The sequence below is a fragment of the Coprococcus sp. TM115-187 genome, assembly GCF_027679115.1.
GTDB lineage: Bacteria > Bacillota > Clostridia > Lachnospirales > Lachnospiraceae > Allocoprococcus > Allocoprococcus comes.
Map to the genome: position 1 here is coordinate 115,343 of NZ_JAQEKS010000006.1, position 47,630 is coordinate 162,972.

Annotated in this window: 44 protein-coding genes (1 of these 44 cut by a window edge); 36 read left to right on the top strand and 8 right to left on the bottom strand. The window is 42.3% G+C overall.

The genetic code is table 11. From position 1 onward, the window contains the following. From PGW42_RS06590 to PGW42_RS06605, 4 genes are all read left to right on the top strand, one after another. Nucleotides 1-1,171, top strand: partial view of an alanine/glycine:cation symporter family protein gene (locus PGW42_RS06590; RefSeq protein ID WP_117823858.1) — the 3' portion only. Its footprint begins 233 nt before the window's first position; 1,171 of the gene's 1,404 nt are visible here — the last part of the coding sequence; its start codon lies beyond the left edge, outside the window; it ends in the stop codon at nt 1,169-1,171. A gap of 568 nt (nt 1,172-1,739) precedes the next feature. Continuing rightward, the gene (tyrS, locus tag PGW42_RS06595; RefSeq protein WP_173825810.1) at nt 1,740-2,963 is read left to right on the top strand and encodes a tyrosine--tRNA ligase; all 1,224 of its coding nucleotides are present in this window, start codon (nt 1,740-1,742) and stop codon (nt 2,961-2,963) included. 12 nt (nt 2,964-2,975) lie between these two features. Then, the gene (locus tag PGW42_RS06600) at nt 2,976-3,485 is read left to right on the top strand and encodes a flavin reductase family protein (protein WP_173825812.1); all 510 of its coding nucleotides are present in this window, start codon (nt 2,976-2,978) and stop codon (nt 3,483-3,485) included. A 3-nt stretch (nt 3,486-3,488) separates the two neighbouring features. After that, on the top strand, nt 3,489-4,091 hold the full coding sequence (locus PGW42_RS06605) for a Maf family protein (protein WP_117557080.1): 603 nt from the start codon (nt 3,489-3,491) through the stop codon (nt 4,089-4,091). Nucleotides 4,092-4,158: 67 nt separating this feature from the next. Here the strand turns inward: PGW42_RS06605 and PGW42_RS06610 are convergent, their stop codons facing one another. Further along, on the bottom strand, nt 4,159-5,463 hold the full coding sequence (locus PGW42_RS06610; protein ID WP_173825814.1) for an alpha-amylase family glycosyl hydrolase: 1,305 nt from the start codon (nt 5,461-5,463) through the stop codon (nt 4,159-4,161). A 253-nt stretch (nt 5,464-5,716) separates the two neighbouring features. Between PGW42_RS06610 and PGW42_RS06615 the strand changes: the two genes are divergently transcribed. The 5 genes from PGW42_RS06615 (at nt 5,717) to rpsI (ending at nt 11,510) form a co-directional block, all read left to right on the top strand. After that, nucleotides 5,717-6,289, top strand: a complete 573-nt coding sequence (locus tag PGW42_RS06615; RefSeq protein ID WP_270203311.1) for a hypothetical protein — start codon at nt 5,717-5,719, stop codon at nt 6,287-6,289. Between the two features lie 17 nt (nt 6,290-6,306). After that, the gene (locus PGW42_RS06620; protein WP_118198708.1) at nt 6,307-7,923 is read left to right on the top strand and encodes a GH3 family domain-containing protein; all 1,617 of its coding nucleotides are present in this window, start codon (nt 6,307-6,309) and stop codon (nt 7,921-7,923) included. A gap of 9 nt (nt 7,924-7,932) precedes the next feature. Next, nucleotides 7,933-10,476, top strand: a complete 2,544-nt coding sequence (locus tag PGW42_RS06625; RefSeq protein WP_270203312.1) for an HD domain-containing phosphohydrolase — start codon at nt 7,933-7,935, stop codon at nt 10,474-10,476. A 185-nt stretch (nt 10,477-10,661) separates the two neighbouring features. Continuing rightward, nucleotides 10,662-11,090: a 50S ribosomal protein L13 gene (gene rplM, locus PGW42_RS06630; protein WP_270203313.1), complete on the top strand. Its 429-nt coding sequence runs from the start codon at nt 10,662-10,664 to the stop codon at nt 11,088-11,090. A 27-nt stretch (nt 11,091-11,117) separates the two neighbouring features. Continuing rightward, complete coding sequence (gene rpsI, locus PGW42_RS06635) at nt 11,118-11,510, top strand: 30S ribosomal protein S9 (RefSeq protein ID WP_270203314.1); 393 nt, start codon at nt 11,118-11,120, stop codon at nt 11,508-11,510. A gap of 96 nt (nt 11,511-11,606) precedes the next feature. Here the strand turns inward: rpsI and PGW42_RS16105 are convergent, their stop codons facing one another. Continuing rightward, nucleotides 11,607-11,756 carry a hypothetical protein gene (locus PGW42_RS16105; protein ID WP_008373225.1) on the bottom strand — a complete coding sequence of 50 codons (150 nt, stop codon included), beginning with the start codon at nt 11,754-11,756 and terminating at the stop codon, nt 11,607-11,609. Here PGW42_RS16105 and PGW42_RS06640 point away from each other — a divergent pair. The 10 genes from PGW42_RS06640 (at nt 11,755) to PGW42_RS06685 (ending at nt 23,119) form a co-directional block, all read left to right on the top strand. Continuing rightward, on the top strand, nt 11,755-12,018 hold the full coding sequence (locus PGW42_RS06640) for a hypothetical protein (protein ID WP_117557074.1): 264 nt from the start codon (nt 11,755-11,757) through the stop codon (nt 12,016-12,018). The genes PGW42_RS16105 and PGW42_RS06640 overlap by 2 nt on opposite strands. A gap of 334 nt (nt 12,019-12,352) precedes the next feature. Then, nucleotides 12,353-13,021, top strand: a complete 669-nt coding sequence (locus tag PGW42_RS06645; RefSeq protein WP_117557072.1) for a response regulator transcription factor — start codon at nt 12,353-12,355, stop codon at nt 13,019-13,021. Then, entirely contained in the window at nt 13,009-13,938 is a 930-nt protein-coding gene (locus PGW42_RS06650; RefSeq protein ID WP_117557070.1) for a sensor histidine kinase, read from the top strand. Before PGW42_RS06645 ends, PGW42_RS06650 begins: the two co-directional genes overlap by 13 nt. Before the next feature lie 106 nt (nt 13,939-14,044). Beyond that, complete coding sequence (locus PGW42_RS06655) at nt 14,045-14,746, top strand: ABC transporter ATP-binding protein (RefSeq protein WP_117557068.1); 702 nt, start codon at nt 14,045-14,047, stop codon at nt 14,744-14,746. Beyond that, on the top strand, nt 14,739-17,237 hold the full coding sequence (locus PGW42_RS06660) for an ABC transporter permease (protein ID WP_270203315.1): 2,499 nt from the start codon (nt 14,739-14,741) through the stop codon (nt 17,235-17,237). The genes PGW42_RS06655 and PGW42_RS06660 overlap by 8 nt, the downstream gene beginning before the upstream one ends. Nucleotides 17,238-17,360: 123 nt before the next feature. Continuing rightward, the gene (locus tag PGW42_RS06665; protein WP_117557064.1) at nt 17,361-18,917 is read left to right on the top strand and encodes an ABC-F family ATP-binding cassette domain-containing protein; all 1,557 of its coding nucleotides are present in this window, start codon (nt 17,361-17,363) and stop codon (nt 18,915-18,917) included. A 326-nt stretch (nt 18,918-19,243) separates the two neighbouring features. Beyond that, a complete protein-coding gene (locus PGW42_RS06670; protein WP_173825820.1) occupies nt 19,244-20,110 on the top strand; it encodes a zinc dependent phospholipase C family protein in 867 nt (288 codons plus the stop codon). Next, nucleotides 20,064-21,296 carry an MFS transporter gene (locus PGW42_RS06675; protein ID WP_117824551.1) on the top strand — a complete coding sequence of 411 codons (1,233 nt, stop codon included), beginning with the start codon at nt 20,064-20,066 and terminating at the stop codon, nt 21,294-21,296. Before PGW42_RS06670 ends, PGW42_RS06675 begins: the two co-directional genes overlap by 47 nt. Before the next feature lie 22 nt (nt 21,297-21,318). After that, complete coding sequence (locus tag PGW42_RS06680) at nt 21,319-22,143, top strand: class I SAM-dependent methyltransferase (protein WP_270203316.1); 825 nt, start codon at nt 21,319-21,321, stop codon at nt 22,141-22,143. Further along, a complete protein-coding gene (locus PGW42_RS06685) occupies nt 22,118-23,119 on the top strand; it encodes a dipeptidase (RefSeq protein WP_270203317.1) in 1,002 nt (333 codons plus the stop codon). The genes PGW42_RS06680 and PGW42_RS06685 overlap by 26 nt, the downstream gene beginning before the upstream one ends. Nucleotides 23,120-23,207: 88 nt before the next feature. On the opposite strand, the gene PGW42_RS06690 is transcribed toward PGW42_RS06685, so the two are convergent. Beyond that, the gene (locus tag PGW42_RS06690; RefSeq protein ID WP_008373270.1) at nt 23,208-23,411 is read right to left on the bottom strand and encodes a cold-shock protein; all 204 of its coding nucleotides are present in this window, start codon (nt 23,409-23,411) and stop codon (nt 23,208-23,210) included. 414 nt (nt 23,412-23,825) lie between these two features. Between PGW42_RS06690 and PGW42_RS06695 the strand changes: the two genes are divergently transcribed. Further along, a complete protein-coding gene (locus PGW42_RS06695) occupies nt 23,826-23,960 on the top strand; it encodes an AsnC family transcriptional regulator (protein WP_243014375.1) in 135 nt (44 codons plus the stop codon). Nucleotides 23,961-24,109: 149 nt separating this feature from the next. Here the strand turns inward: PGW42_RS06695 and PGW42_RS06700 are convergent, their stop codons facing one another. The 5 genes from PGW42_RS06700 to PGW42_RS06720 all read right to left on the bottom strand — a co-directional run bounded on the left by PGW42_RS06700 (nt 24,110) and on the right by PGW42_RS06720 (nt 28,626). Then, nucleotides 24,110-25,174 carry a PTS sugar transporter subunit IIC gene (locus PGW42_RS06700; RefSeq protein WP_270203318.1) on the bottom strand — a complete coding sequence of 355 codons (1,065 nt, stop codon included), beginning with the start codon at nt 25,172-25,174 and terminating at the stop codon, nt 24,110-24,112. A gap of 245 nt (nt 25,175-25,419) precedes the next feature. Next, entirely contained in the window at nt 25,420-26,277 is an 858-nt protein-coding gene (locus PGW42_RS06705; protein ID WP_117557052.1) for a response regulator, read from the bottom strand. Then, nucleotides 26,278-27,540, bottom strand: coding sequence for a sensor histidine kinase (locus PGW42_RS06710; protein WP_243014373.1), 1,263 nt, complete (start codon nt 27,538-27,540; stop codon nt 26,278-26,280). 38 nt (nt 27,541-27,578) lie between these two features. Next, complete coding sequence (locus PGW42_RS06715) at nt 27,579-27,890, bottom strand: AzlD domain-containing protein (RefSeq protein WP_022220771.1); 312 nt, start codon at nt 27,888-27,890, stop codon at nt 27,579-27,581. Continuing rightward, a complete protein-coding gene (locus PGW42_RS06720) occupies nt 27,880-28,626 on the bottom strand; it encodes an AzlC family ABC transporter permease (RefSeq protein ID WP_270203319.1) in 747 nt (248 codons plus the stop codon). The genes PGW42_RS06715 and PGW42_RS06720 overlap by 11 nt, the downstream gene beginning before the upstream one ends. Nucleotides 28,627-28,839: 213 nt before the next feature. Between PGW42_RS06720 and PGW42_RS06725 the strand changes: the two genes are divergently transcribed. The 16 genes from PGW42_RS06725 to radA all read left to right on the top strand — a co-directional run bounded on the left by PGW42_RS06725 (nt 28,840) and on the right by radA (nt 46,892). After that, nucleotides 28,840-29,553, top strand: a complete 714-nt coding sequence (locus tag PGW42_RS06725; RefSeq protein WP_270203320.1) for an IMP cyclohydrolase — start codon at nt 28,840-28,842, stop codon at nt 29,551-29,553. 29 nt (nt 29,554-29,582) lie between these two features. Beyond that, complete coding sequence (locus tag PGW42_RS06730; RefSeq protein WP_270203321.1) at nt 29,583-30,761, top strand: phosphoribosylaminoimidazolecarboxamide formyltransferase; 1,179 nt, start codon at nt 29,583-29,585, stop codon at nt 30,759-30,761. 275 nt (nt 30,762-31,036) lie between these two features. After that, a complete protein-coding gene (locus PGW42_RS06735; protein ID WP_117834638.1) occupies nt 31,037-31,627 on the top strand; it encodes a manganese efflux pump MntP in 591 nt (196 codons plus the stop codon). Nucleotides 31,628-31,646: 19 nt separating this feature from the next. Next, nucleotides 31,647-33,053, top strand: coding sequence for a radical SAM protein (locus tag PGW42_RS06740; protein WP_270203322.1), 1,407 nt, complete (start codon nt 31,647-31,649; stop codon nt 33,051-33,053). Between the two features lie 80 nt (nt 33,054-33,133). Then, the gene (locus PGW42_RS06745) at nt 33,134-33,697 is read left to right on the top strand and encodes a TetR family transcriptional regulator (RefSeq protein ID WP_117557046.1); all 564 of its coding nucleotides are present in this window, start codon (nt 33,134-33,136) and stop codon (nt 33,695-33,697) included. Nucleotides 33,698-33,879: 182 nt separating this feature from the next. Further along, entirely contained in the window at nt 33,880-34,098 is a 219-nt protein-coding gene (locus tag PGW42_RS06750) for a cation transporter (protein ID WP_117557045.1), read from the top strand. Between the two features lie 32 nt (nt 34,099-34,130). Next, on the top strand, nt 34,131-36,011 hold the full coding sequence (locus PGW42_RS06755; RefSeq protein WP_118198696.1) for a heavy metal translocating P-type ATPase: 1,881 nt from the start codon (nt 34,131-34,133) through the stop codon (nt 36,009-36,011). A 166-nt stretch (nt 36,012-36,177) separates the two neighbouring features. Then, entirely contained in the window at nt 36,178-37,041 is an 864-nt protein-coding gene (locus tag PGW42_RS06760) for a putative manganese transporter (protein WP_117557042.1), read from the top strand. Between the two features lie 56 nt (nt 37,042-37,097). Next, nucleotides 37,098-37,562: a large conductance mechanosensitive channel protein MscL gene (mscL, locus tag PGW42_RS06765; RefSeq protein WP_270203323.1), complete on the top strand. Its 465-nt coding sequence runs from the start codon at nt 37,098-37,100 to the stop codon at nt 37,560-37,562. A 42-nt stretch (nt 37,563-37,604) separates the two neighbouring features. Further along, a complete protein-coding gene (trpS, locus tag PGW42_RS06770; protein ID WP_195250846.1) occupies nt 37,605-38,690 on the top strand; it encodes a tryptophan--tRNA ligase in 1,086 nt (361 codons plus the stop codon). Between the two features lie 34 nt (nt 38,691-38,724). Then, the gene (gene glmM, locus PGW42_RS06775; RefSeq protein WP_270203324.1) at nt 38,725-40,071 is read left to right on the top strand and encodes a phosphoglucosamine mutase; all 1,347 of its coding nucleotides are present in this window, start codon (nt 38,725-38,727) and stop codon (nt 40,069-40,071) included. Between the two features lie 198 nt (nt 40,072-40,269). After that, nucleotides 40,270-41,820, top strand: a complete 1,551-nt coding sequence (hcp, locus tag PGW42_RS06780; RefSeq protein ID WP_442872430.1) for a hydroxylamine reductase — start codon at nt 40,270-40,272, stop codon at nt 41,818-41,820. Between the two features lie 196 nt (nt 41,821-42,016). Further along, the gene (locus tag PGW42_RS06785) at nt 42,017-42,391 is read left to right on the top strand and encodes a GntR family transcriptional regulator (protein WP_008368566.1); all 375 of its coding nucleotides are present in this window, start codon (nt 42,017-42,019) and stop codon (nt 42,389-42,391) included. A gap of 25 nt (nt 42,392-42,416) precedes the next feature. Further along, the gene (locus tag PGW42_RS06790; RefSeq protein ID WP_270203326.1) at nt 42,417-44,864 is read left to right on the top strand and encodes an ATP-dependent Clp protease ATP-binding subunit; all 2,448 of its coding nucleotides are present in this window, start codon (nt 42,417-42,419) and stop codon (nt 44,862-44,864) included. A gap of 101 nt (nt 44,865-44,965) precedes the next feature. After that, a complete protein-coding gene (locus tag PGW42_RS06795) occupies nt 44,966-45,376 on the top strand; it encodes a hypothetical protein (protein WP_008368562.1) in 411 nt (136 codons plus the stop codon). A 157-nt stretch (nt 45,377-45,533) separates the two neighbouring features. Then, nucleotides 45,534-46,892 carry a DNA repair protein RadA gene (gene radA / locus PGW42_RS06800; protein WP_117557034.1) on the top strand — a complete coding sequence of 453 codons (1,359 nt, stop codon included), beginning with the start codon at nt 45,534-45,536 and terminating at the stop codon, nt 46,890-46,892. The last annotated feature ends 738 nt before the right edge of the window (nt 46,893-47,630 follow it).

The following is a 47,630-nucleotide window of genomic DNA, read 5'->3' on the forward strand; positions in this document are numbered from 1 at the left end:
CGGGGTGTCATCCGCAATCTGTATTGGGGGATTTGGTTCTGTATTCTGGATGTGGGTGATTGCGATCATCGGAAGTGCGTCAGCACTGATTGAAAGTACGCTGGCACAGATTTATAAGAAAAAGGGAGAGGACGGGAAATGCTATGGTGGTCCGGCTTATTATATCGAGGCGGCACTGCATTGCAGACCACTGGCAATCGTGTTCTGTATTGCCATGATCATGACTTATGCATTTGGATTCAATATGCTGGCATCCTATAATCTGCAGTCTACATTTTCCGGATTTTCTTTTTATGATCCGAAGGTAAGCCCATGGATCATTGGTGGGATTCTGGCAGTTATGACCGGATGGTGTCTGCTTGGCGGCGGAAGCCGTATTGTAAAGGTGACATCGACACTTGTGCCGGTGATGGGACTTGCATATATCGGGATTGCGCTGATTGTGGTTATCATCAATATCCGCAATGTGCCGGAAATGTTCCTACGCATTTTTGAGGAAGCGTTTGATTTCAAGGCAATTTTCGGAGCGTTTGCGGGTTCTGCTATGATGCAGGGAATCCGCCGGGGGCTTTATTCCAACGAAGCCGGAATCGGTTCGGCGCCGAATGCATCCGCTTCTGCAAACGTCAGTCATCCGGTCAAACAGGGACTGGTTCAGATGCTGTCTGTCTTTATCGACACACTTCTTCTTTGCACGGCAACGGCGATGATGTGTATGTCGTCTGGCATTGATCCAACCAGGGAGATGCAGGGGGCACCGTGGGTTCAGGCATCTCTTCAGGAATCCCTGGGAGCCTTTGGCCCGGTATTTATCACGGTGGCTATGGTATTTTTTGCGTTTACAACATTGCTTGGAAATTGTTTCTATTGTGACAATCTTCTGACCTATATCCATAAAAAGGAACCGGGAAAAAAATTTATGCGCGGATTCCGCCTGGTATCGGCATTTGTTGTATTTCTGGGGGCAGGTATGGAAATGTCGCTTTTGTGGGATCTTTCCGATGTACTGATGGGCGTGATGGCACTGATCAATATTCCGGTGATCCTGATTTTGTCCGGGACGGCATTTAAGGCAATCCGGGATTATGAGGATCAGTTGAAGCGGGGAGTTAATCCGGTGTTTAAAAGTGCAGATATTGAGCTGGAGCAGAAGACGGATTTCTGGAATTAGGGAATCTGCGAGAGTAGTTCGGAAAATGATGGAAGGCTGTGAATTGGATTTGACAAAAGTTGTTTTGTGATAATTTGGCGTGAAATCCGGCTTGACAAATTTTGAAGGATACGGTAGTATGACAAAAGAAGAGAAAATTACAGGCTATGAAGAGAACAAGTAGCAGATGACAAGGCTCAGACAGAAAGTAACCGGTTGATGAGAGGTGCACGAAGAGTCAGATGTGAATACATCTTGGAGCTTCACACCGAACGCGCGGAAGCGCAAGTAAGCTGTGACGGAGTGGCGGACGTTATACCTGCTTCGGTAATGTTAGTTACTGACTGAGGCATTCGGTGCGAGCCGGATGTGAATTAAGGTGGTACCACGAGAGAATATACCTCGTCCTTAAAGGCTGATTGGCCGGAGGACGAGGTTTTTTGTCGGAAATTTTTGAAGGGTGGTTTAAGGGGGACGCCATCCTTGAAAAACTTCGAAGAGTTCCGGACAGGGACGCATCCTTCTTCCGGCGGAGAAGATTGGCTGTGAATAAGATAAAAAGATTGGTAAGAGAAAGGAAATTAGGAAAATGGGTATTTATGAAGAGCTGCAGGCCAGAGGATTGATTGCGCAGGTTACGGATGAGCCGTTAATTAGGGATCTGGTGAATAATGGGAAGGCTACGTTTTATATTGGGTTTGATCCGACGGCAGACAGTCTGCATGTTGGACATTTTATGGCACTGTGCCTGATGAAGAGACTGCAGGAGGCTGGTAATAAGCCGATCGCTTTGATCGGGGGCGGTACTGCTATGATCGGGGATCCGTCCGGTAGAACAGATATGCGTCAGATGATGACACCGGAGACAATCCAGCACAACTGTGACTGCTTTAAGAAGCAGATGAGCCGTTTTATTGATTTTTCAGACGGGAAAGCACTGATGGTTAATAATGCGGACTGGCTGATGGATCTGAATTATGTGGAAGTACTTCGTGAAGTCGGAGCACATTTCTCCGTAAATCGTATGCTGACTGCAGAATGCTACAAACAGCGTATGGAAAAGGGACTGAGCTTCCTTGAGTTCAATTACATGATCATGCAGAGCTATGATTTCTATATGTTATACCAGAAATACGGCTGTAATCTTCAGTTTGGTGGAGATGATCAGTGGAGTAACATGCTTGGCGGTACAGAGCTGATCCGTCGTAAGCTTGGCAAGGATGCAAGTGCGATGACAATCACACTGCTTCTGAATTCAGAAGGTAAGAAGATGGGTAAGACACAGTCCGGTGCGGTATGGCTCGATCCGGAAAAGACTTCTCCGTTTGAATTTTACCAGTACTGGAGAAATGTGGCAGATGCAGATGTTCTTAAATGTCTGCGTATGCTGACATTCCTTCCGCTTGAGCAGATTGATGAGATGGACAAATGGGAAGGCGCACAGCTTAACACAGCAAAAGAAATCCTTGCGTTCGAACTGACAAAACTGGTTCACGGCGAAGAAGAAGCTACAAAGGCACAGGAAGGCGCACGTGCACTGTTCAGCTCAGGAAATGCAGCAGATATGCCGACAGCAGAGCTTTCTGATGAAGATTTTGCAGACGGGTCTGTCGATATCCTGACACTGCTTCACAAGAGTGGACTGGTTGCTTCCAAGTCAGAAGCACGCCGTGCCGTACAGCAGGGAGGAGTTGCCGTTGACGGAGAAAAGGTTTCCGATATTGCGACAACATTTACAAAAGCAGACTTTGAAGGTGAAGGAAAAGTTGTAAGAAAAGGAAAGAAGAATTTCCGTAAAGTAATCGCAAAATAAGAGGATAGAAAAATGAGTTTTACAGAAATAGAAGCAGAAGAATTAAAGGATAATCCATTTGACCTGATCGGAAAACAGTGGATGCTGATCACAGCAGGAAATGAAGAAAAATGTAACACCATGACAGCTAGCTGGGGTGGTGTTGGAATTATGTGGGGCAAGCCGACTGCGACAGCTTATATCCGTGATTCCCGTTATACCAAAGAATTTGTGGACAGAGAAGATTATTTTACACTGGCATTCTTTGGAGAAGAGCATAGAGAAGCGTTAAATCTCTGTGGAAGAGTTTCCGGAAGGGACGAAGATAAGATCAAAGAAGCCGGTCTGACACCATATTATGTAGATGGAACAGTTGCGTTTGAAGAAGCAAAAATGATCTTTGTATGCAAGAAGGTTTATGTACAGCGCATGGGAGAAGAAAATTTTGTTGAGAAAGCAAATCTTGACAAATGGTATGCTGACAAAGATATGCATAACATGTATATGGGAGAAATTAAGAAGATTCTTGTGAAAGAGGATTAGGCTATGTGTAGTAGAATACAGAAGCTGACTGTAGTTCTGGCCTCTGCATCACCGCGCAGGACAGAACTGCTGGAACAGGGAAATATAAAGCATGTAGTCATGCCGTCACACTGTGAGGAAGTAATTACATCCCAGGTTCCAAGCCAGGTTGTGGAAGAACTTTCTGCGCAGAAAGCAGAAGATGTCTACCAGCAGTATGAAAAGAAAAATGCAGGGGATTTTCTGGTGATCGGTTCGGATACGGTGGTTGCAGCAGATGGAAAGATTCTCGGAAAGCCAAAGGATAAAGAAGAGGCATATCAGATGATTTCCATGCTTCAGGGAAAAGCGCATCAGGTTTACACCGGTGTTACACTTCTGATAAAGAAGGATGGGAAAAAGATCCGGAAGACATTTCATGAATGCAGTGATGTGCATGTATATCCGATGTGCAAGGAAGAAATCCGGGAATATATTGCAACAGGAGAGCCGATGGACAAAGCAGGAGCCTACGGGATCCAGGGTGCATTTGGCATGTATATCCGTGGGATTGAAGGCGATTATAATACGATCGTGGGTCTTCCTCTTGCGAGAGTTTATCAGGAAATGAAGGAATATATTTATTAAAAAAGAAACTGGGAGAGATGACTTGTTGGAAAAGTCATCTCTCCCGGTTTTTTAGGAAGAAAAAGTTTTATTTCAGATACTGCACACTGTATGGTGGTATTTCGAGCTGGCCGTTCATCTGGATTTCATTTCCGGTGAGCAGATCAGTCATAGTTCCCCCGAGTTCGCCGTTGTGTGCGGTAAATGGTGCATCCGATGCGTTAATTGCAACCAGCATCCGTTCATCATCTGTTTTGCGCTCAAAGATGAGCTGATGATTAGTAAGGACAACATTGCGATAACTTCCATGGCAAAGAGCATTGCTTCCGGTTCTGACATGGATCATTTTTTTGATCTGTTCAGTCAGTGCATTCGGTTTTGGCGCATCGAAGCATGGGCGGAGAGCATAGTCATTGTCCGGAGCTTTTACTCCTTCCACACCCCATTCACTTCCATAATAAATGCAAGGAACACCCGGCATACCAAGAAGAAGACCGTAAGTCAGCGGCAGGTGGTTCTTGTTGGTCAGGATACTTGCAATTCGGGTCACATCGTGGTTGTCAACAAAAGACATCAGATGTTTTCCACGGTAAATGCACCACTGTTCCGGTCCGTACTGACGGTTCAGAGAGTGCGCGATCTCAAACATGTTCATGCTGTTGAAGCTAGAATAAATGCCTTTATAGCATTCATAGTTGGTGCAGCTGTGCAACATTTCGTCATTGACGATCTGATTGTAATCCCCGAAGAGAACCTCTCCGATCAGTGCAAAGTCAGGTTTTAATTCCTGACAGAAACTGCGCAGACGTTTCATGAAATTGCGGTCCAGGCAGTATGCAACATCAAGCCGGAGACCGTCGATGTCAAATTCATCGATCCAACCCTTTACACATTCCAGAAGATAATCTACAACAGCAGGATTGGCAAGATTCAGTTTGACCAGTTCAAAATGTCCTTCCCATCCTTCATACCAGAAACCGTCATTGTAGCAGGAATTACCGTCAAAATTGATGCAGAACCAGTCTTTGTATGGAGAATCCCATTTCTTTTCCAGTACATCTTTAAATGCCCAGAAGCCACGTCCTACGTGATTAAACACACCGTCAAGAACGATTTTTACATTGTGTGCATGGAGATCTTTGCATACTTCTTCGAAATCTTCATTGGTTCCGAGACGGCAGTCGATTTTTTTATAATCCCTGGTGTCATAACCATGATTGTCTGATTCGAAAATTGGATTTAATAATATAGAAGAGATACCTAAGGATTCCAGATAACTGCTCCAGTCCTTTAATTTTAAAATCCGGGATACGGTTTTGCCGTCATTTGCGGTCGGAGCGCCACAGAATCCAATTGGATAGATCTGATAAAAAATTCCTTCATAAGCCCACATATTCTAGTACCTGCCTTTTAGTCAAAATTTGGATAAAAATCCCATATATCTATTGTATCAGATAGAGTCAAATGATGGTATACTATTTAAAGCAAAAGTGGAATTTGTAAAAATGTAATGATATGGTAATGTTTTTGAAAAAAGGAGAAAGGGAAGCTATTTTTTTTGTTGCAATTTATAGTTGCTTTTATTATAATTTATAGTGCGTGAAAAGGTATTTGTGCATAATAATGCACAAATCATGGAGAGAAAAATGTGGCAGTTTATACTAGGAAGTACAGGATTTATTCTGTATTTTATTTATGATATTAACAGTGTTCGTATGAAGAATGCCGTATTACAAAAATTTTTTGCAGTTGGGAGTATTTTCGTTGTAGTATCGCTGATTGCAGAGCTTTATGCAGCATGGGGGAGCTGCCATCGGAAGATCGGAACAATGACCGGATTTGGATTAGGAGGACTCCTTTTCTTTTGTCTGCTCATTTATACGTTGTTTTTTGCGCTTCCCTTTGAAGAAACCTATTGTGAAGAAAATAAACTGCGTGCGGCTTATACGGAAGGTATGTATGGATTGTGCCGCCATCCTGGTGTTTTATGGTTTGCGGGAGCATATCTGTGCATGTGGGGAATGGTCGGTGGATGGAAGCATGGGATTTATTTTTTACTTATGATTTTCTGGAATTATCTGTATATTATTTTTCAGGATCTGTGGACATTCCCACGGACATTTTTTAACTATAAAGAATATCAGCAAAGTACGCCGTTTCTGATACCGAACAGAAAAAGCATACTGGTGTGCCTGCGTACTATCAGAAAAAATGATTGATCTGGAGCGGACAGTCTATGAATTTAAAAGAAAAATTAAAAAAACAACAGTATAATGAAATATGGCAGCAATACTGTGGATTTCTGGATCTGTCGATGGACGGCTACATGAAAATCCAGCGGCGGTTGATGGAAGAACAGATCCAGCTGTGGAGTAACTGTGGACTTGGACAGTCGATTTTGAAAGGAAAACATCCCCGAAATCTGGATGAATTCCGTAAAATGGTACCACTGACGGAGTATGAAGATTATGCAGATATTCTTTTGACCAAGCAGCCTGATATGCTTCCTGGGAATCCGGTGATCTGGATTCAGACAACCTGGGAAGGCGGGAAACATCCGATTAAGGTTGCGCCGTATACAAGAAGTATGCTGGATACCTACCGGAATAATGTGACAGCATGTCTGATTTTATCGACCAGCAGGAAAAAGGGATCTTTTGATGTTGCATCTACGGACAAATTTCTGTATGCGCTGGCACCGCTTCCGTATGCTACCGGACTTTTTCCACTGGCACTCGGGGAAGAAATCGATATCGAGTTCCTTCCGGCAGTAAAAGATGCTGTGAATATGAGTTTCAGCGAACGAAACAAGCTGGGATTTAAAATGGCGATGAAAAAAGATCTGGGATTTTTCTTTGGCCTTGGAAGTGTGGCTTATGCAGTAAGCCTGAGCCTTTCTTCGCTGACCGGTGGCGGTGGTATCCAACTATCAAGTATTCTGAAATGCAGACCGCATATGATTTTCCGCCTGATACAGGCAAAGTACCGCTGCAAAAAGGAGAACCGGAAATTACTTCCAAAGGATTTATTCCATTTAAAAGGGTTCATGGTAGCGGGTACGGATAATCAGTGCTATAAAGATGATCTGGAAGAACTCTGGGGAATCCGGCCGATGGAATTGTTTGCCGGTACGGAACCATCTATAATGGGGACAGAGACCTGGACGAGAAAAGGAATGTATTTCTTCCCGGATACGGCATTTTATGAATTTATCACAGAGAAGGATATGTTGAAAAATCATGAGGATCCGTCTTATATTCCACCGACATATCTGATGGATGAAGTCCGGCCGGGAGAAAAATATGAGCTCGTATTTACAATTTTGAAAGGCGGTGCATTCGCGAGATATCGCTGTGGTGATATGTACCGGTGCGTCGGACTGCAAAACAGGGAAGATGAAACGCAGATCCCCCGTTTTGAATATGTGGACCGGGTACCATGGATCATTGATATTGCAGGATTTACAAGGATTTCAGAAAATGGGATCCGAAATGTGATTCGTCTGTCAAAGCTTCCGATCACAAACTGGGTTGCGGCAAAGGAATATAATGAACAGAAGCGCCCATATCTGCATATGTATGTAGAACTGGAACGGGAATCCTTGCTGAACAGTGCCATGAGCGCCGATATTTTAAAAGAGTTACTGAGTACATATTTCAAATATATTGATCAGGATTACCGTGACTTGAAGAAAATATTGGGAATGGATCCTTTGCAGGTTACAATTTTTACGTGCGGAACATTTGAAACTTATGAAAAACAGACTGGAAAAAAACTGCATCAGATGAATCCTTCTTATTATGATTTGAAGGCGTTGCTGGAAGTGCAGGAATGTTTGAACAAAGTGAGATAAGAGGGAATTATGGGAACCTATGGATATATTTCAATCATAGCAATGGTGTGCTATGGATTTATGCTGCTGATGTTTCTGACAGCGAAGCGAAATAAAATTGTAAATAGCTTTCTGGTAGTGTTGGTTGGACTGCTTTTCTGGGCTGGAGGATCGGCATTTATGCGTGTTCATCTGTGGCCAAGTTATGAATTCTGGTATCAGGTTTCCCTGCTTGGAATTTTACTACTGCCGTATGCATATTATTGTTTTATTCTGGCATTTGGCGGGGTGAAAAAAGGTCTGCCAGGGAAAATATATCTGGCTGTTATGCTGATCTGTTTTGTGGTAAATATCCGGCATGGGGTATTCCTGGGATGCCCGAATGTGGTGGAAAAGAATGGGCTTCCTACTTTTGTGTATGAGATTAAACCTACTATATTAGTACTATTTTTCCCGGCTGGGATTTTTTTGATTTATCTTTTCCTTATCCTTGTGCGGATCTGCAAAGCAAATCCCAATATGAAAGTACAGTATGAACCGGTCATGGCAGGGGTTCTGGTGTTGTTTGCAGGGAATATGTTGCTTGGAATACCATTTTTCAGTGGATTTCCGATTGATATTTTAAGTGGTGTTGTAAATGTATTTTTCCTGTTTTATGCACTGATCCGCAGACGTCTGTTCCGGCTGCAGATGCTGGCATCGCCCAGTCTGTGTTACGGTGTGGGATTTTTGTTTTCTGTTATTGTATTTTTGAATGTAATTCCATATCTGCAGAAAATCTTCCATATACAGATGAATAAGAATACAACGCTTTATGCCCTTGCTTTTGCAATTGTGTTTCTGGTGATTTATGCGCTGTTTACTTTTTTGTGGAAGCTTCTGGTACGCAGTGTGTTTGTCCGGGAAGAAAATTATCAGACAGAAAAAATCAGGGAGTTCAGCTCTGCGATTTCGAAGACGCTGGATTTAAATGAAATTCTGGACAAAACGATCAGTGTCATGAAAGAACTGATGGATGTTGGAAATATCTATATTTGTATGCAGGATGCACCGGGACAGCCATATCGGGGAGTGGCAAGTGATCAGCCACTGAATGATCTGACATTTACGATGGAAGAAGAAAACCCGATGATCCAGTGGCTGGAAGAACATGAAGAGCCGATCATTTACCGGGATTTCCGTTATACCGTGGAGTATAAGTCGATGTGGGAGAGTGAAAAACACCGGCTGGATAAAACGCATATCCGTTACTGTGCAGGGCTGAAAGATGGAGAATGCCTGGTTGGTGTGATTCTGATCACAGATGCTTCGGTGAAAAAACGGCTGGTATATGATGAGGTGCAGCTGATCTCATCTGTTACGTCGGTTGCATCGATTGCGATTAAGAATTCAAGATTGTACGAGAGAGCCCGCCAGGAAGCCAGAACAGATGAGATGACCGGATTACTGAACCGGAAATATTTCTATGAAGTGCTGAATGAAGAGCTTGAGAAAAACAGGGAGGCATCGCTGGCACTTGCGATCATCAATGTAGATGATTTTAAATTGTATAATCAGTTGTATGGGATGAAAGAAGGAGATCTGTGTCTGCAGCGGATTGCAGATATTATCAAAAGCAGTGTCGGAGAAAGTGGATACACGGCCCGCTATGGAGGAAAGGAATTTGCGGTTCTTTTACCGGGATATGATCTTTTTTCTGCCAGAAATATGGTGGAATCTATTGCAAAACAGATTTACGTTATGAATAACCGCAGAATGGATATGAAGCTGAAAGCGGTAACTGTGAGTGCCGGTATCAGTGCGGCTCCTTATGCGGCAAGGAACGTGAAAGAGCTGATGGAAAATGTAGATCTGGCAGTTTATCATGTGAAACATAATGGAAAAAATGGGATCCAGGTCTTTGATATGATGTTCCGGAACAACAGTGTGGGGAACAATACAAGGAATCACACCCATATTTATCAGGAGTATGAGTCTACGATTTATGCGCTGACGGCGGCAATTGATGCGAAGGATCACTATACGTTCAGCCATTCCAACAACGTAGCTTATTATGCAACGTCACTGGCGACGACTCTTGGAATGAACGAAGATATGATAGAGATTATCCGGCAGGCAGCACTTCTGCATGATGTCGGTAAAATCGGTATTCCGGAGTATATACTCAATAAAGAGGGAAAACTGACAGATGAAGAATATGAGATCATCAAAGGGCATGTAGAGGCATCGATCGATATTATCCGTCACCTTCCATCGCTGGATTATGTAATTCCGGCAGTCATCGGTCATCATGAGCGGTATGATGGAAAAGGATATCCACGCCGGATCGCAGGAGAAGATATTCCACTGACTGCGCGGATTTTGTGCGTGGCAGATTCTTTTGATGCCATGACATCAAAACGATGCTATAAAAAAGCATTTCCGGTTGAAGTGGCACGGGAGAAGCTTCTTCAGGATGCAGGCAGACAGTTTGATCCTGACCTGGTATATAAGTTTGTTGAATGCCTGGATAATGGCAGTATTACACTGGTGAAGGCAGAAGAAACTGTGGACAATCTGAAAGATATGCTGTAGAAAATTCCCACAAAAAAGTGATGAAAACCAGCAAGAAACAGTTGACAAAAGCTTGTCGGTATAATATAATATGCAAGTATGACGTGAGAAGAAACAGTTTGCACCAAAGCCCCGGAGTGAACTTGTTTTCTATAGAATCTACAATGAAAATAATTAGTAAACCGAAATTCACAGGAGGTCAACCAATGAAAACTTACATGGCTAATCCAGATAAGATTGAAAGAAAATGGTATGTAGTTGACGCTGAAGGACAGACACTTGGACGTCTTGCAGCAGAAGTCGCTAAAGTTTTAAGAGGAAAAAATAAACCGGAATTTACACCGCACATTGATACAGGTGACAACGTAATTGTTATCAACGCTGAAAAGATCAAAGTTACAGGAAAGAAATTAGATCAGAAAGTATACTATCATCACTCAGATTATGTAGGAGGAATGAAAGAAACTACATTAAGAGAAATGATGGCAAAGAAACCGGAACAGGTTATCGAACTTGCTGTTAAAGGTATGCTTCCAAAAGGACCTTTGGGAAGAACAATGATCAAGAAACTTCACGTATATGCCGGAGCAAAACATGCTCATCAGGCACAGAAACCAGAAGTTTTAACATTTTAGTCAGAGGTTTGAAAGGAGGAAATAAAAGTGGCAACAGCTAAATTCTACGGAACAGGAAGAAGAAAAAAATCTATCGCAAGAGTATACCTTGTACCAGGTACAGGTAAGATCACAATCAATAAAAGAGATATCGACGAATATTTAGGACTTGAAACTCTTAAAGTTGTAGTTCGTCAGCCATTAGTTGCAACTGAAACAGTTGATAAATTTGACGTTCTCGTTAACGTACATGGTGGTGGATACACAGGACAGGCAGGAGCAATCCGTCACGGAATCGCAAGAGCACTTCTTGAAGCAGATTCTGATTACAGACCGGTACTTAAGAAAGCCGGATACCTTACACGTGACCCACGTATGAAAGAACGTAAGAAATACGGTCTCAAAGCAGCTCGTAGAGCACCACAGTTCTCTAAACGTTAATTTCTGTTCACAAAGCGATAATCGTTTGGAACGAGAAAATGCATACAAAACCTCAGAAACCATGTGTTTCTGGGGTTTTTCTTTACCCTCGAATCTTTATGGAATGTCTCCCACAATTTTGTTTATGGCATCGATCAGAACCTGGACATCAAGATGAGTGTAGACACGTTCTGTAAGCGTCATAGCTCCAGAATGTCCAACAATCTTCTTGATGGTAGTTTCATCAATGCTGTGTTCTTTCATCATGGAAATTGTAGTGTGGCGCGTACAGTGTGGCGACCACTTAATTCCAATTCATGTTGTAAATGGAGTCTATTATCTGAATGGGAAGTTTGAAGAAGAAAAACAGTTCTGTAGAAACCGGTTAAATGTCAATTATAATCCGGAAGCTCCTAAACCCGAAATGTGGTTGAAGTATTTAAAGGATCTGGTTGAGGAAGAGGATATCCCAACCATTCAGGAATATCTGGGCTATTTGCTGATTTGTAGAGCAACTTTTTATAAGTGATTGAGACAAAAGGAAAACAAATATGTCGAACGTAACTGCATACGAAAAGATGAGAAGAGAAAGAGATGACGCTTTGAATCAGGTGGCAGAAGAAAGACAGAAAACTTTCATGGCAAAAAAGAATTTCAGAGAGGAGATTAATAAGGTAAACAAAAAAACAAACGATATATGAAAAGACTTATAAAATATTTTCTTTTTTTGTGCACTGAATAATCACAAAATTGAGATTCTTTCTTTTTTTTCATACACAGGAAAAGTCTGTGGTACAATATTGAAAGGTATCATTGCTATGCAGAGATTTCTTTGTGAGAATCTGTATCGGAGGAATTAGGATATGCAGTATATATTAGTTGTAGAAGATGATTTTGATTTGAATCAGGCGATCTGTTATTCTTTGAAAAAGTCAGGATATGGAGTTTATGGTGTGACTTTTATGGAAAAAGGGAAGCAGATTTTTTTTGAGAATCAGATAGATATGGTCCTTTTGGATGTGAATCTTCCAGATGGCGAGGGCTTCTCTTTTTGCCAGTGGGTAAAAAAGCAAAGAGAAGTTCCGGTCATTTACCTGACAGCCAGGGATATGGAGGAGGATGCTCTGGCAGGATATGAATCCGGGGCAGAAGATTACGTTACTAAACCATTTTCAATGAAGATTTTACTTAGAAAAATAGAAGTCATTTTAAAAAGAACTGCTTCGGTCAATCGTCTGATTTTTGCAGATGAGTATTTATATATAGATTTGGATCATGCACGAGTAACGGTAAAAGGTCAGGAATGCCCCGTCACACCGACAGAGTGCCGTCTGCTTCGTCAATTTCTTATGAACCGAGGACAGCTTCTGACTTATGATCTGTTATTGGAGCGGTTGTGGGATAGTGGAGGACAGTTTGTGGACAAGCACACACTGGCAGTAAATGTGAATCGTCTGAGAGGAAAGATTGAAGATAAGAATCACAGGTATATTTCAAATGTATATGGGATGGGATATCAATGGATTGGCTGATGTGTATCATGATGATAATTTTATTTGCAGCAGTACTGGTATTGTTATGGAAAAACTACCGGATAAAAAAAGAAGCGAAGTTGTTTGCTGAAAAGGTGGAAGATGCTCTGGATGCTATCGTAACAGGAAAAGAATGGAATATGGAAGAGGAATTGGAGGATAGCCTCTGGGGAAGAACAGGAACACAATTAGAGAAAGCCGAGCATGTATTTCGGAAAAAAGAAGAAGACGGTTTTCGTGAGAAAGAAAGAGTAAAGGGATTGATTTCTGATATATCCCATCAGACAAGGACGCCCATTGCCAATATTAAACTATACCTGGAACTTCTTGAGGACGAGGAGTTTTCGCAAAGCGGTCAGGAGTTTTTGGGAAAAATCAAAGGGCAGATGGAAAAAATTGATTTTTTAATGCAGAGCATGGTAAAAATGTCAAGGCTTGAAACGGGAATTCTGCAAATACATAAGGAAGACAAAAATCTATACGAAACAATCCGCCACGCAGTTGCCGGTGTGGTTCCGGAGGCGGCGTCAAAGGGGATTGATCTATATGTGAACTGCGAAGAAAATATGATGATTCGTCATGACAGCAAATGGACGGAGGAAGCAATTTATAATATTCTGGATAATGCACTCAAGTATACCGAACCAGGTGGAAAGATCCATATTCAGACAGAAAGACAGGAATTATTTTTAAAGATCAGCATTTCTGATACTGGAAAAGGGATTGCCCCGGAGAGGCAGGCAGAGATCTTTACAAGATTTTACCGTGAGCCGGAGGTGCATGATAAACCAGGGGTTGGGATCGGATTATATCTTGCAAGAACAATCATGGAACTTCAGAAGGGCTACATAGAAGTACAGTCTGAAGTGGGAAAAGGAGCGTGTTTTCGCTTGTATTTACCGGTGAATGAATCGTAACATAACCGATCGGGGATTGTCACAATCTTGTGATAATTGAAAATTGAGACAGGTTTGTGATTTTTAGGAGATATTCTATAGAATATCAAAAGAAGGAGGCAAACCAATGAAAGAATACATTGTAGAGACAAGAAGCTTAAAAAAATACTATCAAATGGGTGAAAATACGGTAAAGGCATTGGATGGCGTAGATTTTCGTGTGAAAGATCAGGAATTTGTTGCCATTATCGGAAAAAGCGGATCCGGGAAAAGTACACTTTTGCATATGCTGGGTGGACTGGATGTGCCAACAGAAGGGGAAGTGTTGGTAGAGGGGAAGTGCCTTCTGGGATTGAAAAAAGAACAGCTTGCCATATTCCGCAGAAGAAAGATCGGGTTTATTTTTCAGAATTATAATCTTGTCCCGGATCTTAATGTATATGAGAATGTCATTCTTCCGGTGGAACTGGATGGAAGAAAGGTTGATGTGGAGTATGTGGATGGGATACTCGAACTTTTAGGGCTGTCAGAGAAGAGGGAAGCTCTTCCTGGGACATTATCTGGTGGACAGCAGCAGAGGGCTGCGATTGCCAGGGCGCTTGCGTCGAAGCCTGCCATTATTTTGGCTGATGAACCGACGGGAAATCTGGATTCGGTTACCAGCCATGATGTACTTGGACTTTTGAAAATGGCAGCAAAACAGTTCAGCCAGACCTTGATTCTTATCACGCATGACAGAGACATTGCACAGCTTGCAGATCGTATCGTACATATTGAGGACGGAAAGATTGTAGGAGATACCGGGAAGGGAAGTGATTCCTATGCTTAAGAATCCGAATCAGAAAGTGATCAAAAGGATGGCATGGAACGCTTTAAAAGTAAACAGGAGAAAGACCATTACTTTGCTCCTTGCGGTTCTTCTTTCTTCCTTTTTGGTATTTACAATATTCACAGTTGGAGATTCTTATTTTAGGCTTCAGAAAATTCAGAACATCCGTATGTCAGGAGCAGAATTTGATGCAATCATGTATGGAGTGACGGATGAACAGAGGCAAATGTGTGAGAACAACCCGGATATCGTTCTGACAGGTACAGTGGGAGTCTGTGGATGGGTAGAAAAAACAGATCAGGATTCCACCCCGAATGTGGGACTGATCTGGGCAGATGATGGATATTGGACACAGATGATGGAGCCGGTCAGAGAAAAGCTGGAAGGAAGATATCCGACAGCTTTGGATGAGATAATGGTAACACAATCCGCTTTAAAAGAATGTGGTTACGAAGATCTTGATGTAGGCGATACCCTTGCTATGTCTTATGGAACAAATGAGGGGATCTTTACAGGGACTTTTCGAATCTGTGGGATCTGGGACGGATATGGACCCAAGAAGCAGTTTTATGTTTCGAAAGAATTCTATGATCAATCGGGGTGGAAGCTTTCGCAGGCAGCTTCAGGTCGTTACCTTATGGATTTTAAGCAAAAAATCATGACAAAAAAAGAGCAGAATGCTTTTATCGAAAATATGAATCTTGGAAAGCAGCAGAATCTTTTCTTCATGGAAGATCTTGGCGCATCGGTTCAGATATTGGCAGGTCTTATTGGCTTGATTGCAGTTACCTGTTTGTGTGCGTATCTGCTTATTTATAATATTATGTATCTTTCCGTAGCTGGAAAAGTTCGTTATTATGGTCTGCTTCAGACGGTCGGAATGACGGAAAAGCAGATAAAAAGGATGATGAAGGAACAGATGCTTCTGATTGGATCTGCAGGGACAGTACTTGGATGTCTGTCAGGTGGGATGGTATCCTTTTTCCTGATTCCTGTTGTTGTAAAATCACTTGGAATCAAAAGTGGCTATGTTGGAGCAGATATGGTTCGTTTTCATCCGGCAGTTCTGCTGGCAACCATCTTACTGGTTGGGGTTACCATCTTTCTGGCAAGCCAAAAACCGATAAAAATGGCAGCAGATATTTCTCCAATAGAAGCGCTTGGTTATTGTCCGACCCACAAAAACGTAAAAGTAAGAAGAGCAGGAAAGGGGAAAGTAATAGCAAGACTTTCCATGGAGCAGTTTACAAAGGATAAGAAAAGAACTGCGGTGGTACTGTTGTCTTTGGCCACCAGTCTGTCTGTGTACCTTTGTATTGTGACCATGCTGGACAGTCAGGCAGCAAGAACCATAGTGTCAAATTATATGGATACGGATATGGTCATTAAAAATGATACGGCATGTAAAGAAAAATCAGAAGACAGAAGAGACATTCTGGATGATTCTTTCGTGAAGTCAATCAAAGAAAATGCCGGAGTCTCTGAAGCACATTCTATGATATTTGCCGAGATTACAGTTCCATGGGAACCGGATTTTGCTGAGATGTGGATGAAAGAATTTTATGCAAAGTGGATGAGTACTCCATATAGTAAGGACAAGGACGAGTATCAGAATCATCCTGAGAATTTTGGATCCTCTCTGATCGGAATTGATGAACAGGAATTTGATTATTTAAATAACAGTCTTGAGCATCCGATCAATAAAGAGGACTTCCTTTCGGGAAAAGCATGTATTGTTTATCGAAATAGTTTGGATTTCGCAGATGCTGACGTAATAGGAAAAAATGTGACATGTGCTTTGTATGAAGATCAACAAACGACAAAAACTTTTATCATAGAAGGAGTTACGGACGAGAATTATTATACGGCACTCCTTGGATACCCACCGACGATTATAGCCAGTGATCAGGTAGTGAAAACATTTGCCAATAATCCAATTATATTAAAGACCAGCATAAAATATCACAAAGAATATGATAGAGATACAGAACAAGAAATCATGGCGTTATTAGAAGAAAATGACAATGCAAAAGACTTTTCCTGGGAATCCAAAATCGAAGATGCAGATGAGATTGAAAAAGCACAAGGTAATATGCCGCAACTGGGAATCGGGATTGTGCTGATTCTGGCTTTTATCGGAATCATGAACTACATGAACACCTTTGTAGTAAATGTGCAGAGCCGGATGATGGAGCTTTCGATTATGGAGAGTATCGGGATGACTCCGAAGCAGATTCTTGGAATGCTGGTCAGGGAAGGAGTTCTCTATGCAGGCGGCGCATGGCTTGTTACGCTAACAGTAGGAATGGGAGCTACGTATCTTCTTTATGAATCAATGAATTATCGTGGGATTGCGTTTTCAGTGCCATTACTTCCACTTTTATTTGCAGTGGGAATCAGTTTGCTAGTTTGTACTATGGTTCCAGTCCTTGCTTGGATTATTTTGGAAAAGAATGGAACTGTTGTCGAGAGGATTAAAGGAGTTGAGTGATTTTGGATTTTAGATATAGATATAGAACTGGGGTTTTTTGTCTGTTTATATTGAAAGAACCCCAATTTCCACATATAATAAAAGACAATGTGTAAAGAAATGAAGCAGGGAGAATAATAAAATATGAGTATATTAAATGTAGAACATCTGACACACGGTTTTGGTGACCGTGCCATTTTTGATGATGTATCGTTCCGCCTTTTAAAAGGGGAGCACATTGGTCTTGTAGGAGCAAACGGAGAGGGGAAATCCACCTTTATGAGTATTGTTACCGGGAAACTTACGCCAGATGAGGGAAAGGTAGAATGGGCAAAGAATGTGCGCGCAGGTTATCTGGACCAGCATGCAGTCCTTCAGAGTGGAATGACGATCCAGGACGTGCTGAAAAGTGCATTTGATCCGCTTTTACAGAAGGAGCAGCGGATGAACGAGATCTGTGAGAAGCTTGGCGAAGTAGATGAGGATGAGATGAATCTTCTGATGGAAGAGCTTGGAACGATCCAGGACGAGTTGACACTGCATGATTTTTACACGATCGATGCAAAGGTAGAAGAGGTCGCAAGAGCACTGGGACTTCTGGATCTGGGACTTGACCGTGATGTTACAGATCTAAGCGGAGGTCAGAGAACAAAGGTTCTTCTGGCAAAGCTTCTGCTTGAGAAGCCGGATATCCTGCTTCTGGACGAACCGACAAACTATCTGGATGAAGAACATATTACGTGGCTGAAGCGGTATCTGCAGGATTATGAGAATGCATTCATTCTGATTTCCCATGATATTCCGTTCCTGAATGAAGTGGTAAATATCATCTATCATATGGAGAATCAGGAACTGAACCGCTACGTGGGAGACTATGAACATTTCCAGGAGGTCTATGCAGTTAAGAAAGCACAGCTTGAGGCAGCATACCGCAGACAGCAGCAGGAGATCAGTGAACTGAAGGACTTTGTGGCGAGAAATAAAGCCCGTGTTTCTACAAGAAATATGGCGATGTCCAGACAGAAGAAGCTGGATAAAATGGATGTAATTGAGCTGGCAGCGGAAAAGCCGAAACCGGAATTTAAGTTCCGTTACGGACGGACTCCGGGAAAAATGTTATTTGAAACAAAGGATCTTGTAATCGGTTATGATGAACCACTTTCCAAGCCGCTGAATTTCCAGATGGAAAGAGGACACAAGATTGCGATTGTCGGAACCAATGGTATTGGAAAGACTACATTTTTGAAGAGTGTACTTGGTCTGATCCCGGCAATTTCCGGCGAGTGTGAGCTTGGGGAAAATCTTCAGATCGGCTATTTTGAACAGGAAGTTAAAGGAGAGAACAAGACAACCTGTATTGAAGAACTGTGGCAGGAATTCCCGTCATTTACCCAGTATGAAGTGCGTTCCGCCCTTGCAAAATGCGGACTCACTACCAAGCATATTGAGAGCCAGGTAAGGGTACTGAGTGGTGGTGAACAGGCAAAGGTAAGACTTTGTAAGCTGGTCAACAGGGACACGAATCTGCTGATCCTGGATGAGCCGACCAATCATCTTGACGTGGATGCAAAGGAATCTCTGAAAAAAGCGCTTCAGGAATACAAAGGAAGTATTCTTCTGATTTGCCATGAGCCGGAATTTTATCAGGATGTGGTAAATGAAGTGTGGGATATGAGCAAGTGGACAATGAAAGTATTTTAAAAGTGTTGTGCAGAAGACCTTTCGGGACTATCCTGAAAGGCCTTTTTGTGTTACTATTTATTTAGAGCGTATCATTTTAGTTATTACTTTTTATTTTATAGGAAATTCCGAAGGAACTTCCTATGAAATAAAAGGCACTACGTGCCGGAGATGCGCACTCGCACGAAGATGAAGAATGTCGCAAGCGACTGCGCTCGGCGCGAGAATGTACCGAGGTACATTCTTTTTTACAAAGCCGTTATATAAGCTTTACAGAAGTAAGATAGAGCCTGCAAAGCGCAACGTCTATAATAAAACGTGTTTCAGAAAAGAAAGGATGGGATAATATGCCGTCAACCTATGCACATTACATTTTCGGACAGCAGATCAGGGGCAGATTAAGCGGATATGAGAGAAAAGTTATTGATAAATACCCGGAGCTTTTTAATATTGGACTTCATGGACCGGATATTCTTTTTTATTACAGACCACTTGGCAAGAACAAGGTCAATCAGTTGGGAAGCCGTATGCATAGCGAGAGCGGAGCAAAGTTCTTCGTTCATGCAGCAAAGGTTTTACATACACACGACCAGTATGAGAAGCATCTGGCTTATGTATATGGAGTGCTCTGCCATTTTGCGCTGGATGTGACCTGCCATGGTTACGTGGAACAGACAGTAAAAGAGACTGGTCTTGCACATATTGCAGTGGAGGGCGAGCTGGACCGTAAGCTGATGATTATGAATGGAGAAAATCCAGTGAGCAGGAGGCTGACCGGACATATTGTTCCTTCTATGAAAAATGCGGTAATTATAAAAGATTTTTATCGCGGAATTACAGCAAAGGAAGTCAAAAAAGCACTGAATGGAATGGTATTTTATGACAGGATTCTTGTCTGTCCATCTAAAATAAAGCGGATGGCACTTTATGCAGCACTTAAAGTGGCAGGACTTTATTATGATTTTCATGGGTTTATTATCAAGTATCATGAGAATGGATCCTGCAGGGAACAGATAAGAAGACTGCTTCATCTTTATGAAAAAGCAGTTCCACTGGCAGACAAACTGATCTGTGAATACAAACCGTTTTTGGAAGGAAGCGCTACATTAGATTCTGTATATGCCTACACATTTGGTTCTCAGCTTCCGGGCAAGGAGGATACGTTGAATGAAAACAAAACTGACAAAACAGGAGAAAAACTGGATACTTTATGATGTCGGAAATTCTGCATTTACACTTCTGGCAGCAACCATTTTACCGATTTATTTCAACTATATCGCAGGAAAGCAGGGACTTTCGGATGTACAGTATCTGGCATACTGGGGATATGCAGTATCCATTGCAACCTTGCTTACGGCACTTGCAGGACCAGTATTTGGAACCGTTGCAGATACAAAAGGCTATAAAAAACCAGTTTTTACAATTGCACTTGGAATCGGGACAATTGCTTCAGTTGCTCTGGGATTTGCGAAGTACTGGCTGGCCTTTCTGGTAGTTTTTGTCATTGCAAAGGTCGGATATTCCGTAACACTGGTATTTTATGATTCCATGCTTGTCGATGTGACATCGGAAGACCGGATGGATGAAGTCTCTTCCCAGGGGTATGCGTGGGGATATATCGGAAGCTGTGTACCGTTTGTAATCTGTCTTCTGGTTGTGTTAAATGCAGGGAAGATTGGGATTACAATGGAAACAGCAATGATGGTTTCCTTTGTGATCATCACGGTATGGTGGGTAATTATGACATTACCACTTCTGAAAACTTATCACCAGAAGTATTATGTAGAAAAGAAGCAGCATGCTTTTTCAGAAAGCTTCAAAAGAATCGGCATTACACTGAAAAATGTAAAGAAGGAGAAGAAGGTTTTTCTGTTCCTTCTGGCGTTTTTCTTTTATATTGACGGGGTTTATACGATTATTGATATGGCAACTGCATATGGATCAGCACTTGGACTTAGCAGTACAGGACTTCTTCTTGCATTGTTGCTTACGCAGATCGTAGCTTTCCCATTTGCGATTATTTTCGGAAGACTTGCGAAGAAATATTCTGCAGAAAAGCTGATCACAGTATGCATCGTGGCATACCTTGGAGTGGCAATTTTTGCGATTTTTCTGCATTACCAGTGGCAGTTCTGGGTTCTTGCAGTCTGGGTAGGTATGTTCCAGGGAGGTGTGCAGGCGCTTTCAAGATCTTACTTTACGAAGATTATACCGGCGAACCAGTCAGGTGAATTTTTCGGCTTAATGGATATTTGCGGAAAAGGCGCGTCCTTTATGGGAACAACGATCGTGAGCCTGATCTCGCAGCTTACCGGCAATATCAATATTGGTGTGGGGATGATCGCTGTCTTGTTCGTGATCGGAATTATTTTATTCCGGAGAGCGGCAGCGCTAGAATAAAAATAAAGGATACAATAGATTTATGATGACAGAGCTTGAAAAATATTATAACAAATTCAACGAAGAGAAACGGCTTAAGAGCCGCCACGGACAGGTAGAATTTATCACTTCAATGAAGTACATTCACAAATATCTTCCTAAGCGGGAGCATGGACAGGTAAAGATTCTGGATGTAGGAGCCGGAACCGGGCGCTACAGTGTTGCGCTTGCCGAAGAAGGGTACGATGTGACGGCGGTAGAGTTGGTAAAATACAATCTGGGAATTCTGAAAAAGAAGAACAGCTCTGTGAAAGCATATCAGGGAAATGCGCTGAAGCTGTCACGTTTTCCGGATAAGGAATTTGACCTGATCATCCTGTTCGGACCGATGTATCACCTTTATACAAAGGAAGATAAGGTAAAGGCGCTGATGGAGGTAAAGCGTGTCCTGAAAGATGAGGGCACGATCCTGGTGGCTTATACAATGAATGAGTACAGTGTTCTGGTGTATGGATTCCGGGAGAATCATATACAGGAATGCCTGGAAAATGGCAAACTGGATGCGAATTACCGGGTATGTCCTTCACCGGAAGATTTGTATGATTATGTGCGTCTGGAGGATATTGACAGTTACAATGAAGCAGCAGAAATGGAACGGATCCAGATTATTTCGGCGGATGGACCATCCGATTATATGCGTCAGGTGTTAAATACGATGGATGAAAAGACCTTCCAGACGTTTATTGACTATCATCTGACTACGTGTGAACGCCCGGAACTGGTTGGTGCGGGATCACATACGGTAGATATTATAAGAAAGAAAAAAGATGGGGGAATAGAAAATGAAAGTAGCAGATATGCATTGTGATACGATTTTAGCGATTCAGAGAGGAAAGGAACAGGGAAAAGAGATTTCACTTCGTAAAAATAATTTAAATGTGGATCTTGAACGGATGAAAAAGGGGGATTATCTGATTCAGAATTTTGCCCTTTTTCTGGATCTGGAGGATCCGATACTTGCAGGAAGTCCATTCCGTTATGCAATGAAAATGGCGGATGTATTTTATCAGGAAATGGAGAAAAATAAAGACTGGATCCGACCGGTCACGAAGTATGAAGAGATTGAAGAAAACCGGAAAAATGGAAAGATGTCAGCGTTGCTGACATTGGAAGAAGGAGAAATCTGTGAGGGCGATCCTTCCCTTTTAAGAGACTTTTACCGGATGGGGGCAAGGATGATGACTCTGACCTGGAACTATCCGAATCAGCTTGGATATCCGGCAAAAGCGACTGGCGGAGAATTTGCCGGAAAAGCCTTTTCAGAAGCCGGATATGGGCTTACAACGCGTGGGATTGAGTTTCTGGAAGAGATGGAGAACCTGGGAATGATCATCGATGTGGCACATTTAAACGATGCAGGAATCCGGGATGTATTAAAGTTCACAAAGAAGCCTTTTGTAGCGAGCCATTCCAACGCGCGACATTTGTGCAGTCATCCGAGAAACCTGAATGATGAACTTCTGAAAGCGATCGGGGAAAGAGGCGGTGTGATCGGGCTGAATTATTATGCATATTTCCTGCGCGACTGGAAAGATGGAGAGACGGTTGTGAGCAGAGCGGAGGATATTGTGGCACATGCAAAATATATCCGTGATATGGCGGGAATAGAGGCTTTAGGACTTGGTTCAGACTTTGATGGTATGAATGGAGAACTGGAGATCGCATCCCCGGCAGATATGGAAAAGCTGGAAGAGGTATTTAAAAAGAATGGATTTGCAGAGAGCGAGATTGAGAAAATCTTCTATAAGAATGTAATGCGGATATATAGAGAAATGCTTGGGTAATTCCAGCAAAGCACATTTATAACATAGAAAACCCGGCTGTGGAGTGATCCACAAGCCGGGCTTTTTACTCTAGCATCTTTTGCAGTGATTACGCAACTGTTACATTAACAGCCTGAAGTCCACGGTTTCCTTCTGTGATATCGAAAGTAACGTTCTGTCCTTCTTCAAGAGATTTGTATCCTTCTCCTGCGATTCCTGAAAAATGTACGAATACATCTTCTCCGGTGCTTTCGTTTGTGATGAATCCGTAGCCTTTCTGTGCGTTGAACCACTTAACTGTACCCTTGTTCATTAGTAGTACCTCCTAAAAAATTGATGATGCCGATAAAAATAAAAATCACATATTTTTGTAAGTCATCAGACAGATGTTAATGATTTACAAAAATATGTGAAATCTAAATCTTATCTAAAACACAATTTCAGAATATCACGTGGTAGGACAAATGTCAAATCAAAATAGGAAAAATAGGAAAAAAATAAATGTCTTTTTATTGACAGGAAGAAAAAGGAATGCTATTATTTTTAACATATTTAAAGAGTGAAAATATTTGTACAAAGAGGTACTTTACTGCGGAGAAGAACGCAGAGAGTACCTCTTTTTTTGACTTGCAGGAGTGTTTTTTGTAAAACGAAAATACTTTGTGAGGTGCATTCTTTGATGTGAGTGTCAAAAGTATAAATGGGATGTCAGAAAGAGGTAGTGCAAATGAAAAATCATGAACTGGATGCAGTGGATCGTACAATTTTGAATATTTTACAGAGAAATGCCAAATGCCCATTGAAAGAGATTGCAGCGATTTGGAAGAACAAAGACACTGATCGTATTTTCAACTCCGATTGAACACAGAGGAATCAACGCAGATATAGAAGAAACACTGGAGTGAGAAATATAATTTTCCGTAAATCGAAAAAGACCCGGAAACAAAAGTTTTCGAGTCTTTTTCTTCTTTAAGGGCTATATAAACAAGCAGTTTGAAATAGTCATTTTGATTATTCAGCAGCGATAGCAACTTCAGGAGCAATTGTTTCAGTAACTCTTTCAGATGCTTTGATATCTGCAGGTGTTTTTGCAAAACCTTTAAATACGACTGAACCAACAAATCCAGCTAAAGATCCACCGATCGCAGCAAGTACGATTGCAGCTACAACCTTAAGCGGTGGGTTGAATCCGAATGGAGCTAAAAGCCCAGGAATCGGAGATGCTGTTCCAGGGGCGTTATTGATGATGCCGAGCATAGCTGCTGCAAGTCCGGCAAGTCCGCCGCCAAAGAAGTTTGATCCGTAAATCGGGATCGGATTCTGTGTAATAATATCAGCCTGTGTAAGAGGTTCAAGCATTACCGCGATAACATTACTGCGTTCGCCAAGTTTTAAACGGTCGAAAATGATACCGTTTGTGAAAGAACCACCAACACATGCAATTGCTGCAATACCCATTGCAAGTCCATCAAGTCCGAGCATAGCAGTCAGGGCCATAGAACTGAGTGGTGAGGTACAGATCATCTTCATAATACCACCGAGCAGGAATCCCATGATAATTGGAGACTGTTCAGCAGCGGCAGAAATCATACGTCCGATGTTGAGCAGTGTTGAATTAACGACCGGATCAACTGCGATGGCGATAATTCTTGCGAGCGGTGCGATTGCAAGAGCACCAACGATCAGATTCAGACCCTCTGGAAGTTTCTTTTCCAGGAACGGAGCTACAAAGCCTACAATATAACCTGCTACAAAACCAGGAAGGATTCCGTATCCTCCAACTGCGACACCTGCAACGACTGCAAGTACCGGATTACATCCCATACTGATCGGAACTAAAGTAGCTGCAGCGATTCCCCCGAAGCTGCCGGATACGGTTCCGAGTTCTGAGAAAAATGCAATTCCTAATAAATCACCTGTGATGTAATGGTGAACAGCTTCAACCAGGAACGAAGCAACAGCTGCATTAGCCATTCCAGACATTGCTTCTGATCCTTTTGGAAACTTCAGGCTGAATACAGAGAAGCAGGCTAAAGTGAGAAGCAGTAAACCAATACCTTTTACGATTGTTAACATATGATATCCTCCTTAAAATTTATATTTATTCGCATCAGTTATCGTGATAACATAATAAAATGGAAGTTACAAAAAGATACAAAAAGTATCAAAATGAAATTTATTTTTGGAAAAAACTACAAATACGGGAAGGATTTATTGTATATAATGACGGTAACTATAAGTAATAATGAATTATAGGGAAAATATATAAATAAAAAAATTATGTAAAGAGATGAAATAAGAAGCAGGAGGGGACCTGAAAATCAGGCCCTCTCGGTGCATTCCTGAATCAGTGCATTCAGGAAATTTTTAATTTTCACATTGCCGTGCCGTACACTTTTTCCACGGATGAAATCCATTTCCCTTCGGACTTGTTCAAAGTTATACAGGGAGTTGGAGTAGGTTGTAAACGTGTCATTGGCGTAATCCTCAAGACCAAGGTTGGCAAGGTTGACCATTCCCATGTTGGCTGTCCGACGGATCCTTTGTTCCATGGATTTCGGATTGTCACTGAACCGGCTGCAAAGTTCGCTTAAAGTGACATTGTCAACTTTCTGGTTATGCTGGATCAGATAATCGACAAGGGAAATGATATCCTTGCTGCCACGTTCGCCGGTGATGCCAAGCTTTTGGAGAATTCCTTTTAACCGGATAATATAAGGTTTTTCAGCTGTATCATTTATAAATCCCTGTGGCTGTACAAAATTCTGCTGGGCTTGGAAAATCGTCTGTACCTGCTGCAATGTCCGGCGGGCGGTCAGGGATTCACTGACCTTCCGGAGGATGGATTCTACTTCGATACTGTTGATCGGCTTATGAATATAAAATTCAATGCCCGCAGAATAGGCGTCTGCGATCATATCTTTGGATGCAACCTGGGAAAGCATAATAAAAGTAAGATCCGGTGCATAAGAGCGGGCACGTTTTACGAAAGTGATTCCGTCTATTTCCGGCATCAGAAGATCAACAATTACGATGTCTGGATTTATAAGAGGAAGATCCGTGAGTGCATCCACACCGTTTTCTGCAGTTCCGGCAATCTCTCCAAGTCCCCGGTCCCGTATAATACGTTTTAATATATGCAGTACATTTTTATCATCATCAATGAGATAGAATTTCATTTATAAACCGCTCCATTTCTCTTTTGGTATAGTAAGTGTGAAAACTGTTTTTCCGGGAACGGAAGTTACCCGGATGGTTCCGCCCAGGCGGAATTCGATAAAATCCTTTACCAGGCTAAGGCCAAGTCCCCGATTGACCTCGCCGGTTTCGTAATTGATCTTTGTGGAAAAACCAGGTTCAAAAATTTGTTCCATATCCTCCGGATCGATTCCGGGCCCATGATCTTCAACTTCAATAACATAAGAAGAATCCGTGGAGGATTGACGGACAGAAAGCTCGACCAGGTTTCCGTCTGCTGCTTCAATTGCATTGTTGAAAAGATTGCGGAAGATTGAGAGCAGAAGATAATGGTTCTGTGTATAAAGATTTTCTTCCAGCTGTATATTAAAAGAAAGTCGTTTCCCTTTTGGAAGGGATGCATCCAGGCTGCTTTTCAGAATGGTGAGGATATCATCCAGGCTCATTCCGTCATTTTCAGAATTTACTTTCATTGAAGAGGAAAGTCCTCTTACGATCAAATTGTAGTCTTTTTTGATCTCGTGGACATCCCGTGCGATCTGAAGTGCAGTGCGGGTGAGGGATTCGTCTATATTCCGTTCACTCATATCGTGGTAAAGGCGGTATGCGGTGCTCATGGTGTCCTCTATCATATGTGTGCCTTTCTGCATCAGAACAACTTCGCCGTTAAGCTCAGAGATCAAAAGAAGAAGATTCTGGTATCTCCGTGCATGTTCAGCACTCAGAAGGCTGAACTTGTAATGGCTGAGACAGAACAGGAGAAGACCTGCAAGTGCAGTACGCAGAAGCGCAACCAGAAGGACACCTGCCTGGGACTGAAAAGAAAAAGCGTCCATACCCATACGGGACAGCAGTTCTGTTATATTTGCCAGATAGTCAAAAAGAAACATCCAGGGTAGGGAATACGTCGAAAGTTCATAGTCATTTTTACGGCAGTAGAGGAAAAAAAGGATTCCGTAGACCAGATAGAAAAACATTTCCGGAAAATAGCTCTGTGGATTCCAACTGCCAAAGCGAAGCCAGTGCATCAGTGTACGGGAAAAGAAAACACAGAGGGCACTTATCACTGTGACCGGAAGAACCGGATATTTCCCAAAAAGGATCAGAGACATGAAAATGCCAAAAATTCCGATGGAAACACGAAAATCGCTTTCAAAAAGTGAGATGCTGATCTGTGCGCCAATGATAACAGCAGCGCTGACCAGCAAAATGCGGGTATAACGTGAAAAACTTTTAGTCCACATAAGAAAGCCTCCTTTATTCAGATCATCTGTCTTACAGTCTACAGTCCGGTTAATAATTCAACAAGAAATACGCCGGCACATGAAAAAAGGGAAACACAGATCAGACTTTTTCTGTTCCATGCAAGGATCAGTGCGATTGCAAAACCAATGGCGGCAGACCAGATATTGGCGGTGGCTGTCAGAATGGCCGGAAAGGTCATAACAGCCAGAGTTACATAAGGTACATAATATAAAAAAGATTTTATAAAAGTATTTTTGATCTCTTTCCTGATCAGCGTCAGTGGCAGCATACGGATCAGATAGGTGACGGCTGCCATGACAAAGATATACATATATAGATTATGCTTCAACGGAAGAATCCTCCTTATCTTCTGGATTTGTTTCTTCTTTTACAGGGAAGAAATACGCTGCGATTCCGGCAATCAGAATCGTAAGGATAATGATTCGGAAGCCAGAAGAAATCTGGCATAGCACAGGAGCCTTTGTGAAAAGGAAGCTTGTTGCCATGGAAATCACGACAATGGTTCCGATGATCCTGTTATCACGCGCCGGAGGAATAATGATTGCGATAAACATTCCATATAATGCAACGCTCAATGCGCTGACGATCCGGTCAGGCAGGATACTTCCTGATACTACTCCGAGGAAAGTGCCAAGTGTCCAGCCAGGTGCGGCAAGTGCCATCACACCGTAAGAATACCATGGAGTAATCCTTCCGGGGCGGGATACGGATACGCCGAAGACTTCATCCGTTACACCGTATGCGATAAGAAAACGGTGGAAAAAAGGATAGTGGTTATCAATTTTCTGTGAAAGGGCACAGGACATCAGCGAATATCTGAGATTGATGATGAGCTGGGTGAATGCCATTTCAAAATAGGATGCGGATGCCGTAATCAGTGACAGACCAGCAAATTGCCCGGCGCTGGTCAGGTTTGTAAGGGAAATCAGAACAGCTTCCCAAGTGGAAAGTCCTGCATTTTTTGCCATGATACCAAAGGTAAATGATACCGCAATATAACCGAGACAGATGGGAATGCCATCCTGTATCCCGGCTGCAAAATCCATTTTTCTGTTTCTACTCATGAAGTAAAACCTCTCTTTTGTAAATAATCCCCAAATTTGAATTGTTATTTTACTAACATTTTACCATGGAACAGTGGTCTTGAAAATGATGTTTTAAAAGAAGTTGAAAAAATTTTGCAGAAAGACTGGAAATATAGTGGTATTATGAGTTATAATAAATAGTGATAAATGAATGTGCAAACATAAGTACAAGTTATAAAAGGAGATTGAAGCATGGAAATGTTATCTATTGAAAAAGAACTGCAGAGCAATTCTTATCCCGGAAGAGGGATCATCATCGGAAAGTCTGCCGACGGAAGCAAAGCGGTAACAGCTTATTTTATCATGGGAAGAAGTGAGAACAGCCGTAATCGTGTCTTTGTAGAAGAGGGAGAGGGAATCCGCACACAGGCATTTGACGAGTCAAAGCTGACAGACCCAAGCTTAATTATCTACGCACCGGTGCGTGTACTCGGCAATAAGACGATCGTTACAAACGGAGATCAGACTGATACAATTTATGAAGGTATGGACAGACAGATGACGTTTGAACAGTCCCTTCGAAGCCGTGAATTTGAACCGGATGGACCAAACTACACACCACGTATTTCCGGTATCATGCACATTGAGAACGGAAAATATAACTATGCAATGTCCATTTTGAAGAGCAATAACGGAAATCCGGATGCATGCAACCGTTACACCTTTGCATATGAGAATCCGGTAGCCGGAGAAGGACATTTTATCCACACATACAAGTGTGATGGAAATCCGCTTCCGAGTTTTGAAGGAGAACCAAAGCTTGTTGCAATTCCGGATGACATGGACATATTTGCAGACACACTCTGGAACAGTTTGAATGCAGATAATAAAGTATCTCTGTTTGTAAGATATATTGATATTGTGACAGGAACATATGAAAGCAAGATCATCAATAAGAATAAATAGTATACAAAGGTGAAGAAGGAGCAGGAATCATGAATGAATTAGAACTCAAATATGGATGTAACCCGAATCAGAAGCCGTCACGTATCTATATGAAAGACGGAAGTGATCTCCCGATCAAAGTTCTGATGGGACGTCCGGGATATATTAACTTTCTGGATGCATTTAACGGATGGCAGCTGGTAGCGGAATTGAAAAAAGCAACCGGACTTCCGGCAGCAACTTCCTTTAAACATGTGTCACCGGCAGGTGCTGCAGTCGGACTGCCGCTGGATGAAACTCTTGCAAAAATTTACTGGGTAGATGACCTTGGAGAACTTTCTCCGCTTGCAAGTGCTTATGCACGTGCAAGAGGCGCAGACCGTATGTCTTCATTCGGTGATTTTATTGCGCTTTCTGATGTCTGCGATGTTGATACGGCAAGACTGATCAAGAGAGAAGTGTCGGATGGAGTGATCGCACCTGGATATGAACCGGAAGCACTGGAGATTCTTGCACAGAAAAAGAAAGGTAATTACAATGTGATCCAGATCGATCCGAATTATGTTCCGGCACCGACTGAACACAAGGATGTATTTGGTATTACTTTTGAGCAGGGAAGAAATGAACTGAAGATTGATGATGATTTCTTCTCAAATGTAGTGACTGAGAACAAAGAAATTCCGGATCACGCAAAGAGAGATCTTGCAATTTCCATGATTACTTTAAAATATACACAGTCAAACTCTGTATGCTATGTAAAAGACGGACAGGCAATCGGAATCGGAGCCGGACAGCAGTCCCGTATCCACTGTACCCGTCTTGCAGGACAGAAGGCAGATAACTGGTGGCTGAGACAGTGCCCGAAAGTACTTGCTCTTCCATTTAAAGAAGGAATTAAGCGTGCAGACCGGGATAATGCAATTGATCTGTACATTGGTGAAGAATATATGGACGTACTGGCAGACGGAACCTGGGAAAATATTTTCACTGAAAAACCGGAAGTATTTACCAGAGAAGAAAAGAGAGCATGGCTTGATAAGCTGACGGGTGTGGCACTTGGATCAGACGCATTTTTCCCGTTTGGAGATAACATCGAACGTGCACATAAGAGCGGTGTTACATATATTGCAGAACCGGGTGGATCAATCCGTGATGACAATGTAATTGATACCTGCAACAAATACAACATGGCGATGGCATTTACCGGAATCCGTTTATTCCATCACTAAGATAATAAAAAAGCAAAGTTCCTGCAGAGGTAGAAGATCTACCTTTGCGGGAATTTTTTATTTCCTAGGAAATTCCGAAAGAACTTCCTAGGAAACAAAAGGCACTGCGTGCCGGAGATGCGCACTCGCACGAATCTATTGAAAAAATAAAAAGATATGCGACAAATGTGGAAAGATGTCGTTAAAAAATAAACAGAACCGGTAATCTGAAGATTTATTATTCGGAAGGAAATCACATAATATATATATAACAGCCAGCAGGAGGAGGCGAATCTATGGGTATTCTTGAAATTCTTTTAATTTCAATCGGGCTTTCGTTTGACGTATTTGTCGTACATATCTGTGTCGGAGCAGGATTTTCAAGAAAGCACGGAAAAGACATACTCTTATCCAGTCTGCTTTTTGGAGGGGCACAACTCCTTGCATTGATCCTGGGAAATGTTGTTGCAGATATTCTGAAGCCGGACAGGAAGATGAATGAAACGATTTCAACAGCGGCAAGCGGTTGGGAAATTTTGTCGGTGCTGATATTTATCGGACTTGGTATCTATATGATCTGTAAAGCAAGAAATAATAAACAGATCTTTGAGCGTAGAAACGATGAGATAAATTGGAAACGGCTTAGAAAACTGGCAGTACTTACCAGCGTAGATGCGCTTTTTGCCGGAATGGGAATCGGCTTTTGGAGTGTAGAGATTCTGGAACAGGGGATGGTACTGCTTCCGGTTACGATCATTCAGTGTTTTCTTGGCGTGGAGGTTGGATACAGACTGGGCTGTGAATATAACCGCAGAGCTTATTGGATTGGCGGGATGCTGTTCCTGATCGCAGGAGCAGATATGGCGGTTACACATTTTCTATTTTAGATAGCAGGAGGAAAAGAGTATGGGCGAAATGACACATAAGGCAGCAAGGGCAGCCTTTGGTGGAGCAATTGATTTTGCAATGCGAAAAATGGATAAAGACAGAGAAAAAGGTCTGCTTGATATTGTGGATCTGACTGAACGTTTCATGGGAGATAATTTTCAGAAAAGTGCCTATGAGGGTGCAAGAAAACTGATACAGGATCCAGATTCCAAATGGATGCGCTATCTGAACCGTGCACTGGACGAGATCGAACCGCATGTTGTGAAACAGACCGCATTAAACCTTGGATTTGAAGCAGCATTTCACGGAACAAAAATGATCCGCAGCATGAGAGAGGTACATCAGTGTAATATTCCATGGCTGATCCTGATGGATCCGACAAGTGCATGTAATCTTCATTGTACCGGATGCTGGGCGGCAGAATATGGGCATAAACTGAATCTTACATATGAAGAGATGGACAGCATCATTATGCAAGGAAAAGAACTTGGAATTTATTTCTATATGTATACAGGCGGGGAGCCGTTAGTAAGAAAAAAAGATATTATCAGACTTTGTGAAAAGCATTATGACTGCGAATTCCATGCATTTACAAATGGAACACTGGTAGATGATGAATTTTGCGAAGAGATGAGAAGAGTCGGCAACCTGTCCCTTTCAATTAGTCTGGAAGGATTTGAAGAGGTCAATGACATGCGCCGTGGAGAGGGTGTATTCAACAAGGTTATGGCAACCATGGATCGGTTAAAGAAATATGGACTGATCTTTGGTACGTCTATCTGTTATACCAGAAAGAACATTGAAACGGTTACATCGGATGAATTCCTGGATATGATCATCGGAAAGGGATGTCGTTTCACCTGGTATTTCCATTATATGCCGGTTGGAAATGATGCAGCACCGGATCTGTTGCCGACAAAAGAACAGAGAGAATATATGTATCACCGGGTAAGAGAGATCCGCAGTATGACAGGCGGAAAGCCAATTTATGCGATGGATTTCCAGAATGATGGAGAGTTTGTCGGAGGATGTATCGCAGGAGGAAGAAATTATTGCCATATCAATGCAAATGGAGATGTAGAACCATGTGTATTTATTCATTACTCTTCTGCAAATATCCGGGAAGTTACGCTCTTGGAAGCTCTCAAACAGCCACTCTTTATGGCATACAGAGACCGGCAGCCATTTAATGATAATCATCTGCGGCCATGTCCGATGCTTGAGAATCCGGAAATCCTTCAGGAGATGATAAAGGAGACTGGTGCAAAATCAACAGATCTGCAGTCACCGGAGAGTGCAGAGCATTTATGCAGCAAATGTGAAGCATATGCCTGTGAATGGAAAGAAACGGCAGACAGACTTTGGAAAGAGCATCCGCATCAGCAGAAAGGCTACACAAACTATAAAAAACGTACAGAAAACTAAAAGAAAATCGGTTTGAAAAAGCGTTTCGGTTGTGATAGAATGTTCGTCAAGAGAAATGGGCAGGAAAAAGAGGACGATACATGGAGAGAAAAAGAGAATTGACAAAGAACCTGCTTGCAGAGAGCTTCAAGGAGCTTCTAATCAAAGGATCTTTTGATAAGATAACAATTAAGATGATCACAGATCAGGCGGGAGTTATCAGACCGACATTTTATAATTACTTTCAGGATAAATATGAAGTGATGGAGTGGCTTCTGGAGACAGAGGTATTCCGGCATGCCCGTGAGATGATGGAAGACGGGATGGAAAAAGAAGCGATCTATCTGCTGTTCCGGAAGATGGAAAAAGACCGGATCTATTATCTGAAAGCGTTTGAAGTTACCGGTCAGAATGGATTTGAAGAGATTCTTGAAAAAAAGATTCGCCAGCTGATTGAAGAACTGGTAAGCAGGCATAAGATTAAGATCGAAAAGCTTCAGGGTATCAAAGATAAAAAGATCTTTCTGGAGTTTCATACGATTACCGTTGTAAACGGGCTTAAATACTGGCTGACCAGCCGGGAGATTCACCTGACAGCGGATGAAGCGATGGAGTATTATCTGTTTCTGATGTCGCATCCTATTTTGGAGCTACTTGAAAAGTAAAGAACAAAATATAAATTTGAGAAGAATCTGGGATATTCCGGGTTCTTCTTTTTGTTTTACTGTCAGAAAATAAAAAATGTTATTTAAATTGCTTGACGGATTTCTATTACAGAGTTATTATGAACATATGAACAGTTGCTCATATGTTCAGTGAGAAAAATATTTTTCAGGAGGAAAAAGAGATGAAGAAAAAATTTAAAATGGTAGACCTTGATTGCGCAAACTGTGCAGCAAAAATGGAAGATGCAATCAAAAAAATTGATGGTGTAAATGATGCAACGGTAAGTTTTATGATGCAGAAGCTTACGATCGATGCAGATGATGTAAGGTTTGATGAAATCATGCAGGAAGTCGTTGCTGTATGCAAGAAGGTAGAGCCGGATTGCCAGATTCAGCTGTAAAATCGGAAAGGTATGAAAGGGGAGAGTCTTCTATGATGAAAAAACAGAAAATAATGCTGTACCGTATTATCGCAGCGGCAGTTATTTATGTTCCTCTTTTTGTACTGGAACATATGGGAAAACTGGAATTTAAGTCCGAAATTCCGGTGCAGTTTTTGTTATTTATGATACCTTATCTGATCGTGGGATGGGACATCATTTACCGGGCTGTGCGCAATATCAGTCATGGTCAGGTATTTGATGAGAACTTTCTGATGTGTATAGCAACGTTTGGTGCACTTGGAGTAAAGGAATATTCGGAAGCGGTAGCGGTTATGTTGTTCTATCAGATCGGGGAGTTATTCCAGAGTTATGCAGTCAACCGTTCCCGCCAGTCAATCAGTGCAATGATGGATATCTGTCCGGAATATGCGAATATTGAAGAAGACGGAAAGCTCAAACAGGTTGATCCGGATGATGTAGAGATTGGTACAGAGATCGTCATCAAAGCAGGAGAGAGAGTTCCTCTCGATGGTGTGGTTGTATCGGGAACATCCTTTGTAGATACTTCTGCACTGACCGGAGAGTCGGTTCCGCGAGAAGTAACAGAAGGTTCCGAGATTATCAGCGGTTGTGTAAATGGAAGCGGACTTCTTAAGGTGCGCACAACGAAAGAGTTTGATGATTCTACAGTTGCGAAGATTCTGGAACTGGTTGAAAATGCCAGCAGCAAAAAGGCACATGTAGAGAACTTCATTACAAAGTTTGCAAAATACTATACGCCGATCGTGGTTTGTGCGGCAGTTGTACTTGCATTCCTTCCACCAATCATTCTTGGCGGTGGATTTGCAGAATGGATTCAGAGAGCATGTATTTTCCTTGTAATCTCCTGCCCATGTGCACTGGTGATCTCTGTTCCACTTGGTTTTTTTGGAGGAATCGGAGCAGCATCCAAACAGGGCGTTCTGGTAAAGGGAAGCAATTATCTGGAAGCACTCTCTGAGATGAAAACGATTGTATTTGATAAGACTGGTACACTGACAAAAGGTGAATTCGTTGTATCAGAAGTTATTCCGAATGGATGGGAAAAAGAAGGACTTCTTGAAGTGGCAGCCCTTGCGGAAGGCTATTCCGATCATCCAATCTCAGCAGCACTCAAGAAAGCGTACGAAGAAGCGGAGCTTGGTGAGTTGTCCATGGACAGGGTGGAACAGGCTGAAGAAATCGCCGGACACGGAATCAAGGCAAAGATCGACGGAAGAGTTGTCTATGCCGGAAATGCAAAGCTGATGGAAGAAAAAGGCGTGGAATATGAGCCATGCACAGTCCCTGGTACGGTCGTATATCTGGCGGCTGAAAAAGAATTCCTCGGGACCATCGTAATTTCTGATACGGTCAAACCGGAAGCCAAACGTGCGATCGCGCAGCTCAAACAAAGCGGTGTCAAAAAGACAGTTATGCTTACCGGTGACAGAAAAGATGTCGGTGAAGCAGTAGCAGAAAGCCTTGGAATCGATGAAGTCTACACAGATCTCCTTCCGGGGGATAAGGTAGATAAGGTTGAAGCACTTCTCGGAGAACTCAGTGAGAAAGAAAAGCTTGGTTTTGTTGGTGATGGTATCAATGATGCACCGGTACTCTCCAGAGCTGATATCGGAATCGCAATGGGAAGCATGGGATCCGATGCAGCAATCGAAGCCGCAGATGTTGTTCTGATGGATGATAATATCCTTAAGATATCCTCCATTATGAGAATTGCAGGAAAAACTCTCCAGATCGTACATCAGAATATCGTCTTTGCCCTCGGTGTCAAAGTTCTGGTCCTCATCCTGGGAGCCCTCGGCATGGCCAATATGTGGGAAGCCGTCTTTGCCGATGTAGGAGTATCCGTAATCGCAATCCTGAACTCCATGAGAACACTGAAAGTAAAATAGATGTCAAAAGCATAATGTAAAACAAGAAAGAATTATCCTTAACGTGATGGGGATAATTCTTTTTTGTTGCTTTGCCACACTAATTTATTCTACTTGCATTTTTGTCAGCGACAGTGTAAAATGACAAAACGGATTAGAATAGTGAAACCAAGAAGGGAGATACAAGATGGAACTGTTTATAGATATACTAAAAGATACAACAATCGACACTGTGAAACTGATACCTTTCCTTTTTCTGACATACCTTGCGATGGAATATCTGGAGAATAAAGCCGGTCAGAAGACGGTGCGGATGCTTCTTGGAGCAGGGAAAAAAGGACCTGTGATCGGTGGAATCCTGGGCGTTGTTCCGCAGTGCGGATTTTCGGCAGCAGCAGCAAATCTGTATTCCGGCGGAGTCATCACAGTTGGAACGATGATCGCTGTTTTTCTGTCTACATCAGATGAGATGCTTCCGATCCTGATCTCAGAGCAGGCGGATGTCCGTAAGATCATGGCAATTTTAATCGGAAAGATTATCGTTGGTATTGTTGCAGGGATTCTGGTTGATATCGGAGTGCGGGTGCTAGGCAAAGGATACCAGAGAGGGCTGCATATTCATGATATCTGTGAGCATGACCACTGTCACTGTGAAGAAGGAAGCATTGTAAAATCAGCACTCATCCATTCGGTACAGATTCTGGTATTTATATATGTAATTTCTTTTGCGTTAAATGCAGTTGTGGAGTGGATTGGAATGGAAGAGGTCATGAACGTGGTGACGCATTATCCAATTGCCGGAATTTTTCTGGCTGGTCTTGTCGGCCTGATTCCGAACTGCGCAGCTTCTATTACAATTACGAAATTTTATCTTGAGGGAGTCTTAAATGTCGGCAGTATGTTTGCCGGACTTTTGTCATGTGCCGGAATCGGACTGATCGTGCTTTTTAAGACGAACCATAGTTGGAAGAAGAATGTGATGATCGTCGCAACACTTTACGGAATCAGTGTAGTGTGCGGAATTATAGTGGAAATCCTGTTTGGAATGTAGTACAATATCCTTATATGGCGCAGAAGACTAAAAGGAACGAAAGAAGAGGATTTGAGATGGCTAAAAAAGGATTTATTGCAGAATTCAAAGAGTTTATTGCAAGGGGAAATGTAATGGATCTTGCAGTCGGCGTTATTATTGGTGGTGCATTCCAGTCGATTGTGAATTCTCTTGTAAATGATATGATCATGCCGGTGATCAGTCTTCTGACTGGTGGGGTCAATTTTTCCAACTGGGTGATCCGGATCGGATCTGGTGAGAATGACACGATCAAATATGGCAATTTTATTACCGCGGTGATCAACTTTCTTTTGATGGCACTTGTTATTTTTTGTTTTGTAAAAGTGATGAACAATCTTGCTTCAAGAACAGAAAAGCTGCTTAAGAAGGAGGAAGAAGCACCGGAAGCACCGGCTACGAAGATCTGCCCGTACTGCATGTCAGAAATCCCGATCGCGGCAACCAGATGTGCATACTGTACATCTGAGCTTCCGGCTGAGGATACGGACAAGGAAGAATAAAGAAAAGACAGGAATAATACGACAGAGAGGAACATAAAAACAATGGAGAAAATTATTTTAACAGGTGACAGACCAACCGGACGGCTTCATGTCGGACATTATGTTGGATCCTTAAAGCGAAGAGTAGAACTGCAGAATTCCGGAGAATACGACAAGATCTTTATCATGATCGCAGATGCACAGGCACTGACTGATAATGCAGATAACCCGGAAAAGGTACGTCAGAATATTATTGAGGTTGCACTGGATTATCTGTCATGCGGACTGGATCCGGAGAAATCCACGATTTTCATCCAGTCACAGGTACCGGAACTGACAGAACTTTCTTTTTATTATATGAATCTGGTTACGGTATCCCGTCTTCAGAGAAACCCAACAGTTAAATCGGAGATCCAGATGCGTAATTTTGAAGCAAGTATTCCGGTAGGATTCTTTACTTATCCGATCAGCCAGGCAGCAGATATCACAGCGTTTAAGGCAACGACTGTACCGGTAGGTGAGGATCAGCTTCCGATGATCGAACAGTGCCGTGAGATCGTACACAAATTCAACAGTGTATATGGAGAAGCATTGGTTATGCCGAAAGCGCTGATTCCGGAGAACGAAAGCTGTTGCCGTCTTCCTGGAACGGATGGAAAAGCAAAGATGAGTAAATCCCTTGGTAACTGTATTTATCTGTCTGATTCCGAGGAAGAAGTAAGACAGAAGATCATGGGAATGTATACAGATCCGAATCATTTGAAGGTATCTGATCCGGGACAGGTAGAAGGGAATTCCGTTTTCACTTATCTGGATGCATTCTGTACAGATGAACATTTTGAAAAATATCTGCCGGATTATAAGAATCTGGATGAATTGAAGGATCATTACAGACGTGGTGGACTTGGTGACGTTAAGGTTAAGAAGTTCCTGAATGCGGTTATGCAGGAAGAGCTTGCACCGATCCGTGCAAGAAGAAAAGAACTGGAGAAGAAGATTCCGGAGATCTACGAGATCCTTCATAAAGGAAGTATTGAAGCTGAAAAAGTGGCAGCACAGACTTTAAAAGAAGTAAAAGATGCGATGAAGATCAACTATTTTGAAGATCAGCAGCTGATCCAGGAACAGACAGCAAGATTTGCAGAATAAAGAAAGGCTTTAAGCCGGAGGAGAGATAATAATTATGGGTAAATATTTCGGAACAGATGGATTCCGTGGAGAAGCTAATGTAGTACTGACGGTAGAGCATGCGTTTAAGGTAGGACGTTATCTTGGCTGGTATTACGGACAGGAACACAAGGCAAGAATCGTGATTGGTAAAGATACCAGAAGAAGCAGCTATATGTTTGAATATGCACTGGCGGCAGGACTTACTGCGTCAGGAGCAGATGCATATCTTCTTCATGTGACGACAACTCCAAGTGTGTCTTACGTGGTAAGAACCGAAGATTTTGACTGCGGAATCATGATTTCTGCAAGCCATAACCCGTACTATGATAATGGAATCAAAGTGATCAACAGTAAAGGTCAGAAGCTGGAAGCAGAAGTAGAAGCCAAAGTGGAAGCTTATATTGATGGGGAATCCGGAGACATTCCGCTTGCTAAAAAAGAGGCGATCGGAAGAACCGTAGATTATGCAGCAGGAAGAAACCGTTATATCGGACATTTGATCAGTCTGGCAACCCGTTCTTTTAAAGATGTGAAAGTCGGACTGGATTGTTCCAACGGAAGTTCTTCAAGTATTGCCAAAAGCGTATTTGATGCACTTGGAGCAAAAACTTATGTAATCAATAATGAGCCGGATGGAACCAATATCAACACAAATTGCGGTTCTACACATATTAACGTGCTCCAGGAATATGTAAAAGAAAATGGTCTGGATGTCGGATTTGCATACGATGGAGATGCGGACCGCTGCATCGCTGTTGATGAGAATGGAAATGTTGTTGACGGGGATCTGATCCTTTATGTGTGTGGCAAATATATGAAAGAACATGGTCAGTTAAAAGACGATACCATCGTTACTACTATCATGTCGAATCTTGGACTTTATAAAGCATGCGACAAGATTGGCATGAAGTACGAAAAGACACAGGTCGGCGACAAATATGTCTATGAGAACATGGTTAAGAATGGATTTATGCTGGGCGGTGAACAGTCCGGACATATTATTTTCAGTAAGCATGCGACGACAGGAGATGGTATTCTGACTTCTCTGATGCTGATGGAAGTTATCATGGAGACCAAACAGTCCCTCGGACAGCTGACAGAAGAAGTGAAGATCTATCCACAGCTTCTGAAAAATGTGCGTGTGGCAGATAAGAAGACAGCAAGGGAGAATCCGGAAGTGGTCAAAGCAGTCGATGCAGTTGCAGAAGCACTTGGAGATGACGGAAGAATCCTTGTCCGTGAAAGTGGAACGGAACCGGTAATCCGTGTCATGGTTGAAGCGGCGACGGACGAGCTTTGCGAAAAGTATGTGACTCAGGTAATCGATGTGATTGAAAAAGAAGGACTCATCGTAGAATAAAAAATCTGAAATAGAATCGTGCAGAAAAGGATAGCTTGCAGATGAAAGTCTGTGGGCCATCCTTTTTTAGTTTGCGAACCATAGTCTGGATGTTTGAAAAATATTATTTGAATAATAAAGAAAAATGTTCTTCCGGTATAGATTTTCTATATTTTGACATGCTATTAAAAAAACATGGAGGAAAAAGAAATGGAAGAAATGTTTTGTTTTCAATGCCAGCAGACCGCTCATAACACGGGCTGTGAAGGACATACAGGTGTATGTGGGAAAAAGTCGGATACAGCAAATCTTCAAGATGAACTGACTGGTGAACTGATCCGGCTGGCAAGGGCAGTTACAGAAAATGAAAGAAGCAGATCTTCGGATGAACTGATGTTAAAAGGTCTGTTTACCACGATTACAAATGTAAATTTCAACAGTGATACAGTGAAAAAACTGTCAGATGAGATCAGAGAAGAAGCAGAAAACAGAAAACCAGGAAAAGATGCTTATAATGTACAGAAGATCTGGGAGGCACCGGAAGATATCCGTTCGTTAAAGTCATTGATCTTGTTTGGCTTACGAGGGACTGCGGCATATGCTTATCATGCATGGGCACTGGGATATGTGGATGCGGAGATTATGAATTTCTTTTATAAGGGAATGAGGATTCTGGGAGAAGAAAAAAGGATGGAAGAACTGCTTCCGGTAGTCATAGAAACCGGTAAAATCAACCTGCGCTGCATGGAACTTCTGGATAAAGCAAACACGGAAAGCTATGGAGATCCAATTCCGACAGAAGTTCCGCTTACGATAGAAAAGGGACCGTTTATTGTAGTCAGTGGTCATGATCTGCATGATATGAAGCTGCTTCTGGAGCAGACAAAAGATAAAGGCATCAATATTTATACGCACAGTGAAATGCTTCCGGCACACGGATATCCAAAATTAAAGGAATATCCGCATTTGAAAGGCAATTTCGGAACGGCCTGGCAGAGTCAGCAATTTGAGTTCCATAATATTCCTGCGCCAATTTTATTTACGACAAATTGTCTGATGCCGGTCAGACAGAGCTATGCAGACCGGGTGTTTACAACTTCGGTGGTGTCTTATCCGGAGATGGTTCATATTGGTGCGGACAAAGATTTTACACCGGTTATTGCAAAAGCATTGGAATGCGGTGGATATCCGGAAGATCATCCGATGACAGGGATTAATGGAGGAACAACCGTGATGACCGGATTTGCACACAACGCAGTTCTGGAAAATGCAGGAAAGATCGTGGATTTGGTAAAGCAGGGGAAAATCAGGCATTTCTTTCTGATCGGAGGCTGTGATGGCGCAGCACCAGGTCGGAGCTACTATACGGAATTTGCGAAAAAGACACCGATGGATACAATCATCCTGACGCTGGCATGTGGAAAATACAGATTGAATGATCTAAGGCTCGGAGAAATTGAGGGAATTCCAAGAATTTTGGATATGGGACAGTGTAATGATGCGTACAGTGCGATTAAAGTTGCAATTGCTCTTGCAGAAGCGTTTGGGTGTGAGGTAAATGAACTTCCACTGTCTATGATTCTGTCATGGTATGAACAGAAAGCGGTTGCGATTCTGCTGACACTTCTGGCGCTCGGAATCAAAAATATTTACCCGGGTCCGACGCTTCCGGCGTTTGTGTCACCGAATGTTCTGAATTACCTGGTACAAGAGTATCAGATTACCCCGATCAGTACAGTAGATGAGGATCTGAAGAAAATTTTAGGTTGAAGAGGTTTGAACGTGAGAAAAAGAAATCGGAAATAAGAAATGAAAAGCATTACTTCTGAAACGGAAAGCACAAAAAAGTGTGAGTAAGAAGAGGTAGTGCTTTTTTACATACTGTTTTCTTTACAAAAAGTGTCGTCTGTGCTAACATGAATATAACAATGGCGATGCCGGTACAATAGAAAAAGGAGTGCGTTTTATGCTGATTGAAATTGATTTTAACAGTGATGAGGCGATTTATATACAGCTCAGGAATCAGATCATTATGGGAATTGCCACTTCGACGATTCATGAAGGAGATACTTTGCCGTCTGTGAGACAGCTGGCAGATAATATCGGAATCAATATGCATACAGTGAATAAGGCATACAATGTCCTGCGGCAGGAAGGTTTTCTTCAGCTTGACAGACGAAGAGGTGCGGTGATCTGTATTGATGAAGATAAGCTGGAAGCTTTGCAGGATCTGAAAGAGCAGCTTCGGGTACTTCTGGCAAAAGGAAGTTGCAAAAACATTACGAAAGAAGAAGTTCATGAACTGGTAGACGAGATCTATGCAGATTATGAACAGAGATAGATTGAAAAAAGGAGACTAAAATTATATGGCAGAAAAGCAATATACAAGGCAGGCGCAGGAAGCGCTGAATATGGCACGGAAGATTGCAGCCGAACTGAAGCATCCATATGTTGGGACAGAACATCTTCTTTTCGGGCTTAAGAGGGTTTTTACCGGAGTTGCAGGGCAGGTGCTTGATAAGAATAAAGTCGATGAAGAACAGATGGAAAAAGCAATGGATATCCTTGTATCTGCTCCTGAGGCAGCTAAGAAGGAAAGAAAGCATCTGGAGTACAGTCCGAGACTTCGATATATTCTGGAAGAAAGCCAGAATGAGGCAGCGCAGCTTGCATCTGAAAAAGTCGGAACCGAACATCTTCTGCTTACAATGCTCAAAGATGGAGATTGTGTGGCTACCCGTATGTTGATGACCCTGAATGTAAATATTCAAAAACTTTTTCAGGAGCTTCTGCTTGCGGCGGGAATTGATCCGAAAGAGTATATGGAAAATCAGAAGGATGGGGAAACTGTTGGCGGAATTATAGACCAGTACAGTACGGATCTGACACAGGAAGCAAGAGAAGGAAAGCTGGATCCGGTTATTGGACGTGAAAAAGAAATTGCACGTATCATGGAGATCCTGAGCAGACGGACCAAGAATAATCCGTGCCTTGTGGGAGAGCCGGGAGTCGGTAAAACAGCAATCGTGGAAGGACTTGCAAGACAGATCGCGGAAGGAATTGTTCCGGAAAGCATGAAAGATAAGCGGATCATGGTGCTGGATCTTCCGGGGATGATTGCAGGCTCCAAGTATCGTGGTGAATTTGAAGAGCGCATGAAAAAACTGATCCGTGAGGTAAAGACGGCGGGCAATATTATCCTTTTCTTAGATGAACTTCATACCATTATCGGTGCCGGTGGTGCAGAGGGCGCGATTGATGCATCCAATATTCTGAAACCATCTCTGGCAAGAGGGGAGATGCAGCTGATCGGTGCAACAACTCTTACGGAATACCGCAAGTATATTGAGAAGGATGCGGCTCTGGAAAGAAGATTCCAGCCGGTTACGGTTGAAGAACCGACAGAAGACGAGTGTATCCGGATCCTGGAAGGCCTGAAAGAAAAATATGAGGCTCATCATGATGTAGAGATCGAAGAGGATGCGTTGAAAGCGGCAGTACATATGTCATGCCGTTATATCAATGACCGTTTCCTTCCGGATAAGGCAATTGATGTGTTGGATGAAAGCTGTTCAAAAGTAAAACTTCGTGGATTTAAAGTGCCGGAGAATATTGTTGGGACAGAAATCCGCTGTGGAAAGCTGGAGCAGGAAAAAGAAGTGGCGCTGAAAGCAGGAGATATCGAAAAAGCATCGAAGCTCCATAGAGAACAGAAGGAAGCAGAAAAGAAATTAGAGCAGGCGAAAAAGCGTTTCAATAAAAAGAATGAAAAGAAAAAAGTTCCGGTAACTGAAGAAGATGTTGCGGATGTAATTTCCATGTGGACACGAATCCCGGTAACAAGACTGAATGAATCTGAGAGCGAACGCCTGAAAAAGCTGGATAAAACACTGGAGAAGCGTGTGATTGGTCAGGAAGAGGCAATCCAGGCACTTTCCAAAGCGGTAAAACGAGGAAGAGTTGGATTGAAAGATCCGGCACGTCCGATTGGTTCATTCTTATTCCTTGGTCCTACAGGTGTCGGAAAGACGGAGCTTTCCAAAGCTCTTGCAGAAGCACTCTTTGGCAATGAAGAGGATATGATCCGGGTAGATATGTCCGAATATATGGAGAAGCACAGTGTATCCAAGATGATCGGATCGCCTCCGGGGTATGTGGGACATGAGGATGGCGGACAGCTCAGCGAAAAAGTACGCAGAAATCCATATTCTGTCATTTTGTTTGATGAGATTGAGAAAGCACATCCGGATGTGTTTAATATTTTACTTCAGGTACTGGATGACGGACATATTACGGATTCGCAGGGAAGAAAAGTAGATTTCCGCAATACGGTTATCATTATGACGTCCAATGCAGGTGCCAAGGCAATCATTGAACCGAAGAAGCTTGGATTTACCCAGCAGGAAGACCAGAAGGCGGATTACAAGCGTATGAAAGCAAATGTGATGGACGAAGTAAAGCAGTTATTCCGCCCAGAGTTCCTGAACCGTATTGATGAGATCATCGTATTCCATCCGCTGAATGAGGACAATATGAAGAAGATCGTAGGGCTGATGTGTAAAGAAGTTGTGCAGAGAGCAAAAGAGCAGCTTGAAATTATACTGGTTGTGCGTGATTCTGTGAAGAAGCATATCGTTGAGACCGGAAGTGACAAGAAGTATGGTGCAAGACCGCTGAGAAGGGCAGTACAGAGTCAGTTGGAAGACAAACTTGCGGAAGCACTTTTGAATGGTGAGATCAAACGTGGAGACCATGTGGAAGCCGGTATTTCTAAAAAGGAAATAAAATTTACAGTCAGAGAGATAAACAGCTAGCAAAAGAAGAAGTTTTATTATATAATAAGAAAAACGGTTCGGATGTGGAAAATTCACAGTCCACAAGTCGAAAGAGAAAGACCATTAGGAGGATTTGAACAATGACAGTAGTCAAAGAACTTATCAGAAGTGAATTAGACGGAACACTCAGTTTCGGTGATTACACTCTGGATACAAAGACAAAAAAGGATGGATTTGAATTTCAGGGAGATATATATAAAGTAAAGACATTTAAAGAGATTACAAAGCTTGAAAAGAATGGAATGTTCGTATATGAATCTGTTCCGGGAACTGCAGTAGAGCATTTTGAAGTATCAGAAGATGTGATCTCATTCAAGGTATCAGGGACAGGAGATGCACAGATCACACTGGAACTTGAACCGGATACAGACTATATCGTATATATGAATGATATGAATGTTGGTGATATGAAGACAAACTTAAGCGCAAAGCTTAGTGTAAGTGCGGAACTTGGAAAAGAAAGCGTTGAGATCAAGGTCGTAAGAAAGTAGGACAATGATTATAACAAGGGTTGTCTGAAGTACATAGGTATTTAAGAAAAGTAAAAGAGTCTGCTTCGGCAGGCTCTTTCTTTACCGAAAGTATATAAACTGGGAACAGGCAAGAGAAGCAGTTGGTAATTTTTTAAGATAGATAAGGAGATGGAGTATGGCGAAGGCAAAAAAGTCGGTTTTTTTCTGCCAGAATTGTGGGCATGAAGAATCAAAATGGCTGGGACAGTGCCCGATGTGCAAGGAATGGAACTCTTTCGTGGAAGAGCGTGTGACAACGTCGAAAACGGCAGCGGTTAAAGCGGCAAAAGAGATTCATATTGTACCATTGTCCGAAGTAAAGACAGAGAATGAAGAGCGTGTGACAACCGAGATTAAAGAACTGGACCGTGTACTGGGAGGCGGAATCGTACCGGGCTCCCTTATTTTAGTAGGTGGTGATCCGGGAATCGGTAAATCAACGCTGCTCCTGCAGGTGTGTCAGAAACTGGCAAAAAAAGAACGAAAGGTTTTGTATATATCAGGGGAAGAATCGCTTCGCCAGATTAAATTGCGTGCACAGAGGATGGGAGAATTTAATGATCATCTGCTTTTGCTTTGTGAGACTAATCTGGAACTGATCCGCAATGTGATTGAAAAGGAAAAACCAGATACCGTGATCATTGATTCGATTCAGACAATGTACAGTGAAGAAGTCGGTTCCGCACCGGGAAGTGTGTCGCAGGTCAGAGAGGCAACAAATACGCTGATGCAGCTTGCGAAAGGGCTTGGGATTTCGATTTTTATTGTCGGACATGTTACAAAAGAAGGAACTGTCGCCGGTCCAAGAGTATTGGAACATATGGTAGATACGGTTCTGTATTTTGAAGGAGACAGGCATGCATCTTACCGGATTCTTCGAGGAGTGAAAAATCGTTTTGGTTCGACGAATGAGATTGGTGTATTTGAAATGCGAAGAGATGGTCTTCGGGAGGTGGAAAATCCATCAGAATTTATGCTGAATGGGCGCCCGGAAAATGCATCTGGATCTGTTGTGGCATGTTCTATGGAAGGAACACGTCCGATCTTGCTGGAAATCCAGGCGCTGGTATGCGAAAGCAATTTTGGAATGCCAAGAAGAACAGCAGCAGGAACAGATTACAACAGGGTGAACCTTCTGATGGCGGTTTTGGAAAAAAGGATTGGATATCATCTTGGAAATTATGATGCCTATGTAAATATTGCCGGAGGTATCAAGATCAATGAACCCGCGATAGACCTTGGAATCGTGATGGCGATCGTATCAAGCTATAAGAACAGACCATTTGATGAACGGACGATTGTGTTTGGAGAAGTTGGATTAAGTGGAGAAGTCCGTGCGGTAAATATGCCGGAACAGCGGGTGGCAGAGGCGAAGAAGCTTGGATTTGAGACGTGTATTGTGCCAGAAGTATCTCTGGATAGCGTGAAGAGTATTGGTGGGATCAAAATCATTGGAGTGAAAAGCATTAACGAGGCAATCGGACTGATTGAGTAGGAGAACATGTAAAGAGGAAACAGGATAGATGAGATAATTTCTGTTCCCTCTTTTACATAGCAATGATGTTGGAGTCAAAAGGTATTTTGACCCCTTTGATACCAGATTGCTACGTGCTTTGCACTCTCGCAATCCTCAAAAACATTCGTAATCCGCTCATTTTTCTTTGAAAAATGGCTACTTACTCATGTTTTTGGCGGGTTAAGAGGTCAAAAATCCTCTTGCAAGCAAGCTTGCATCGGCTTTCTGACCTTTTGACCCTAGTATCATAGCAATTACGAAATTATAAAAGTTAAAGGCCTTTAAAGATTCCGATTCTGGCGAGTAAGGAAATAGCTTACTTAAACGGAGGACTGAACTGAGACGCAAAAAATGTCAGAATATTCTGAATTGCGCAAAATATAAAAACAACATTGACAATTCAGGAAAGCCGTGGTAACATACCATATGTTCGCTGGTCGAGACAGAGACTAAGGAGTGGCATGCAGAGGCAGAGCGGATGAAAAATAAAAAGTTTTGCATAAAAATTCGAGCGTGAGTATGGGAATATTCAGACGAAAACTTTGAAAAAAGTAAATTGCAAAAAGAAATCAAAAAGCTGTTGACAAGCCTTGATGAATATGCTATTCTAAATAAGCTGTCGCGTGAGGAACTGCTTCACAACAGCAAAAAAGAAATAAAAAAAGTTGTTGACAAACATGAAACACTTTGATATAATATAAAAGCTGTCGCATGAAA

What these genes read in the sequence shown, in the direction of transcription:
- tyrS (WP_173825810.1), top strand. Translation starts at nt 1,740, where the DNA reads ATGGGTATTTATGAAGAGCTGCAGGCCAGAGGATTGATTGCGCAGGTT.
- PGW42_RS06600 (WP_173825812.1), top strand. Translation starts at nt 2,976, where the DNA reads ATGAGTTTTACAGAAATAGAAGCAGAAGAATTAAAGGATAATCCATTT.
- PGW42_RS06605 (WP_117557080.1), top strand. Translation starts at nt 3,489, where the DNA reads ATGTGTAGTAGAATACAGAAGCTGACTGTAGTTCTGGCCTCTGCATCA.
- PGW42_RS06610 (WP_173825814.1), bottom strand. Translation starts at nt 5,463, where the DNA reads ATGTGGGCTTATGAAGGAATTTTTTATCAGATCTATCCAATTGGATTC.
- PGW42_RS06615 (WP_270203311.1), top strand. Translation starts at nt 5,717, where the DNA reads ATGTGGCAGTTTATACTAGGAAGTACAGGATTTATTCTGTATTTTATT.
- PGW42_RS06620 (WP_118198708.1), top strand. Translation starts at nt 6,307, where the DNA reads ATGAATTTAAAAGAAAAATTAAAAAAACAACAGTATAATGAAATATGG.
- PGW42_RS06625 (WP_270203312.1), top strand. Translation starts at nt 7,933, where the DNA reads ATGGGAACCTATGGATATATTTCAATCATAGCAATGGTGTGCTATGGA.
- rplM (WP_270203313.1), top strand. Translation starts at nt 10,662, where the DNA reads ATGAAAACTTACATGGCTAATCCAGATAAGATTGAAAGAAAATGGTAT.
- PGW42_RS06640 (WP_117557074.1), top strand. Translation starts at nt 11,755, where the DNA reads ATGGAAATTGTAGTGTGGCGCGTACAGTGTGGCGACCACTTAATTCCA.
- PGW42_RS16105 (WP_008373225.1), bottom strand. Translation starts at nt 11,756, where the DNA reads ATGATGAAAGAACACAGCATTGATGAAACTACCATCAAGAAGATTGTT.
- PGW42_RS06645 (WP_117557072.1), top strand. Translation starts at nt 12,353, where the DNA reads ATGCAGTATATATTAGTTGTAGAAGATGATTTTGATTTGAATCAGGCG.
- PGW42_RS06650 (WP_117557070.1), top strand. Translation starts at nt 13,009, where the DNA reads ATGGATTGGCTGATGTGTATCATGATGATAATTTTATTTGCAGCAGTA.
- PGW42_RS06655 (WP_117557068.1), top strand. Translation starts at nt 14,045, where the DNA reads ATGAAAGAATACATTGTAGAGACAAGAAGCTTAAAAAAATACTATCAA.
- PGW42_RS06660 (WP_270203315.1), top strand. Translation starts at nt 14,739, where the DNA reads ATGCTTAAGAATCCGAATCAGAAAGTGATCAAAAGGATGGCATGGAAC.
- PGW42_RS06665 (WP_117557064.1), top strand. Translation starts at nt 17,361, where the DNA reads ATGAGTATATTAAATGTAGAACATCTGACACACGGTTTTGGTGACCGT.
- PGW42_RS06670 (WP_173825820.1), top strand. Translation starts at nt 19,244, where the DNA reads ATGCCGTCAACCTATGCACATTACATTTTCGGACAGCAGATCAGGGGC.
- PGW42_RS06675 (WP_117824551.1), top strand. Translation starts at nt 20,064, where the DNA reads ATGAAAACAAAACTGACAAAACAGGAGAAAAACTGGATACTTTATGAT.
- PGW42_RS06680 (WP_270203316.1), top strand. Translation starts at nt 21,319, where the DNA reads ATGATGACAGAGCTTGAAAAATATTATAACAAATTCAACGAAGAGAAA.
- PGW42_RS06685 (WP_270203317.1), top strand. Translation starts at nt 22,118, where the DNA reads ATGAAAGTAGCAGATATGCATTGTGATACGATTTTAGCGATTCAGAGA.
- PGW42_RS06690 (WP_008373270.1), bottom strand. Translation starts at nt 23,411, where the DNA reads ATGAACAAGGGTACAGTTAAGTGGTTCAACGCACAGAAAGGCTACGGA.
- PGW42_RS06695 (WP_243014375.1), top strand. Translation starts at nt 23,826, where the DNA reads ATGAAAAATCATGAACTGGATGCAGTGGATCGTACAATTTTGAATATT.
- PGW42_RS06700 (WP_270203318.1), bottom strand. Translation starts at nt 25,174, where the DNA reads ATGTTAACAATCGTAAAAGGTATTGGTTTACTGCTTCTCACTTTAGCC.
- PGW42_RS06705 (WP_117557052.1), bottom strand. Translation starts at nt 26,277, where the DNA reads ATGAAATTCTATCTCATTGATGATGATAAAAATGTACTGCATATATTA.
- PGW42_RS06710 (WP_243014373.1), bottom strand. Translation starts at nt 27,540, where the DNA reads ATGTGGACTAAAAGTTTTTCACGTTATACCCGCATTTTGCTGGTCAGC.
- PGW42_RS06720 (WP_270203319.1), bottom strand. Translation starts at nt 28,626, where the DNA reads ATGAGTAGAAACAGAAAAATGGATTTTGCAGCCGGGATACAGGATGGC.
- PGW42_RS06725 (WP_270203320.1), top strand. Translation starts at nt 28,840, where the DNA reads ATGGAAATGTTATCTATTGAAAAAGAACTGCAGAGCAATTCTTATCCC.
- PGW42_RS06730 (WP_270203321.1), top strand. Translation starts at nt 29,583, where the DNA reads ATGAATGAATTAGAACTCAAATATGGATGTAACCCGAATCAGAAGCCG.
- PGW42_RS06735 (WP_117834638.1), top strand. Translation starts at nt 31,037, where the DNA reads ATGGGTATTCTTGAAATTCTTTTAATTTCAATCGGGCTTTCGTTTGAC.
- PGW42_RS06740 (WP_270203322.1), top strand. Translation starts at nt 31,647, where the DNA reads ATGGGCGAAATGACACATAAGGCAGCAAGGGCAGCCTTTGGTGGAGCA.
- PGW42_RS06745 (WP_117557046.1), top strand. Translation starts at nt 33,134, where the DNA reads ATGGAGAGAAAAAGAGAATTGACAAAGAACCTGCTTGCAGAGAGCTTC.
- PGW42_RS06750 (WP_117557045.1), top strand. Translation starts at nt 33,880, where the DNA reads ATGAAGAAAAAATTTAAAATGGTAGACCTTGATTGCGCAAACTGTGCA.
- PGW42_RS06755 (WP_118198696.1), top strand. Translation starts at nt 34,131, where the DNA reads ATGATGAAAAAACAGAAAATAATGCTGTACCGTATTATCGCAGCGGCA.
- PGW42_RS06760 (WP_117557042.1), top strand. Translation starts at nt 36,178, where the DNA reads ATGGAACTGTTTATAGATATACTAAAAGATACAACAATCGACACTGTG.
- mscL (WP_270203323.1), top strand. Translation starts at nt 37,098, where the DNA reads ATGGCTAAAAAAGGATTTATTGCAGAATTCAAAGAGTTTATTGCAAGG.
- trpS (WP_195250846.1), top strand. Translation starts at nt 37,605, where the DNA reads ATGGAGAAAATTATTTTAACAGGTGACAGACCAACCGGACGGCTTCAT.
- glmM (WP_270203324.1), top strand. Translation starts at nt 38,725, where the DNA reads ATGGGTAAATATTTCGGAACAGATGGATTCCGTGGAGAAGCTAATGTA.
- hcp (WP_442872430.1), top strand. Translation starts at nt 40,270, where the DNA reads ATGTTTTGTTTTCAATGCCAGCAGACCGCTCATAACACGGGCTGTGAA.
- PGW42_RS06785 (WP_008368566.1), top strand. Translation starts at nt 42,017, where the DNA reads ATGCTGATTGAAATTGATTTTAACAGTGATGAGGCGATTTATATACAG.
- PGW42_RS06790 (WP_270203326.1), top strand. Translation starts at nt 42,417, where the DNA reads ATGGCAGAAAAGCAATATACAAGGCAGGCGCAGGAAGCGCTGAATATG.
- PGW42_RS06795 (WP_008368562.1), top strand. Translation starts at nt 44,966, where the DNA reads ATGACAGTAGTCAAAGAACTTATCAGAAGTGAATTAGACGGAACACTC.
- radA (WP_117557034.1), top strand. Translation starts at nt 45,534, where the DNA reads ATGGCGAAGGCAAAAAAGTCGGTTTTTTTCTGCCAGAATTGTGGGCAT.